This is a genomic window from Aquipseudomonas alcaligenes (assembly GCF_003205495.1).
Taxonomy (GTDB): Bacteria; Pseudomonadota; Gammaproteobacteria; order Pseudomonadales; family Pseudomonadaceae; genus Aquipseudomonas; species Aquipseudomonas alcaligenes_B.
This window is the reverse complement of the sequence record NZ_QJRX01000004.1, coordinates 299,149-353,842: the sequence shown is the minus strand read 5'-3', so window position 1 is coordinate 353,842 and position 54,694 is coordinate 299,149. Positions and strand designations below refer to the sequence as shown.

Sequence of the window (54,694 nt, the reverse complement as noted above, 5' to 3'; positions counted from 1 at the left end):
TTCCTCGGCGACGCCATTCTCAACTTCGTGGCCGGCGAGGCGCTGTTCGAGCGTTTCCCGCAGGCGCGCGAGGGCCAGCTATCGCGTCTGCGTGCGCGGCTGGTCAAGGGCGAGACCCTGGCCGTGCTGGCTCGCGGTTTCGAGCTGGGCGAATACCTGCGCCTGGGCTCGGGTGAGCTGAAAAGTGGCGGTTTCCGTCGCGAGTCGATCCTCGCCGACGCCCTCGAGGCGCTGATCGGCGCCATCTACCTGGATGCCGGCATGGATGTGGCGCGCGAGCGGGTGCTGGCCTGGCTGGCCAACGAACTGGACAGCCTGACCCTGGTCGATACCAACAAGGATCCCAAGACCCGCCTGCAGGAGTTCCTCCAGTCGCGCGCCGTCGAGCTGCCGCGCTACGAGGTGGTGGATATCCAGGGCGAACCGCATTGCCGTACCTTCTTCGTCCAGTGCGAAGTGGCCCTATTGAATGACAAGACCCAGGGGCAGGGCGCCAGCCGGCGCATCGCCGAGCAGGTCGCCGCCGCCGCCGCGCTGGTGGCGCTGGGTGTGGAGAACAGTCATGACTGATGCACCCGTGAGCCGTTGTGGCTATGTCGCCATCGTCGGTCGCCCCAATGTGGGCAAGTCGACCCTGCTCAACCATATCCTCGGGCAGAAGCTGGCGATCACCTCGCGCAAGCCGCAGACCACCCGCCACAACATGCTCGGCATCAAGACCGAGGGCGAGGTGCAGGCCGTCTATGTCGATACGCCCGGTTTGCACAAGCACAACGACAAGGCACTCAATCGCTACATGAACCGCAGCGCCTCGACCGCCCTCAAGGACGTCGACGTGGTGGTGTTCGTGGTCGACCGTACCCGCTGGACCGACGAGGATCAGTTGGTGCTGGAGAAGGTCCAGCACGTGAAGTGCCCGATCCTGCTGGCGGTGAACAAGGCCGACCGCCTGGAAGACAAGAGCGAGTTGCTGCCGCATCTCGAGTGGCTGGCCTCGCAGCTGCCGCAGGCCGAGGTGGTGCCCATCTCCGCCCTGCATGGGCAGAACCTGGATACCCTGGAGCGCCTGGTCGCCGAGAATCTGCCGGAATCCGAGCACTTCTACCCGGAAGACCAGATTACCGATCGCTCCAGCCGCTTCCTCGCCGCCGAGCTGATCCGCGAGAAAATCATGCGCCAGCTCGGCGCCGAGTTGCCGTACCAGATCACCGTGGAAATCGAGGAGTTCAAGCAGGAGGGCCGCATCCTGCACATCCACGGTCTGATTCTGGTAGAGCGCGACGGGCAGAAAAAGATCATCATCGGTGACAAGGGCGAGCGCATCAAACGCATCGGTCAGGAGGCGCGCAAGGACATGGAAACCATGTTCGACTCCAAGGTGATGCTCAACCTCTGGGTCAAGGTGAAGGGCGGCTGGTCCGACGACGAGCGCGCCCTGCGGTCGCTGGGCTACACCGACTTCTGACCCCATGCTCTCCGGCGCGCTTCCGGCCTTCGTCCTGCACAGCCGGCCCTACAAGGAAACCAGCGCGCTGGTCGACTTCCTCACGCCCGAGGGGCGCCTGCGCGCCGTGCTGCGCGCTGCGCGGGGCAAGGCCGGCAGCCTGGCGCGACCTTTCGCTCCGCTGGAGCTGGAGCTGCGCGGGCGCGGCGAACTGAAGAACGTCGCCCGCCTGGAGGCTTCCGGCATCGCGCACTGGCTGCAGGGGCAGACCCTGTACAGCGGCATGTACCTGAACGAGCTGCTGCTGCGCCTGTTGCCGGCCGAGGATGCCCATCCCGCCCTGTTCGATCACTATGCCCTGACCCTCCAGGCGCTGGCCGCCGATCCGCCGCTGGAGCCGCTGCTGCGCGCCTTCGAATGGCGTCTGCTGGACGAGCTGGGCTATGGTTTCGCCCTGGATGTCGATATCGCCGGCCAGCCGATTGCCCCTGATGGCCTCTATCGCCTGCTGCCGGACGCTGGCCTGGAGCCGGTGGGCCAGCTGCAGCCTGGCCTGTTCCAGGGGGCAGATCTGCTGGCCATGGCCGAGGCCGACTGGAGCGCCGCCGGCGCCCTGGCTGCGGCCAAGCGCCTGATGCGCCAGGCCCTGGCCCCCCATCTGGGCGGTCGACCCCTGGTCAGCCGCGAACTCTTCATGACTCTCAAGGAACCTGCCCGTGACTGAAGCCAACCGTATCCTCCTCGGCGTCAACATCGACCACGTCGCCACCCTGCGCCAGGCCCGCGGCACCCGCTACCCGGACCCGGTCAAGGCCGCCCTGGATGCCGAGGAGGCCGGCGCCGACGGCATTACCGTGCACCTGCGCGAAGATCGCCGACACATCCAGGAGCGCGACGTGCTGCTGCTCAAGGAAGTGCTGCAGACGCGCATGAACTTCGAGATGGGGGTCACCGACTTCATGCTCGACTTTGCCGAGCGCATCCGTCCCGAACACGTCTGCCTGGTGCCCGAGACCCGCCAGGAGCTGACCACCGAGGGTGGTCTGGATGTGGCCGGCCAGGAGGCGCGTATCCAGGCGGCGGTGCAGCGCCTGGCCAGGCTCGGCTGCGAGGTGTCGCTGTTCATCGATGCCGAGGAGCGGCAGATCGAGGCGGCCCGGCGCATCGGTGCGCCGGCCATCGAACTGCACACCGGTCGCTATGCCGATGCGCACACGCCCGAGGAGGCTGCTCGTGAGCTGGCACGCATCCGCGATGGCGTGGCCTGCGGCCTGGCCCATGGCCTGATCGTCAATGCCGGCCACGGCCTGCACTACCACAACGTCGAGCCGGTGGCGGCGATTGCCGGGGTGCACGAGCTGAACATCGGTCATGCCATCGTCGCTCATGCCCTGTTCGTCGGTTTCAAGGGGGCGGTGGCCGAGATGAAGCAACTGATCGTCGCGGCTGCCGCGCGTGGTTGAGGTCTAGTGCGCGTTGAGCGCGTGTTCGCGGTGGCTGCGCAGGATGCGCGCATAGGTGCCGTTGTCGCGCAGCCGGCGTAGCGCCGCGTCGAACTGCGCGATCAGCTCCCTGGCCCCCGGGCGATTGCGCGGCACGATCAGGTGCAGGCTGTTGCGCGCCAGGGTCGCCCGGGATTCGCGCAGTGCATCGACGCCCAGGCCGGCCTGGCGGATGGCGCGCTGGCCGAGCAGGTCGTCGGCCACGAAGAAGTCGTCGCGGCCCAGGGCGATCAGCCTGGCGCAGGTGCTGAGGTCCTGAGGCTCATGGCGCTGCAGGCGACCTGACTGCAGCAGTGGCAGCAGGGGCTTTGGCGGTTGCCAGCCGAGCGGCAGGCACAGGCGCTTGTCACTCAGCTGGTCAGGCTCCAGGGGCTGGTCGCTGCGGCTGAAGACTTTCTGGGTGGTTTCGTAGAGCGCTGCGGAGTAGAAGAATTCGGCCTCGCGCTCCGCCGAAGGCAGATAGGGGAAGGTGGCGTCGAACTGACCCTTGAGCGTGGCCTGGTAGCCGCGTTTCCAGGGCAGCCAGGCCAGCTGGGGCTGCTGGTCCGCCTCGTGCAACGCCAGCAGGACCAGCTCGGTGAGCATGCCGCCATTGGGCAGTGCCTGCCCGGTGAAGGGTGGGTACTGATCACCGGTCACCAGTTTCAGCGGTGCGGCGCTTGAAGTTCCGGCGCATAGCAGCAGAAGTGCCGCCAGCGCTTGCGGGAAAATTCTCATGAGCTCTGACGGGCCTTGGGGTCTGTACGGCCCAAGGCCGCCAGAGTCAGTCTAGCCTTGGTTCACATCATTTTGCGCAGCTGGTGCAGGCGATGCTGCAGGCTGACGGCCCAGCCGGGGCTGGCCTGGCCGGTGCCGGCCAGCTCCAGGCGCGGGTGCCGGGCGATCGTCTGGTTGAGGATGGGCTCCTGGGCCGTGCTGACATCGACGAAGAACAGGTGCTTGCCTTCGTGCAGCCTGTCGGCAAAGCGGCGGAAGACTTCGTTGGGGCGTTGCAGGCCGAACAGGCTGCCTTCCCAGAGACTGAAGCCGAACAGGGCGGCGGCGAGGAAGAGGAAGGGAATCCAGCCTGCCGGGCTGTTGGTCCAGTCGTTCAGCCAGGCCAGCAACAGCGCCAGTGCGGCCAGCGCCAGCCCGACCAGGCTGCCGATGCGCCCGGAGTGGACGATGTCCTGCTTGAGTATCGAGGGCACGTCGTGCAGATGGTGCTGCTCCACTTCCGCGTCCCGCTCGCTCAACACATGAATCTGCTCGGTGGCGATGCCACCGGCTTCGAGCTCGCTTTCCAGCTTCTCCAGGTCGTCCAGGTTGTCGCTGATGTAGTAATGCCGGTTCATGGCACACCTCCCATCGTTGCGGACCGGTTCCCCCGAGCGGTCGTGGTTGACCTCTACAGTGTAGTCAGGTCCAGGCCAGCCGGGCTGGTCCGGCCGTCGTCGATGATGATGCGGTCGCGCCCCTCGCTCTTGGCCCGGTACAGGCACTGGTCGGCGCGCTGCAGCCACAGGCTCCAGGGCTCGTCCTGGCGCAGCAGGGCGCCGCCGATGGATACCGTCACCGCCCCGCCGGGGCCGCGCAGGTTGTTGCGCACGCTCTGCAGCAGGTGCCGCGCCGCGGCTTCCAGACCCTTGGCATCGCTGTCCGGCAGGAGCAGGAGGAACTCCTCGCCGCCGAAGCGGAACAGTCGGTCTTCCTGGCGCGAGCCGGCCTTGATCAGCTGGACGAAGTCCACCAGTACCTGGTCGCCGGCGTGGTGGCCATAGAGGTCGTTGATCTGCTTGAAGTGGTCCAGGTCCATCGCCAGCACGCCATAGGGGCGTCCGTGACGGCGCTTGCTGGCGACGGCGATCTTCAGTTCCTCGTTCATCGCCCGGCGGTTGCGCGCCCCGGTGAGCGGGTCCTGGATGGCCAGCAGTTGTAGCTGGTCGCGCTGGGTGCGGGTGCGGTAGGCGAAGATGAAGGTCAGCACGCCGGCCATGGCGTTGGTCACCAGGAAGGAGACCATCTGGTAGTGGCTGTCGAACACGCTGCCGGGCACCCAGAGCGCGTGGCCGACCAGGCCGGCCAGCACCAGCAGGGTGGCGACTATCGCCTTGCCCGGCGAGACCATGAAGAAGTTGAAGAGGATCAGTGGGTAGATCCAGAACAGGCCGTTGACCCCCAGGTTGATGGCGATCAGCGTGGCGCCCACGGAGAAGACTCCGGCCAGGTACAGGCCGGGTTTTTCCGTGTCGCCGGTGCGCCAGGCGTAGAGCACGGCGGCCAGGGTCGACAGCACTATGATGGTATCGGCGATGCCTACCAGGTAATTGCCCTGCAGCAGGCGATAGATGGCATAGGGCGTGATGCCGAGCACGCCGATGATGCCCATCAGGGTGATGATGGACAGCTGGAAGTTGTTGCGCAGTCGCTTGAACATCAGCGCTTTCTCGGGCCTTGGGCTCCGCTTGTTGTTATGCGGTCAAGGATGCAGCGCTTTGAATCAATCGGCAAGGAACTGCTAGGCAAAGTGCCAGTATTATTTCTTGCCCAGGGTGATCTGGCGGCTGGGGGTGCCCCAGGTCTGGCCGCTGACGCCCTTGGCGATCTGCTGGATCTCGCCACCGGAGTTGAGGAAGGCGGCGACTTGCGCTTCGAGGGATTCGCGGGTTTCCACGGCCGGTTGTGGCTTGGGCTGCTGGGTGGACTTCTTGACGCGCATGGTTCCCCCTGAGGAATCGTTGGATGACTGAGCGAAATGGCGGGGATAAAAAAACCGGCCCGTAGGCCGGTTCCTTTACGGGCGAGAAGATCAGATGACCTGAACTTCGTCAGCCTGCATGCCTTTCTGGCCTTGAACGGCGATGAAGGAAACCTGCTGGCCTTCCTTCAGGCTCTTGAAGCCGCTGCTCTGGATGGAGCGGTAGTGCACGAACAGGTCGGCGCCGCTTTCCGGAGTGATGAAGCCGAAGCCTTTCTCATCGTTGAACCACTTGACGGTGCCGGTTTGACGTACGGACATGGGATGTCTCCTTGAACAAAGTGAACATGGCGCTGGAACTGCCCAGACCATGACTGAGTGCAAAGAGCGAAGAAACCGAGGGTCGGAGCCATGACACATGCAGCACAGTCCGATCACACTACAGGGAAAGGGCCCAATCGCCTAATGATTTCTGCTTTTTTCCGGTAAACGGCGGGCTTTCAGGGGCAGCGGCGCAGGTCGACGGCGCCGACGAAAGGGTTGCCCCAGCCCATGATGCAGGCAATGCGCTGGTTGCGTTGGCGCTCCCAGGGCTGCACCGGGTAGTGCCGGCTCCAAGCCGTGAACAGCTGGCGTTCCTGCCTCGACAGGCGCAGGCCATAACGCTGACTCATGTAGAAGTAGGTGCGCGCGATCATGCCGCGTACCCGCGGGCGCGGCATCGCCTTGCCGGCCTCGAAGTCTACCACCATCGGGCAGGCGCCATACTGGCTCGGCTGCTGTGGCAGCCAGGCGAAGGGCAGGTTGCTGCGGTCGCCGTTGATCTCGCCGATGCTCGGCACCAGGTTGAACAGGTCCGCCTCGGCCTGGCGGAAGGTCGCGTCGTGGCGGGCACAGTGCGCGCGCCCGCCCTGCTGCCAGCAGCGGCGCTGGTGGCCGATGACCCAGGCCGGTACCAGGTGTTCCCATTCGATGCGGGCGGCGCGCTGCGGGTTCTTGCGCGGCCGGTAGCCGCAGCTGTGCAGGTCGACCCGCTTGCCGCTATAGCGGCAGCCGCAATAGAACTCCAGCGACTGCGGGGCATAGAGCCGCCAGGCGATCTTCTTGGCTTCGCTGAAGGTGCGCGGTGGGGCGGCGAGGGCGGACAGGGCGAAACAGCAGAACAACAGCAGGGCACAGCGCATGGGCATGGATACGGCATCCCGAAAAGCGCCGCATCATACCGATCGCTACGTGCCTGCCAATCGTGGCACGGCGCTGGCCAGGCTCGACTGCTTAACAGTTCCACCGCCTCGGGCTGACAGGCGGGGCGCGGCGCAGCATCATGCACGCCAGTGCAACAAGCGAGGTAATCAGCAGTGCTCACCGAGCAGTTCCTGGTGTATGCGGCGCAGAGCGTCGCGGGGCGGGTGCGTGCGCACAACGAGGACGCCGTGCTGTGCCAGCCGCGACTCGGCCTGTGGGCGGTGGCCGATGGCATGGGCGGACACCAGTGCGGCGAAGTCGCCAGCGCCCTGGCCCTGGAACAATTGCAGCAGGCGATCGAGACCGGCAGTGACCTGGAACAGGCCATCCACGCCGCCAACCGGGCCATTCTCGCTGCGGTGCAGGAGGAGGGCGGGCGGCGCATGGGCAGCACCCTGGTGGCCGTGCGCATCGCCGAGGCGGACTTCGAGGTGGCCTGGGTCGGCGACAGCCGCGCCTACCGCATCAGCCTGGACGGCATCGAGCGCCTGACCCGTGACCACAGCTGGGTGCAGGCGATGATCGACGCCGGCGAGATGAGCGCCGAGCAGGCCCGCCAGCATCCGCGGCGCAACATCGTCACCCAGTGCCTGGGGCAGGACGTGCAGGCCCTGGAGGTCGGCCGCGTACAGGGCAGCCTGGCGCCCGGCGAGTTGCTGCTGCTGTGCAGCGACGGCCTCAGTGGCGAGCTGGAGGATGAGCAGATCCTGGCACTCTGCGCCGCGGCCGCGACCCTCGACGAACTGGTCGAGCGGCTGGTGGGGCTGGCCAACCAGCAGGGCGGCAGAGACAATATCTCCTGCATCGTGCTGGGCCGCAGCCTGGCCGACACGGCGGCAACCGACGCCCGGCCGCGCAACTTCATCAGCCGCTGGCTGCAATCGCGCAAGCACTAACCATCGACGCAGATCCCATGAGCGACACTTTGCTTGAAATTCCCGGTTATCGCGTGCACGGCCAGCTGGGCAAGGGCGGCATGGCCGAAGTCTTCCTCGCCACCCAGGAGTCGCTGCATCGAAAGGTGGCGATCAAGGTGCTGCGCAGTGCCGAGGACCAGACCTTCAGCCAGCGCTTCGTCAAGGAAGCGCACATAGTCGCCTCGCTCAATCATCCGTCGATCATCACCATCCACGATATCGACCAGCTGGCCGATGGCCGCCACTACCTGGCCATGGAGTTCCTCCCCGGCGGCGACCTGGCCCGGCACAAGGGCGAGCTGTTCGCTCCCGAGCGTGCCCTGCAGATCGTCCGCCAGGTCGCCAGCGGCCTGGCCGTGGTCCATGACAAGGGCCTGGTGCACCGCGATGTGAAGCCGGCCAACATCCTCTTCCGCGGCGACGGTACCGCCGTGCTCACCGACTTCGGCGTGGCCAAGGATGTGGACATCGACAGCGAGCTGACCCAGTTCGGCGTGGCCGTCGGCAGCCCGGCCTACAGCAGCCCGGAGCAGGCCCAATGCCAGCCCCTGGACGCGCGCAGCGACATCTACAGCCTGGGTGTGATCCTTCTGGAGATGCTCACCGGCAACAACCCCTATCGCGGCGGCAACTACACCCAGACCGTGGTCAACCACGTGCAGATGGAGCCGCCACCTCTGCCCGATAGCCTGGGTGCCTTCCGTGGCGTGCTCGCACGCATGCTGGCGAAGCAGCCCGAGGAGCGCTTCGCCGACTGCCGCGCGCTGCTCGCCGCACTGGACGAGGTGGAGCTGAGCGACCTGGAACAGACCCAGCTGCGCCCGGCACTGCCGCTGCCCGAGGCGGCAGCCGTGGCGCAGAAGCCGCGCAAGCGCCGTTCGGCCATGCCGCTGCTGGTGGTGCTGAGCGTGCTGGTGCTGCTCGGTACCCTGGTTTCGGCCGGCCTGTATATCCAGCAGCAGCGGCAGATCGCCGCGCTGCTCGAGCAGGCCGAGCAGCGCTTCGCCGTCGGCCAGCTGAGCGAGCCGGCGCAGGACAGTGCCGAGCACTACTTCAACCAGGTGCTGGCCATCGACGCCGGCAGCGACGAGGCCCTGGCCGGTCTGCAGCGCATCCGCGAGGTGCGCATCGGCGCGCTCCTGCAGAAGGCCGAGCAGCGCCTGGCCGACGGCCTGCTGACCGAGCCGGCCGGGGACAACGCCGACCACTATTTCCGCCAGGCACTGCTGATCGACCCGCAGCACGCGGCCGCCCTCGATGGCCTGCAACGCGTGCTGGCCGCGCGCATCGCCCGTTATCTGCAGCTGGCCGAACGCAGCATCGCCGACAAGCGCCTGCTGCTGCCTGCCGAAGACAGCGCCGTGCACTATTACCGGCAGATCCTCGGCTGGGCGCCGGACAACGCCGATGCCCTGGCCGGCCTCAATCGCGTGGCCCTGCTGTACCGCGACCTGGCCAAAGGCGCCTACCGGCGTGGCGACTTCCCCGGCGCCCTGGCCATGATCGAGCGCGGCCTCGAGGCCGAGCCGCAGAATGCCGAGCTGCTGAGGATGCACGGCGAGCACCAGCAACTGCTCGCCGAGGCCCGTGCCGCCAGTGCGCGTGCGGCCGCCGACCGGGCCGCGCGCGAGGAGCAGGAGCGTCAGAGCAACCCGCTCAAGCGCGCCTGGAACAATATCTTCGGCCAGTGACCGACAGGACCCACCCATGCTCAAGCTGCACTTCAAGGACAGCCGTCAGGCGCCCATCTGGCTGGTCGAGGAACGCTTCACCCTCGGGCGCGACAAGCGCAATACCCTGGCCCTGGATGATGCCGGGATCAGCGCCTTCCATGCCGAGATCCGCCAGGAAAATGGCCTCTACTACGTCAGTGACTGCGACAGCGAGCTGGGCACCTTCGTCAACGACGAGCGCATTGCCAGCCGCTACCAGTTGCGCTCCGGCGACAGCCTGCGCCTCGGCGAAGTGGAGCTGCAGCTGAGCGATCCGGCCAAGGCCAAGCCGCGTAACGAGGCCAGCCAGCGCTGGTTCCTGCAGGTGATCCAGGGTGAGCACGAGGGCAAGAAGTTCCACGTCAGCGGCTCCATGACCTTCGGCCGCTCGGTGAAGTGCGAGCTGTGCTTCAGCGATGCCCAGCTGTCGCGCCGGCACTGCGAGTTCTTCCTCAAGGACGATGTGCTGGAGGTTAAGGACCTGGCCTCGGCCAACGGTCTGCTGGTCAATGGCGAGAAGACCGGCGCCGCCGTGCTCAAGCCCGGTGACCAAGTGCGCATGGGCTCGGTGACCCTGCTGGTGATCGGTCCGCGGGTCGAGGTGCAAGCGGTGGAGGAGGAGAACGAGGACGCCACCCTGTTCGTACGTGCCGTCGACCTGCCCAAGCCGGCGGCCGGCAAAGCGTCCAGGCCCGGTGCCGCGCCCACCATCAATCCGCTGCGCGCGGCCGCCCAGGCTCAGGCCGCGCCGGCGCCGGCCGGCAAGCGCGGAGCGGCGCTGCTGCCGCTCGGCCTCGGCCTGGTGCTGTTGGCAGCGGCCCTGGGCGGGGCGCTGCTGCTGTTGTGATGCCCGATTGGTGAGTGTGCCTGGCGCAGCCTGACAGTGTTCCCCGGCCCCTGGCTGGGTAGGCTAGGCCGCTGACCCTGGAGATCGGAGTGCCCGTGAAGCTGCTACCCCTGCTGGCCTGTGCCGGATTGCTGAGTTGCCTGTCGTCCCCGGTCCTGGCCTGGTCCAACCACAGCCTGGGCAGCCTGCTGGCCCTGCGTGACCAGCCCGAGCTGGACCAGGACGTGCGCGTGGAGCCGCTGGAGGCCTTCCTGGCCGACCAGGCTGTCGCCCTCGAGCGCCTGCTGGACGAGCAGGAAGCCTTCGCCCGCGAGCATTTCGCCTACTACCCGGCGCGCCCGGATGCGCTGCGCTGGAGCGCCACCGGCACGGGCGACCGCCGCGCCGCTTTCCTCCGGGCCCTGCGCATCAATCCCGAAGTCCGGCTGGCCAGCTTTATCCAGCAGCTGCCGGGGCAGGATGCCGGCGGCCGGCCGCTGCTCGGCAGCGACCAGGTGCTGGTGTTCCACAAGGTCGGCCCCTGGACCCACTGGCGCTACCTGGGCCTGCGCGCCGGCGAGTCGGTTCCGGCGCTGCAGGTGCTGGCCAGCGCGGCGGACGAGCCGGACTACGGCCACGACATCAACCTGTTCAGCGACAACCCCGGCGAGGCGGGGCAGCGCTACAACTTCGGCCCGCAGCCGTTCGGCGACGCGCGCTTCGAATACTCCTCGCAGGCGCCGTTCCATATCGGCTACTACCACGAGGCGGCGCTGATCTTCGCCGCCGCGCCCTACCTGGGGCAGACCCTGCCGCACTGGCGCATCTACCAGTACAGCGGCCTCGCCCGTCTGGCCTTCGCCAGCGGTCACCCCTACTGGGGCTACCGTTTCCTCGGCTGGGCCATGCACTACCTGCAGGACCTCACCCAGCCCTACCACGCCAGGGTGCTGCCGGGGGTGAGCAGCGCCGGCATGGTGCTGATCGCGGCCAAGGCCGAGGCCGGCTACCCGCAGGCGCGCGAGGCCGCGATCCAGCGCGTGGCCGACCGTCACACCGCCATCGAGCAGTATCAGTTCGATCGTATGCAGGCGCTGCTCCGGGACGGCCAGGAGCAACATCCGCTGCTGAGCGCCTATGCCCGGGTCGAGGCCGATGCCGGCTACCCGGCCTTCGGCGTGGACTACGCGGCCCAGGTGGTGGCGGCCGAGTCCCATGCCCGCGCCGACGAGTTCGATGCCCTGATCGGTGAATGGATGGCACGCGGCAGTGCGGCCCGTGGCTTCAGCGAAGGCAACCGGCTGCAGTCGGTGCCGCCCGATCCGACTTTGGAGCTTCTGCTGGTCGAGCTGTTCCGTCACTTCGGTGCCCACAGCCGCAACGCCCTGGCGGCGGTGCAGGCCGATGCGACCGAGGTCGCCGCTCAGCGCTGATACCACAGTTCCCGGCGCTGCAGCGGGGTCTGCGGCGGCAGCAGTGGGTTGTCCAGCTCGATGACCCGGCGCTGTTGCAGATTCGCCTGGCGCAGGTCGTCGCCGTGGTGCTGCAGGAACAGGTGCTCGAAGGAGCCGTCGGCCAGGGCCTTTTCCAAACCCAGCTCCACGGTTTCGGCCAGCTCCGGGCGCTGCCTGGAGAAGAAGAAATACAGCGCGGTGGGGTAGTGCAGGACCAGGTGGCGGTCCGGCACCAGATCCGCAGAGTTCTGGTGGCGCAGCTCGGCGCGGGCCTCCAGCACCGAGCGCGGGAAGTAGTCGAAGCGCCCGGCCTGCAGCATGAGGAACAGGCTGTCGTAGCTGGAGCTGGTCTCCACGCGCAGCTCATGACCGCGCAGAATCAGGGTGTCCGGCCAGTCGTGCCCCTGTCCTGCGCTGAGCTTGCGCAGGTCCTCCAGGCTGCGCACTTCGCGCAGCAACTGCGCCCGGTCGGCGCGCAAGAGTGCGATGCGCCAGCCGTACAGCCCCCGGTCCAGCGGGATGCGCACCGGCAGCAGGCGTCGCTCGCGCTCGACGCTGGTCATGGTCCAGACCACGTCCACCGCTTCGTTCTGCTCCAGGCCGAGCAGCGCGCGGCCCTGTTCCATGTGGTGCTGCGAGGGTTCGATGCGCAGCGGGCTGCCCGCCCGGTCCAGGGCCAGCTGCAGCAGCGCCAGCGGGTAGACCGGGCGGAACTCGTCGCCGGCCGGCGCCCGCGGATAGCGCAAGACCCCCTCCGCGGACAGGCAGGGCAGGGCGATCAGCAGCAGGGTCAGGAACCAGGGCAGGCGCCGCAGGGGCATCGATTGCAGTCCTTCGCACAGCATCGTGGTGCGCGCATTATGCCAGCCCCCGAGGCTTCAGGCCCTGCGCCGTTCGGCGATGATTTCCGGCAGGCCGCTGCGGCGCAGGTAGACGCGCAGCGGCTCGGAAATGTTCAGGCGCTCATCGATCCGCTGCTCCAGCAGCAGGCCCAGGCGTGCCCGGCTGAGGGTCATCAGCGCGCCCTCGAGCGGCTGCCAGACGAACTCGGCGCAGGGCTGGATGCTGTCCTCGGCCACATCCAGGCCGAAGGAGTCCTCGCTGAAACGCACGATGTGCTGTTGATTCCTGGTGTTGTAGCCGACCAGGCCCTGCAGGGCGTCGGCGGCGGCGCAGATGCTGGACGATGTGATACTCATGCAAACCTCCTGTTGGTGGTGGGTCTGCACGCAAGGGGTGTGGTTTTTTGCCGGCCATCCTAGGCCATGGTGGCGCCGGCGCCTTGCTCTGGGTCAAGCGAGAGCGGCGGCCGCAAAGAACACACCCGGCGGCTGCCGGGTGTGCGAGGGGTCAGGGGTTGGGGGCATGGCTGCCCAGCAGGGTGGTGCCGGACTTCTTGTTGCGCTTGGCCATGCGTTTTTCCTGGGCACTCTTCAGAGGCTTCTTCTTCGCCTCCTTGTGCCTGTCCATACCTTTGCTCATGGCGTTACCTCCGAAATGGGCCGGGTCGAGTGTCAAGCTCCAGTGCCACTACCACCTCCCAGGCTGTGCCAGCCTGCTGCATGCCTTGCCTTGAGCATAGCTCCACTGTCGGCGGGTGGCTCAGCCAGGCGTCAGATGGCGCAAGCTTGGCAGGACGTGCAGGCGCAGCAGTGGGGCCAGGTCGGCGGTGTCCGGGCCCTGCGGGTCGTGCCAGCGCAGCTCCGCCAGCTCGGCACCGGCCTGCACCGGGTGTGTCAGGCGGGCGAGAAAAACCTGGCTGTCGATCTCGGTGGCCGGCTCGTTGGCGGCCGGCGCGCGAAAGCGCCCCAGTGCAAGCAGTGCGGATTCGTCGAGGCTCAGTTGCAGTTCTTCCTGCAGTTCGCGGCGCAGAGCGCCCAGCGACGTTTCCCCGGGCTCGATCTTGCCGCCGGGCAGCATGAAGGCGCGGGTGTCGCGCTTGCGCACCAGCAGCAGGTGGTTGCTGGCGTCCAGCAGGCAGACGGCGGCGATGCGCAGCAGCTTCATGCGCCGCTCAGGCGCTGCAGCTCGCGGCGTACCATGGCCGCGTAGGCGGGCGGGGTGAGGCGGTACAGCTCGGCGGCCACCCAGTCCAGCCAGCGCGCGCCGAGGCTGGCGCGCTCGGCCAACAGGCGCCGGGCCTCGGCCTCGGCGCGTGCGGCGTGCTGCTGGTGGAACTCGGCCCGGCTCATCAGCCGGCGAGGCCGACGTAGACGTTCTGCACGTCGTCGTGAGCGTCGATGGCCTCGAGGAAGGCTTCGACCTCTTCCAGCTGCTCCGGCGTCAGGCTGGTCACCGGGTTCTTCGGGCGGTAGCCGAGCTTGGCCGAGTTGACGGTGAAGCCATGCTCCGGCAGGGCCTTGCACACGGCGTCGAGGTCGGTCGGGTCGGTGATGAACAGGGTCGCGCCCTCGTCGTCCGGGACGAAGTCCTGGGCACCGGCCTCGATGGCGGCCAGCTCCGGATCGGCGCCGCTGTCGCTGCTGGCCTCAATCAGACCGACATGGTCGAAGTCCCAGCTCACCGAGCCGGAGGCCCCCAGCTGGCCCTTGCGGAACAGCACGCGGATCTCGGCCACGGTACGGTTCACGTTGTCGGTCAGGCATTCGACGATCACCGGCACCTGGTGCGGGGCGAAGCCCTCGTACTGGGTGCGCTCGTAGTTGACCACCTCACCGGACAGGCCGGCGCCTTTCTTGATCGCACGCTCCAGGGTGTCCTTGGGCATGGACGCCTTCTTGGCCTGGTGCACGGCCAGGCGCAGCTTGGGGTTCATGTCCGGATCGGCGCCGTTACGCGCGGCGATCATGATTTCCTTCACCAATTTGCCGAAGATCTTTCCTCGGGCATTGGCGGCGGCTTCTTTGGGTTTGGCTTTCCACTGGGCGCCCATGGCGGTGTTCTCGCGGGTTGCGTCTGACGGAGCCCCGGCAGGCGGGGCGGGCTGAGGGTGCAGATTCTAGCGTCTTGCCATGGCGGGTCGCCATCGCCGGGCGCATCGCGAGCCGGTCGGGTATGGGTGGGTCGCGGCGGCCCGCTGAGGCGCGCCGCGGCAGCGAGCGGTGTCGCGTGTCTCAGTCGAGCAGGTCGGCCGGCACGTTGCCGCCGTTGGCAGCGAGCTTCTGCAGCACGGTCTTGTGCAGCCAGATGTTCATCTGTGCCGAGTCACCCATCTTCTCCGCCGGGCAGCCCAGTTCCCCGGCCAGTTCCTTGCGCGCCGCCAGGCTGCTGTCGAGGCCGAGCAGCTTGAGCAGGTCGACGATGGAGACCTTCCAGTTGAGCTTTTCCGGATGGCTGGCAGCCAGGGTCTCGAGTCTGGCCACCACGTCCACCAAAGGCACGGCCCCGGCGTCGACTGGTGCCGGCGCCGGCGCCTTGGGCTCGGCGGTGGCGGCCTCGGCAACGCCGAATCCGAGCACTTGCAGGATCTTGTTGAACAGGCCCATGGGATACCCTCCGTTGTTGTCGAGGTGGAGGCGGGAGCTTAGACCATGGCTCGTGTGTCGACCGATCCGACGCCCTTGATGCAGGTCAGCAAAGAGTGTTTCGTCGTGCAACAGGCTCGCCTTTTTCCGAACGGAAGGCGTAGGCTGGGGGTGTCGCGCAACAGCGACCTCTGGCTGAAAGTTGAATAAGGAAGGCTTTATGCAAATCCAGGTTCACAGCGATAACCATATCGACGGTAGCGCCCGCCTCGCCGGCTGGGTCAGCTCCACCATCACCAGCCAACTGGAACGTTTCGACGAGGAGCTGACCCGCGTCGTCGTCCACCTCAACGATGAGAATGGCGGCAAGGCCGGCGCCAACGACAAGCGCTGCCAGATCGAGGCGCGGCCCAAGGGGCTGCAGCCGCTGTCGGTCACGCACAAGGCCGAATCCATCGAGTTCGCCCTCGATGGCGCCGTGGAGAAACTGGGCCATGCCCTCGATCACCAGCTCGGCAAGCTGCGCAGCAAGCGCGGGCCGAGCCACCGCGATGGCGTGGCGGCTGGCGATGCCGGCGCCCAGGACCAGCTGCTGGAAGAGGACTTCCTCGCCGAGCAGCAGCTGCGCAGCGTCTGACCTTTCCTGCAACTGAAAAAAACGCCGGCGATTGCCGGCGTTTTTCATGGTCTGGGAAAAACTCAGTCCTGGCGGCTGGTGACTTCCACCAGGTGGTAGCCGAACTGGGTCTTCACCGGGCCCTGGACCACGCCGACCGGGGCGCTGAATACCACCTGGTCGAATTCACGGACCATCTGCCCCGGGCCGAAGGAGCCGAGGTTGCCGCCGTCGCGGCTGGACGGGCAGCTGGAATTGTCCTTGGCCACCTGGGCGAAGTCGGCGCCGGCTTCGATGGCGGCTTTCAGTTCATTGCACTTGGCTTCGCTGGAAACCAGGATGTGACGGGCGGTGGCGCGGGCCATGGGAAATACCTCCAGTTGAACGAGGTGCAGAGCCTAGCGCGGTCGGCGCGAGCTTGCACCTGTTGTCGCCGTACGGTGTTGTCGATATGACTCGATGCTGTCCTGGCGACTCTTATCTGGTTGTTGTCGGTATGACTACAACGCCCGCAAGGCCCCGATTCTGCTGGGCTGCGCGAGTGGCACGCTTCCTGAAATGGACAGGGCAGGGGATTTCCACCCGACTCTCAAGGGAGATGCCGCCATGATCGAGTACCTGAGCTGCCCCAGGAATGTCCTGCGGCTATCCACCCACCTGCTGGTCGCCGGCCTGCTGCTGTTGCTGCTCGGGGTCGTGGTCGCCTACGGCCTGGACAGCCGGCTGACCATCGGCACCCAGGTGGCGGCACACTCGGCGGTGATTCTCGGCCCCAGCCTGCTGAAGATCGGCTACGTGATGCGTCTGCTGGCCCAGCACTACCTGGGCAAGGCCGGTCGGGAGGACTGCTGTGCAGCCGCTTGATCGCAGTGCCGCCCTGGCCATCGCGCCGCTCTGGCGCCTGGGCTTTCGCCCGTTCTTTCTGTTCGGTGCGCTGTTCGCCCTGCTGGCCGTGGCGTTGTGGGGGGCGGCCCTGGCCGGTCTGGCCGTGCCGCAACCCCTGGGTGGCCTGCTGGCCTGGCACCGCCACGAGATGCTGTTCGGCTTCGGCCTGGCGATCATCGCCGGTTTCCTGCTCACCGCCGTGCAGACCTGGACCGGCCTGCCCAGCCTCTCCGGGCGGCCGCTGATGGCACTGTTCGGCCTGTGGCTGGGTGGCCGCCTGGCCTGGTTCCTGACGTTGTCGCCTGTCCTGCTGGCCTTGCTCGAACTGGCCTTCGCCGTGGCGCTGCTATTGGTCTTCGGCCGCCTGATCCTCAGGGCGCGGCAGCGGCACAACGCGCCCATCGTCCTGGTCATCGGCCTGCTCGGTGCCTGCCAGGCCCTGACCCTGTATGGCCTGGTCGAGGGCGACGACGCCCTGCAGCGGTGCGGCACCCTGGCCGCGCTGTGGCTGGTGGCGGCGCTGATGGGCATCATCGGCGGGCGGGTAATTCCCTTCTTCACCGCGCGCGGCCTGGGCCTGGCCAATCAGGCGGCGGCGCGCCCCTGGCTGATGTGGGGCCTGCTCGGTCTTTCGCTGGCGGTCGCGCTGCTGTTCGCCGTCGGCCTCAGCCAGCGGCCGACGCCGCTGCTGGCGGCGCCGTTCCTGCTGCTGGCGGTGCTGCACGGCATGCGCCTGTGGCACTGGCATGACGCCGGCATCTGGCGTGTGCCGCTGCTCTGGTCGCTGCACCTGGCCTATGCCTGGCTGGTCGTCGCCGCGCTCGGCATGGCCGTCTGGCACCTGGGCTGGCTGGCGCAACCGAGCCTGGCCAGCCATGCGCTGGCCGTGGGCGCCATGGGCGGGCTGATCCTGGCCATGCTGGCGCGGGTCAGTCTCGGCCATACCGGCAGGGCACTGCTGCCGCCACGCGCCATGGCCTGGGCCTTCGCCCTGCTGCAGGGCGCGGCGCTGGCCCGCGTGCTGCTGGCCGCCTTCTCCGTCCAGGGCCTGTGGCTGGCGGCGGCGCTCTGGTGCCTGGCCTTCGCCCTGTTCCTGCGCCATTACGCGCCGATGCTGTGGTCGGCGCGGGTGGACGGGCATCCGGGCTAGGGCGGCAAGGCCTTGCCCGAGGTGGCAAGGCTTTTCCTGTTGATGCGTGCAGAAAGCCTGCGAAAGCCGGCAGCCGCGGGCCTTTCCGTGGATTGGCCCGTATCCTGCTGTGGGCTGGGCAATGGAACTTCGCGGGACATTGCCATGACCACCATCAACAGCAACTCGCCGCTGGCCACTTATCTCGCCAGCGCCGCCAAGACCACCCCCGCCACTGCCGGCGCCGGCCAGGAAAAGCCGGCCGAGAGCAGCAAGGACCCCATCGCCGAACTGCGCAGCCTGGCCCGGCAGATGGTGGCGCGCAGCGAGGGTGGGCTGCTGCGTGCGCTCAACAGCGGCAACGGCTTGCAGATTGGCGCCAGCCAGCGCCTGGCCGAGGTTGCCAGCCCCGGCTCCGGGACGAAGATCGAGCTGCCCGACGTGGCCGCCATGGATCGCGATGACGCGGCCAAGCTGCTGGCGCAGGTGGAAAAGCTGATCGATGCCGGTCTCGGCGACAGCAGCAGCTTCGTCGGCTTCAACGACGGCCAGCAGACCGAGTCGCTGACCACCTACCGCGACTGGCTGCAGGCCAAGGGCGGGGTCAGCATCTACGTCTGATTGACCGGCGGGGGGTGAAATCGCGCATCATGGCACCTGCCAAATCCGGGAGGTGTGCATGCGCGTCAGGTCTTTCGTCCTTCGTTTCGCCGCGTTGTCGTTCGGGCTGTATGCCATGGCCGCCCAGGCGGCGGAGGAGGCGCGGCTGGTCGAGGCGATCAACGCCTACCGTGGCCAGGTGCAGCGCTGCGCCGACCAGGCTTCGCCGGAGCTGCCGCCCTTGGCCAGCGACCCGCGCCTGGTGCTGCCGGTGGTGGGCGGCGACCTGCAGGACAGCCTGGCACGCAACGGTTATCCGATGGTCAACGTGCAGGCGATCACCCTGTCCGGCCCGCGCGATGCGCAGAGCGCCATGCAGGCGCTGCGCGAGAGCTTCTGTCGCGTGGTACTCGACCCGCAGTTCGTCGATGTCGGCGTCAGTCGGGTGGACCGCGACTGGCGCATCGTCCTGGCGCGGCCGCTGCTCGGCGGGCGCCTGGGTGATTCGCAGGCGGAAGGGCAGAAGCTGCTGGAGCGGATCAACGCCGCCCGCGCGCAGGCCCGCCAGTGCGGCGGCCAGCCCTTCGCCGCCAGCGCGCCGCTGGCCTGGAACGCCACCCTGGCCAGTACCGCCGAGAGCCACAGCCGCGCCATGGCCAACGGCAACTACTTCGACCACCGCGACCGCGACGGCCGCACCCCCGGCGACCGCGCCGAGCTGGCCGGCTACAGCGGCATGCAGATCGGCGAGAATATCGCCGCCGGCCTGGATGCGGCGGACAAGGTGGTGGCCGGCTGGCTGGCCAGCCCCGGCCACTGCGCCAACCTGATGAACCCGGCGTTCAGCGAGCTGGGCGCGGCTTACGCGGTGGACCCGAAGAGCGACGCCGGCATCTACTGGACGGCGCTGTTCGGCGCACCCTGATCAAGCGAGGTTGAACACCTCGGCCAGGTGCCGCTGGTAGCGCGCCACGTCGCGTTCGATGTCCGGCACCTTCATCACATCGGTGCAGAGGAAGGTCGGCAGGGCGCGCATGCCGAGGAACTGGTTGGCCTTGTGGAAGGGGAAATACACCGCATCCACGCCCTTGGCCTCGAAGAAATCGCTGGGGTCGTCGAAGGCCTGCTGCGGGGCGTTCCAGGTCAGCGACAGCATGTACTGCTTGCCCTGGATCAGGCCGCCGCTGCCGTACTTCTGCGAGGCGTCCGCGCGGGTACGGCCGTCGTTGGCGTAGAGGCTGCCGTGGCCGGCGGTGAACACCTCGTCCAGGTACTTCTTCACCGTCCAGGGCGCGCCCATCCACCAGCCGGGCATCTGGTAGATCACCACGTCGGCCCAGAGGATCTTCTGCACTTCCCCCTCGATGTCGTAGCCGCCGTCGATGAAGGTGGTCTTGATGTCACAGCCGGCGCGGTCGAGGAAGGCGACGGCGGCCTCGTGCAGGGTGGCGTTGTAGCGGCCGTCGGAATGGGCGAACTGCTTGCCGCCGTTGAGGAGCAGGATCTTTTTCATGGGAGCCTCCGGGCATCTCGAATGGCCGGCAGGTTACGCAGGCGGGCGCCCCTGAAACAGCCGCCCGCAGGCAAATGATTATTGCCGATATGTCATGAATGCTTGCGCTGCTGTTGCGCTAGGGTGTGAGCATCATCCCTGCGGAGTCCACCATGTACGGCTTCATCCTTCACGCCCACACCAAACCCGAGCAGGCCGAGGCCTTCGAGCGGCTGTTCCGCGCCTATGTCGAGCCCAGCCGCGCCGAGCCGGGCTGCGTGCAGTACCACATGCTGCGCGATGCGGCCGATCCGAGCCTGTTCATCTTCTTCGAGGTGTGGGCGTCGCGCGAGGCCTTTGCCGAGCACACGGCGCTGCCGCACATGCGCGAGTTCAGCGAACGGCGCATGGACTACCTGCGCCGCGACTTCGAGATCCGCGAGATCGAGATGCTCAGCGCCTGAACTCTCAGGGCGGCGTTCCCGGATGGCATCCGGGCTACGGCCGTCAGTGGCTGTAGCCGGTCGGCTTGTTGCGGATGGTCTTGAGCAGGTCTTCCGGGCTGATGCTGGCGACCATCTTGCTCGCCGCGGCGCTGCCCGGCTGCGGCAGGTCGAGGATATGGCCCTTCATCTTGCCCACCACGTGCATCTCGCAGGGCTTGCAGTCGAACTTCAGGGTCAGCACCTCGTCGCCGTGGATCAGCTGCATCGGCGCCACCTTGGTCTTCACGCCGGTGACGCCCTTGGCCTGCTTGGGGCAGAGGTTGAAGGAGAAGCGCAGGCAGTGCTTGGTGATCATCACCGGCACCTCGCCTTCCTCCTCGTGGGCCTCGTAGGCCGCGTCGATCAGCTGCACCCCGTGGCGGTGGTAGAAGTCGCGGGCCTTCTGGTTGTAGACGTTGTAGAGGAACGACAGGTGCGACTCCGGGTACACCGGCGGCGGGCTGGTCTCGGCCTTGCGGCTGCCGCGCGGGTGGGCGGCGATGCGCGCCTCGGTGAGCTGCTCGATGGCCTCGCGGCGCAGCGCCTTGAGCTGCGAGTTGGGCACGAAGAACGCCTGCGGGGCGTCCAGCGCCACGTCCAGGGCGTGGTAGTCGGTGGTGCCGAGCTGGGTCAGCAGGTCGCGCAGGCCGTCGAGCGCCTGCTCAGGCTTGTTGGCCACGCCGAACGGGCCGTCCAGAGTCGCCTCGACGCTGATGCCTTCCTCGCTGGTGGCGGTGAGCCTGAGCTGCTCCTCGCGCAGCGCAACCTTCCAGCTCACGCCGATGCGGCGCTCGGCCGAGGTCTTCTGCAGCGCCTGCTGCCAGTTGTGGTCGAGGTTGCGCGACAGCGGGTGGTTGGGGCGCAGACGGAACAGGCCCTCGGGCATCTCGTTGGGCTCGACGCGGTAGCGGTAGCGCGGCTCGCCGTCTTCCACGAATTCATTCTTCAGCTCGGCGATGTTGGCGCGAAAGCCCACCACCTCGCGCTTGACCAGCACGTTGAGGCCGTCGCCGTTGGACAGCGGGGTGTCGGTGACGGCGATCAGGTCGCGCTTGCCCACCTTCTCGACATGGCCCACCGGCAGGCCGGTGAAGGTCGGCGAGTCGAAGGCGCCGATGTCGACCTTGCGCTCGGTGACGAAGTAGTCGGTGCTGCCGCGGTGGAAGGTCTTGTCCGGGTCGGGCTGGAAGAAGTGCGCGGTGCGGCCGCTGGAGGCGCGGGCGAGGTCCGGGCGGTCTTCGAGGATGGCGTCGAGCAGCTGGCGGTAGTGGGCGGTGATGTTCTTCACGTAGCCCATGTCCTTGTAGCGTCCCTCGATCTTGAACGAACGCACGCCGGCTTCGACCAGCGCGCGCAGGTTGGCGCTCTGGTTATTGTCCTTCATCGACAGCAGGTGCTTCTCGAAGGCAACCACGCGGCCCTGGTCGTCCTTCAGGGTGTAGGGCAGGCGGCAGGCCTGCGAGCAGTCGCCGCGGTTGGCGCTACGGCCGGTCTGCGCATGGGAGATGTTGCACTGGCCGGAGAAGGCCACGCACAGCGCACCGTGGATGAAGAACTCGATGGAGGCTTCGGTGGCGTCGGCGATGGCGCGGATTTCCTGCAGGTTCAGCTCGCGCGCCAGCACCAGCTGGGAGAAACCGGCCTGGTCGAGGAACTTGGCCCGGTCCAGGGTGCGGATGTCGGTCTGGGTACTGGCATGCAGCTCGATCGGCGGGATATCCAGCTCCATCACCCCCATGTCCTGCACGATCAGCGCATCGACGCCGGCGTCGTACAGCTGATGGATCAGCGTGCGCACCTGCTCCAGCTCGTCGTCGTGGAAGATGGTGTTGAGGGTGGTGAACACCCGCGCGTGGTAGCGGCGGGCGAACTTCACCAGCTCGGCGATCTCGCTGACTTCGTTGCAGGCGTTGTGCCGCGCACCGAAGCTCGGCCCGCCGATGTACACGGCGTCGGCCCCATGCAGGATGGCCTCCCGCGCGATGCTGACGTCGCGGGCGGGGCTGAGCAGTTCCAGATGGTTCTTCGGCAGGGACATGGCGCTTTCTTCTTCGGGCGTGGCACGGCAAGGCGCGCATTGTAGCGGGGCGCGCCGGGCAGGGCACCCCGCGCCGATCGCTGGCGCCCTCAGCCGCGCAAGCGCGCCTTGAGGAAGGTGATCAGGGCGCTCACCCGGCGCGGCAGGTACTGGCGGTTGGGGTAGAGCACGTGCAGGGTGCGCGCCAGCGGTTGCCAGTCGCGCAGCACCGGCACCAGCGCGCCGCTGGCCAGTTCCGCCTCGATCAGCGCGCGCGGCATCAGGCCGAGGCCCTGGTGGGCGAGCAGGGCCTGGATCAGCATCAGGCTGTTGTCCGCCGCCAGGTTGCCGCGTACCTGCACGGTCTCCAGGCCATCGCCCTGGCGGAAGGCCCAGGCCGAGGCATCGCTGCCGCGGCTGTACACCAGGCAGTTGTGGTGGCCCAGGTCGGCCAGCTGCTGCGGCTCGCCGTGGCGCTGCAGGTAGGTCGGGCTGGCGACGACCAGGCGCGGCAGCGGCAGCAGCGGTGCGGCGATCAGGCTCGAATCGCCCAGCTCGGCGCTGGCGCGCAGCGCCAGGTCGATGCCGTCGCGTACCAGGTCCACGGCCTGGTCGCTCATGCGCAGCTCCAGCTGCAGGTTCGGGTGCTGGTGCTGGAAGTCGAGCAGGGCCGGGCCGAGCAGGCGCAGGGTCAGGGACACCGGGGCGGACACCACCAGGCGTCCGCCGACCTGCTCGCGGTCGAGCTGCAGCTGGTCCTCCAGGGCCAGGGTCTCCTGTTCCACGCGCAGGCAGTAGTCATAGAAGCTCTGCCCAGCCTCGGTGAGCTGCAGGCTGCGCGTGCTGCGCTGCAGCAGCAGGTTCTGCGTCCAGGCTTCCAGCTGGCGGATGTACTTGCTCACGCTGGCATTGGAGTAGCCCAGTTCGCGGGCGGCGGCGGAGAAGCTGCCGAGCTTCACCACCCGCACGAAACAGTGCATGGCCTGCAGCCTGTCCATCGGTGTCCCCTCGGTTTGCGGCTGAATTTTTCGCGAAACGCGAAAAGTACTTTCGCTTTATAGCCGTTTTTCCATATCAGTCCCAGCCGTAACTTGGACTGCGAATCCACTGCCTGGAGTTGCAACCATGAAACACCTGATGATTGGCGCCGCCCTTTCCCTCGGCCTGGCCGGCCTGGCGCAGGCCGCCCCGACCGATACCGTGGGCCAGAGCCCCTGGGGCCCCGCCGACGAGATCGGCGCGCTGAACCGCATCACACCCGAGTCGATCCTCAAGGTGGTGCAGCGCATCAACAGCGGCAAGGTCTACGACCTCAGCGTCGAGTACTACGTCGGCATGCCCAGCTACTACTTCCTCGGCCAGCCGCGTTACCAGATCTGGAACGTGCACACGCCGCAGGGCACGATCGTCGACGACCCCAACGGCCTGGGCAAGGAGAAGAACAGCCTGATCAGCTACTCCGGCTCGGCCATCTCCATGTACGCCCACACCGGCACGCACATCGACGCGCTGTCGCACTTCGGCCTCAAGGGCAAGATCTACAACGGCTTCAGCACCGAGGACAACCTGGGCGACCGCGGCTGGCACAAGGCCGGGGTGGAGAAGTACCCGCCGATCATCGCGCGTGGCGTGCTGCTCGACGTGGCCGCCTACAAGGGCGTGGACGTGCTGCCCGAGTCCTACGGCATCAGCGTCGACGACCTGAAGAACACTGCGCGCCAGCAGGGCGTGAAGCTGGAGAGCGGCGACGTGGTGATGGTGCGCACCGGGCGCATGCAGTGGTTCCGCGACGCCGAGCGCTACATGCACAACACCCCGGGCCTGACCCGCGAGGCCGCCGACTTCCTCGCCGATGGCGGCGCCGTGGTGATAGGCGTCGACAACATCAGCACCGATGTCTGGCCGTCCAAGGAGCAGGACAACTGGATTCCGGTGCACAGCTCCATGCTCTCGATCAAGGGCGTGCCGATCATGCAGAACGTCAACCTGGAGGGCCTGGCGGCAGACAAGGTGCACCAGTTCGCTTGGTTCGGCGCGCCGCTGCGCCTGAAGGGTGCCGACGGTGCCCCCATGCGCCCGGTCGCCCTGCCGATCGACTGAGCCACGGGCCGGCGGCGCTTGGCGTCGCCGGCCTCGGCGCTTACTGCGCCTTCGCCGGGCTGCTGTCCGGCGCCGCCGACCAGATGCGGTAGCGCACCTGCACATCGGCCGGGGTGTAGACCACCAGCGGCAGCCTGCTGTTGTAGCGCACCAGCAGGGGCTCGCCGCCGACCGCGACGAAGGCCTGCTGGCGGCTGCCGTCCGGGCAGGCCATCAGGGTGCTGCGCGGCGGGCCGACCCGCTCCAGTTCGTAGTAGTCGTAGCCCCAGCCTGGCACGCTCTTGCGCTGCCACTGGCCACCCAGGCTGTGGCGGTTGCAGTCCACTTCCAGGGTCTTGCCGGCGATCAGCTCCACCCGGTAGTCATCCTCGTCGGCCTGGGCCGGCAGCTCGATCACATGGCGCTGCTGGCCCGCGGCCGCCGCCGGGTAGGGCTTCAGCGCCTCGGGCGTGGCGGCGCAGGCGGCCAGGGGCAGGGCGCAGGCGAGGGCGAAGAGCGGGAGCTGGCGAATGTTCATGGGGTGTCCTTGCACAAGGGGCCTGGTGGGCCGCGCCCGGTGGGCGGGCTAGCAGAGACCCCTGTGGATAGATCAAGTTCCGGCCGTTGGCCAGTCCTGCGTTATTGCGGCACGCTGCTCAGGCGCTGGTCGGTGAACACGCAGACCACCCCGGCGCGGTTGTGCATGATCTGCTGGCTGAAGTCGCAGTAGGCGGCCGCCACGCTCAGGGCCATCTGTTCGCTGATCTGCTGGCCGCCCTCCGGGCGGAACCAGGCCATCTGCCCGGCCTTGCAGCGTTGCGCCTGGGGATCGGTGTTGTAGATGCAGATCTGGCTCTGCAGCGGGTCCGGCTCCTGGTCGAAGCAGGCGGTCAGGGGCAGGGTGGCGGCGCTGAGCAGGCAGAGGCGGGCGAGAAGGTGCATGGTCGGGCTCCCGATGGCGGAATGCAGAGAAGCCTTAGGGCCGCCGCGGGCGCGAAGGTTCAATGCCGGGGTGGCGAGTTTGCGCAACTGTGATGGTGTCTGCAGGCGTGCCTCACTGCAGGCGCCTGGCCCGCTGCTCGGCCAGCAGCGTCTCGGCCTGGCGTGCCAGCTGGTCGAGCAGGCGGTCGCGCTGCTTCTCCGCATCGCGCATGGCTCGCTCGCCGTGCTGCTTGACCAGGTAGGCATGGATCTGCCGCACCTCCTTGGACTGGAAGATCGGCGCCAGGTCCTGCACCGCCACCCAGCCGTCCGAGGCCTGCGCGCGGCTGTTCATCAGCACCTGCGGGCCGCGCGCGCCGAGTACGCGAAAGCCGAGCGCCTCGAAGGTCGGCACCCGGCTGGCCACGCAGGCCAGCGCGGCATGCGGGTGCAGCAGCTGCATCTGCCGCAGCATGGCGCGGGCGATGCCGTGGCGGCGCTGGCTGGCCTGCACGGCGGTGTAGAGCAGGGTGCAGGCGTCGGGGTCGTCCGCGCTGGGCAGGTAGAGGGCGAAGCCCAGCACGCGCGACGGGTCTTCGTCGTCCAGCGCCAGGATCAGCCGGGCGCTGCTGGCCGGGTCGCCGCCCATGGCCTGCAGGTACAGGTGCACCTCGTAGCCGATCACGTACTGGTACAGCTGGTACAGCGGGTTGCTCGGCGTCAGCGGTGCCGGGCTGAGGTCGCTGAAGTAGTCAACCACCATCTGCAGTACCTGGCTTTTCAGGGACTCGGGCGGCGGGGTGGTCTGGTGGCTGAGGGTGAACATCGGATAGCGGGTTCCGGGGCAGGGCGGCTGTGAGGCGTCATTGTATCGCGATGCGTGCGGTGCTTTGCGTGGGAGCGGCTCTAGCCGTGATGGGCTCTGGTGCTGGGCCCGCTCCCACAAGTTTCGCAGCACCGGCTCGACGTGGGGGGCAGAAAAGCCTGCGCGTCGGCCAAACAAGACTTCCCGCGCAAAAGCCGGATAATGGCGGCCATTTTGTCTTGCCTGCGTCCGGTACCCCCATGGAAATCAAAGTCAACTTTCTCGACAACCTGCGGCTCGAAGCCAAGTTCGATGACTTCACGGTGATTGCCGACCAGCCCATCCGCTACAAGGGCGACGGCTCGGCGCCGGGGCCGTTCGACTACTTCCTGGCGTCCTCGGCACTGTGTGCGGCCTACTTCGTCAAGCTGTACTGCCAGACGCGCAACATCCCCACCGACAACATCCGCCTGGCGCAGAACAACATCGTCGACCCGGAAGACCGCTACAAGCAGATCTTCAAGATCCAGGTCGAGCTGCCGGCGGACATCTCCGACAAGGACCGCCAGGGCATCCTGCGCTCCATCGACCGCTGCACGGTGAAGAAGGTGGTGCAGACCGGCCCCGACTTCGTCATCGAGGAAGTCGCCAACCTCGACGCCGACGCCCAGGCCCTGCTGATGCCGGCGCTGACCGCGGGCGAGGGCACGCGCATCCTCGGCAAGGACCTGCCGCTGGAACAGACCATCGCCAATATGTCGGCCATCCTCGCCGGCCTGGGGATGAAGATCGAGATCGCCTCCTGGCGCAATATCGTGCCCAACGTCTGGTCGCTGCATATCCGCGACGCGCAGTCGCCGCTGTGCTTCACCAACGGCAAGGGCGCCACCAAGGAGAGCGCGCTGGCCTCGGCGCTGGGCGAGTTCATCGAGCGGCTGAACTGCAACTTCTTCTACAACGACCAGTTCTGGGGCGAGGAGATCGCCAACGCCGATTTCGTCCATTACCCCAACGAGCGCTGGTTCAAGCCGGGGCCGAAGGACGCGCTGCCGGAAGAGATCCTCGACGACTACTGCCTGGCCATCTACAACCCGGACGGCGAGCTGCGCGGCTCGCACCTGTACGACACCAACTCGGGCAACAAGGCGCGCGGCATCTGCTCGCTGCCCTTCGTGCGCCAGTCGGACGGCGAGGTGGTGTACTTCCCGTCCAACCTGATCGAGAACCTGTATCTGTCCAACGGCATGAGCGCCGGCAACACACTGGCCGAGGCGCAGGTGCAGTGCCTGTCGGAAATCTTCGAGCGTGCGGTCAAGCGCGAAATCCTGGAGAACGAACTGGCCCTGCCGGACGTGCCGCAGGAGGTGCTGGCCAAGTACCCCGGCATCGTCGCCGGCATCCAGGGCCTGGAGGAGCAAGGCTTCCCGGTGCTGGTCAAGGACGCCTCGCTCGGCGGCGAATTCCCGGTGATGTGCGTGACCCTGATGAACCCGCGCACCGGCGGTGTGTTCGCTTCCTTCGGAGCGCACCCGAGCTTCGAGGTGGCGCTGGAGCGCAGCCTTACCGAGCTGCTCCAGGGCCGCAGCTTCGAGGGCCTCAACGACCTGCCGGCGCCGACCTTCGAGAGCCAGGCACTGACCGAGCCGAACAACTTCGTCGAGCACTTCATCGACTCCAGCGGCGTAGTGTCCTGGCGCTTCTTCAGCGCCAAGGCCGACTACGAGTTCGTCGAGTGGGACTTCTCCGGCCATGGCGAAGACTCCAACGTCCAGGAGGCCGCGACCCTGTTCGGCATCCTCGAGGACATGGGCAAGGAGGTGTACATGGCGGTGTACGACGACCTCGGCGCCAATGCCTGCCGCATCCTGGTGCCCGGCTACTCGGAAATCTATCCGGTCGAGGACCTGATCTGGGACAACACCAACAAGGCGCTGATCTTCCGCTCCGACATCCTCAACCTGCACAGCTTGAGCGACCTGCGCCTGAAGAGCCTGCTCAAGAGCCTGGAGCAGTGCGAGGTCGACGACTACACCGACATCACCACGCTGATCGGCATCGAGTTCGACGACAACACCGTGTGGGGCCAGCTGACCATCCTCGAACTGAAGCTGCTGATCTACCTCGCCCTGAAGAAGTACGACGAGGCCAAGGCGCTGACCGAGGCCTTCCTGCAGTACAACGACAACACCGTCGAGCGCGGCCTGTTCTACCAGGCGCTCAACGTTGTGCTGGAGGTGCAGCTGGACGACGACCTGGAACTGGCCGACTACGAGGCCAACTTCCGTCGCATGTTCGGCAACGAGCGGATGGACGCGGCCATCGGTTCGGTCAACGGTAGCGTACGCTTTTATGGCCTGACCCCGACCAGCCTGCAGCTGGAGGGCCTCGACAGGCACCTGCGCCTGATCGACAGCTACAAGAAGCTGCATGCGGCGCGGGCCAGGGCGGCGGGGCTGGCCAGCTGAGCCCCGGCTTGCGCGAGCGCTGGCCGCATAGAGCCTGGCGCTCGCCTCAGGCCCGGCTGGAGCGCGGACTGTGGACTATTGAGCGCTGTCGAACTCGGCCAGCCACTGTCGAAGTTCCTCGATCGGTGCGGGGCGGCACAGCCAGAAGCCCTGTAGCGAGTCGCATTGCCCGGTTTTCAGGCGGTTGGCTGTTTCGCGGTTCTCGATCCCTTCGCCGACCACGTGATAGCCGAGGCTGTGCGCCATCTGGATGGTGGTCGAGACGATGACATCGGCGTTCTCGCTGGTGCAGATGTCATGAATCAGTGAGCGATCCAGCTTGAGTTCCGAGGCGGGCAGTTGCTTGAGGTAGGAGAGCGAGGAGTAGCCGCTGCCAAAGTCGTCGATGGAGATCTTGTAGCCCAGCGCGGCCAGACCATTCAGCGCCTGCAGGCTGCTTTCGGGGTCGCGCATGGCCGCTGTCTCGGTGATTTCCAGGGTGATGGCGTCGGCCGGCAGCCGATGGTGCTGGCGCGCCATTTCCAGCACGGTCCTGAGGTTGGCAGACTCCAGGTCGCGCGCCGACAGATTGATCGCGACCGTCAACGCCGGGTATGTCTGGCGCAGGTCTGCCAGGTCCCGGGTGGCCTGCTGGATCACCCAGTGGGTGAGCTGGCTGATCATGCCCGTTTCTTCGGCCAGCGGGATGAAGTCGGCCGGGTTTACCCAGCCACGCTCAGCATGGTGCCAGCGCACCAGGGCTTCTATGCCCTCGATCTGTGCGGATGCGATGTTCTGTTTGGGTTGGTAATGCAGCATCAGCTGACCCTGCTGCAGGGCATTGCGCAGGTCGGTCATCAGCGTGAGGCGGCTCTCGCTGTAAATGTCGTATTTGCTCGAGTAGATGCCGGTTTCATTGCCGCTGCGGGGCGCGATTTCCATGCCGACATGGGCGTTGCGGATCAGCTCGGCAGCCGATTGGCCGTGCTGGGGGTAGGCGGCAGCGCCGAAGCGCGGACGTAGCTCGATGGCCAGGTGATCCAGTTGCAAGGGTTCGGCCAGGCGCCTGAGCGCGCGGTTGAGGGCGGCAAAGTCGTTGTCGGCGCTATCCATGTCCACCAGCAGGCAGAAACAGTCGCCGGAGAGGTGGTACACGCGTTCTTCGCGGCCCTGGTCGTCGAGGCTGACGTGGATGAAGGGCAAGCCGGCGGCCAGCTCGGCCATCTGCCGTGCCACGCATTTCATGACCCATTCGCTTCTGGCCAGGCCCAGGGTGCGGTTGATTTCATCCAGGCGGGTAATGCGCGCCAGGCCCACCATGTAATGGCGCTGGGGGTGTTGTTGCAGCTGTTGATCCACCATCAGCTCGAAACGGTTGCGGTTGGGCAGGCCGGTCACCGGGTCATGGGTCAGCGCCTCGGTGAGCTGCTTCTGGGCGACATTTCGCGATTGTGCCTCCTGCAGGCTGGCCGCCTGGGCGATGATCTTGTCTTCACGTTCCCGATACAGGCGGTCTGCCAGGGCCAGGGTCAGGATGAAGGCTTCGATGCCCGAGCCCAGCTGCATCGCGTTTTCCGTGAAGAAGTTTTCCGGGAAGACTCCGAGCGCTCTGCCTGCCGTGGCCATGACGCCAATCGTCAGGGGCGTCCAGGCCAGGGTGAAAAATACCCCGGCGCGCACCCCGGCTGCCCAGGCGATCGGGCCGGCAGCCAGCAGCAGCGAGAAGAAGACCAGGGCCGAGAATGAAGCCAGCTGAATGCCCCGGTAATAGTCCAGGAAGGGCGCGCAGAAGAGGTACAGCAATTCGAAGACCATCATCCCGATCAGCAGCTTATCCAGCCTCGGCGTGCTGACACGGGTGTTCAGGAACTCCCGGCAGAACAGCAGCGAGAACAGGGCCAGGGCCGGTATCGAGATCAGCAGCATCCTGGCGTGCAGCTGCGGCAGGCCGGGGTAGAGGTGTTGAAAACTGAAGCCCTTGATCGAGGCAAAGAACAGCAGGTAGCCGACCAGGGCGAGTGCGTAGTAGAGGTAGAGCCTTTCGCGCAGGCTCAGGAATACGGCGAGGTTGATCAGGATGATGACGAAGATGCAGCCGTAGTAGAAAAAGTGCAGCTTGAGTTCGTTGGCCGCGGATTCGAAAAACGCCTGCTCGCGCCAGATCATCAGGGGGACGACCATGCTCCCGCTCGTCGCTATGCGGACAAACACGGCCTTCATCTCCCCGGGGGCCAGCGGCACGCGCAACAGCATGCTCGGGTAATCCACATCGCGTGGGTAGAACGCCTGGCTGTCACCCGTCCTCAGCGTTTTGACTGCAACGCCGTCATCCAGCACGTGGAAGACCACATCGTCCAGCTGTGAGTAGGCCAGTTCGGCAATCAGGTTCTGGTGAATCGGGGTTGGATTCCTGACCGAAAAGCGCAGCCAGTAGGCCGACTGGGTCAGGCCGAATGTGGCGCGGCCCTCGGGCACCAGTGACCAGCGCTCGTCCGGCAGGCTTGCCACCTGCTCAAGCGAGGCTTCGCCCGTGACGTCTTCCCAGAACTCGAAGTGGGCCTGGATCGTCGACGCCGGGGTAATCTCGATCGGCCCCGGTTTTGACCAGGCATTGAGGCTCAGACAGGCCAGCAGAACTCCCACCAGAATGCGGACTACCTGGTGCACGTAATGGTGCCTCCGTTGGTGGCCGTTGACGGCCTTTTATTCTTATCACTGCCAGTGTAGCCACAGAGTGGCTGCGGCATGCAGGGGTAGCCCGCTCAGCCGCATCGGCGCCCCAGGGCCGGCCTCTCGGCACAGGCCGGTGCGGCCTGGCAGGCCTTTAGGATATGCCGAATGCCCCGCAACCGCATCAGGGGGCTCCCGTTGGCGGGAGGGGGGCAGGTGCCAAACCGTTTGGGTAGCCCGGATGTAATCCGGGAGTCGGGGGTTGGGCCTTTCCCGGATTGCATCCGGACTACGCGCTGGTTTGATTATGTGCCGCTGCTCGTTTGCGTGTTGGCTGGGGCATTGGTTCCGCCCTGCTGGGCGGGTCACTTTTTCCAGTCGCGGAAAAAGTAACCAAAAACGCTTGCCCCCGACATCCGGCCCCGCCTGCGGCGGGGTTCCCTCACTCCATCGTCGCTCCAGGGGCCGGCTTACAAGGGCCGTCCCTGGCCCTTTAAGCCTCTCGCCGCATCCATGCGGCTCGCTCCCTTCCGCAACGATTCCGTTCGGCCTCCTGAAGGGGGCGTTTGGTGTTGCCTGAAGGCTCGTTGTCTGAATCCCTCTCCCGCTGGCGGGAGAGGGGCTGGCGCCAAACCATTTGTGTAGCCCGGATGTAATCCGGGATTTGGGTGTTGGGCCTTTCCCGGATTGCATCCGGGCTACACGCTTTTGCTCTCCCAATGCCTCGCGCAGCGTGGCAACGACCCATGCGCGCAGCGCCAAGAAAAACCACCCGGCAACTCGGAGCCCGAGTCCCCGTCAGGAGGCCGAGTGGAGGTGTTGCGCAGGGGGACGCGAGGCAGGACGCCGAGCGAGGAACGATGGGACAGGGACGTCCCTTCGTGACGGCCCCCGGAGCGGCACCGGAGGGAGGGAAGTCTGGCCGCAGGCCAGACCCGGATGTCGGGGTGCCCTTCTCTTTGGTTACTTTCTCTTGGGCACGCAAGAGAAAGTGACTCGCCGTAAGGGCGAAAACGATGGTTCAGATGAGTAGAAAGCGCCCGAGCAATTTCTTAAATGTCTGCCCACTAGTGATCAGTCTATAAGGGCATCAAATTTTCTTTTGAGTAGTGGGAAGCTATATGGGTTTGCGGACTCTCTTTCTTTGATGAGCTCAATTATTTCATCATCTGATAGAGTTACTATATAGCCTCGCTGGTCATTTGCTGTGTCCTTACAGCGTAAATCTAATAGGTGGGCGTTTTTGCATTTTCTGTAAACAATGATTCCAAATTTTCCGCGAGATGGGCTGAATCTTCCTGATAGTTGATCTACCTCTGGGTTACTTAGGTCGTCATCATAGTTTTTGCATTCTATGAATATCTTGGCGGCGGGGTAGTGCTGCGCTAGCCATGAAAAGAATCCATTTTTAGCACTGTTGGTGTACTCGATGTCAATTCTCTTTCTCCCATTGTGTATGGATTTTTCTCTCTTGGGATGGTTAAGGCATGGGTAAAAAAGAGCAGTAAGGGTTCTTTCTATCAGGTTTTCATAGTCATGGGCAGTGCTGCGTCCGGTAGATATAAGTGAAAATTCTTGTTGTACTTTGCTCCATTCTAGCTTTGGGGTTTTTGTTATTTCTGAAATGTCTTCATGATCTAGAGCGTGAGTAAGGGTATTTCCCTTATCTCTTTTGTAATTCTCAAGAGCGCTTCTATGATTTATGGTTTGGGCTTCAATTGCTTTTTTGTCTTTTCCGTACTTATTAAGAAGGTCAGTCTTTGTAACTCTCGGTGATCCATCTTTTAGGTAATGGACGAGCGTAGTGGCGCGACTGATTTCATCTCTTTGCATGTCTTCTAGGAGATAGTGTCTGTAGTATTCAGAGGAGCTATATGAGATGTTGTGTCTGATTATTATCTTGGGGACGAGTATGGCCTTGCCATCACTTGTCATAGGTAGGCTGGTGAAGTATTGCGTCCATTTGTCACCATCCCATATGGGGCCTGATTTTATGTTGGGTGTGAGAGGGATGTTGTGAAGGTTACACATCTCTTGTGTGTATTCTATTAACGGGCCTCGAATGATGTTACAGATTGCGTCGGAGATCATGTCACTTCCGATGCCTTCAATTACAAGGCAGGTATCTTCCAAGTCTTGTAGGAGACCGCTTTGAGAGGCTTTGCTTTGTGAAATGGCCAATCCGAGCTTGTGAGCATTGTGCGCTCCAATGCCATGTCCTCTTGCTTTTCCTTTTGAAAGTCCGAGATGGAATTCGTTACTTTCTGATAGGTGTGAAAGTAAGCTAATGGCATTGCTCAAGTTGTTGTTTGCTATCTCTTGAAGAACCTTGTCGAAAAAGGTTTGCATTAAGGATTGAGCTATATGGCCAAATTCAGAGTCGAGCTGTTTGAGGCCGGTTGGGTCTATAAAGGCTGCTACATCGGTATCAAGAGGGATATCAAGGAAATCTAAATATGGCTGTTCGAGGTTGAGCTGGAAGAACTGCGAGAATCTCATTGTGCTCTCCATAAAAAAGCCCCGCACAAGCGGGGCTTTTAAAACTTCAACCCCAACATCCATGGCAGGTGTAGGGTCAATCTACGCTGATGTCAGCTGGCCATCAATCCCAGCTCAACGCACCACCAGTCTGATACTCGATCACACGAGTCTCGAAGAAGTTCTTCTCCTTCTTCAGGTCCATGATCTCGCTCATCCACGGGAACGGGTTGGTCGCGCCCGGATACTCTTCCTTCAGGCCGATCTGCGTCAGACGACGGTTGGCGATGAACTTCAGGTAGTCCTCCATCATCGCCGCGTTCATGCCCAGCACGCCGCGCGGCATGGTGTCGCGCGCGTATTCGATCTCCAGCTGGGTACCCTGCAGAATCATCTGGGTCGCTTCGTCCTTCATCGCGGCATCCCACAGGTGCGGGTTCTCGATCTTGATCTGGTTGATCACGTCGATGCCGAAGTTCAGGTGCATGGACTCGTCACGCAGGATGTACTGGAACTGCTCGGCGGTGCCGGTCATCTTGTTGCGGCGGCCCATGGAGAGGATCTGGGTGAAGCCGCAGTAGAAGAAGATGCCTTCCAGTACGCAGTAGTAGGCGATCAGGTTGCGCAGGAACTGGCGGTCGGTCTCTGGGGTGCCGGTCTTGAATTCCGGGTCGGAGATCGAACGGGTGTACTTCAGGCCCCAGGAGGCTTTCTTCGCGACCGAAGGAATCTCGTGGTACATGTTGAAGATCTCGCCTTCATCCATGCCCAGCGACTCGATGCAGTACTGGTAGGCGTGGGTGTGGATCGCTTCCTCGAAGGCCTGGCGCAGGATGTACTGGCGGCACTCGGGGTTGGTGATCAGGCGGTACACGGCCAGCACCAGGTTGTTGGCGACCAGGCTGTCGGCGGTGGAGAAGAAGCCCAGCGAACGCTTGACGATGCGGCGCTCGTCTTCGGAGAGGCCGTCCTTGCTCTTCCACAGGGCAATGTCGGCGTTCATGTTCACTTCCTGCGGCATCCAGTGGTTGGCGCAACCATCCAGATACTTCTGCCAGGCCCAGTCGTACTTGAAGGGTACGAGCTGGTTGAGGTCGGCGCGGGCGTTGATCATCTGCTTGTCGCCGACGTGCACGCGGGCGCTGGCGCCTTCCAGGTCGTCCAGGCCTTCCTGGATGTCCAGGTCGTTCAGGGCCTTCTTGGCGCGGGCGACGGCGTCGGAGTCGTCGGCCGATACGGCGCGGGCTTCCTCGACGGAGCCGGCGGCGTCGCTGTCCAGTTGATCGAGCGCGGCGCCGACTACGGCAGCGGCCGGCTTGGCGGCCGCTTCGGTGGCATCTTCCTTATCGAATTCGTCCCAGCTGAGCATGGTGGTCTCCTGCTTGGTGCTGAAGGCCGCAAATCGGCGACCTGTATGTTTGTCCAGTAATTCTAATTATGTTCCGTTGCGGTACGCGCGCAAGGGTCAAACCGTGCCACCCGACTGGTGGCGCCCAGGCCCGCGTTGGCGGGCGAGGGGAGTGTTCGTGGGGGAGGGCTGGCGCGTGGCCTGGCCCCCTCTCCCTGGCCCTCTCCCCGAGGGGAGAGGGAAACAGCGGTCCGAGTGGCGTGTAGCTTTGGCTTTTAGCCTCTGCCACTCGGTGCAAGCGGTTTGCAGAGCGAGGCAGCGCTAGGCGCCCGGTAGGGTGGAGCCCCTGAGCGTGCTGTAGCACGTGATGGGGGCCGCCCTGCCGGGCAACAACGCGAAGTCCGCTCTGCGGGCCGCGACTTACTGGCAGGCTTCGCAGTCGGGGTTGTCGATGGAGCAGGCTTTCGGCACCGGAGCCGGGCCGGCCGGGGCGGCGAAGCTGCCCTCGTCGATCGCACCACTGGACACGGCGTTGAGCTTGCCGGTGTTGATGGTGGACTTCTCGGTGCTGGTGGCGGCCAGGGCACGGAGGTAGTAGGTGGTTTTCAGGCCACGGTACCAGGCCATGCGGTAGGTCACGTCCAGCTTCTTGCCCGAGGCGCCGGCGATGTACAGGTTCAGCGACTGGGCCTGGTCGATCCACTTCTGGCGGCGGCTGGCGGCGTCGACGATCCACTTGGTTTCCACTTCGAACGCGGTGGCGTACAGGTCCTTGAGGTCCTGCGGGATGCGCTCGATCTGCTGTACGGAACCGTCGTAGTACTTCAGGTCGTTGACCATGACGCTGTCCCACAGGCCGCGGTTCTTCAGGTCGCGTACCAGGTAGGGGTTGATCACGGTGAACTCGCCGGAGAGGTTCGATTTCACGTACAGGTTCTGGTAGGTCGGCTCGATCGACTGCGAAACGCCAATGATGTTGGAGATGGTCGCGGTCGGCGCGATCGCCATGATGTTGGAGTTGCGGATGCCTTTCTTCACACGCTCGCGCAGCGGGGCCCAGTCCAGCGACTCGGACAGGTCGACGTCGATGTACTTCTGGCCGCGGGCCTCGATCAGGATCTGCTGGGAGTCCAGCGGCAGGATGCCCTTGGACCACAGCGAGCCTTCGAAGGTGCTGTAGCTGCCGCGCTCGTCGGCCAGGTCACAGGAAGCCTGGATGGCGTAGTAGCTGATCGCTTCCATGGACTTGTCGGCGAACTCGATGGCCGCGTCGGAGCCGTAGGCGATGTGCTGCAGGTACAGGGCGTCCTGGAAGCCCATCAGGCCGAGGCCGACCGGACGGTGCTTGAGGTTGGAGTTGCGCGCCTGCGGCACCGAGTAGTAGTTGATGTCGATGACGTTATCGAGCATGCGCACGGCGGTCTTCACGGTGCGGCCGAGCTTCTCGGTGTCCAGCTTGCCGTCGACGATGTGGTTGACCAGGTTGATCGAGCCCAGGTTGCAGACGGCGATCTCGTCCTTGTTGGTGTTCAGGGTGATCTCGGTGCACAGGTTGGAGCTGTGTACCACGCCCACGTGCTGCTGCGGGCTGCGCAGGTTGCACGGGTCCTTGAAGGTCAGCCACGGGTGGCCGGTTTCGAACAGCATGGACAGCATCTTGCGCCACAGGTCCTTGGCGGCGATGGTCTTGAACACCTTGATCTTGCCGTAGCCAGCCAGGGCTTCGTAGTACTCGTAGCGCTCCTCGAAGGCCTTGCCGGTGAGGTCGTGCAGGTCCGGCACTTCGGACGGGCTGAACAGGGTCCACTGGCCGTCGTCGAACACGCGCTTCATGAACAGGTCCGGAATCCAATTGGCGGTGTTCATGTCGTGGGTACGGCGACGGTCGTCACCGGTGTTCTTGCGCAGCTCGAGGAATTCCTCGATGTCCAGGTGCCAGGTTTCCAGGTAGGCGCACACGGCGCCCTTGCGCTTGCCGCCCTGGTTGACGGCCACGGCGGTGTCGTTGACCACTTTCAGGAACGGAACCACGCCCTGGCTCTTGCCGTTGGTGCCCTTGATGTAGGAGCCCAGCGCGCGCACCGGGGTCCAGTCGTTGCCCAGGCCGCCGGCGAATTTCGACAGCATGGCGTTGTCGTGGATGGCCTGGTAGATGCCCGACAGGTCGTCCGGCACGGTGGTCAGGTAGCACGAGGACAGCTGCGGGCGCAGGGTGCCGGCGTTGAACAGGGTCGGGGTCGACGCCATGTAGTCGAACGAGGACAGCAGGTTGTAGAACTCGATGGCACGCTCTTCCTTCTGCGGCTCTTCGATGGCCAGGCCCATGGCCACGCGCATGAAGAACACCTGCGGCAGTTCGAAGCGGATGCCGTCCTTGTGGATGAAGTAGCGGTCGTACAGGGTCTGCAGGCCCAGGTAGGTGAACTGCTGGTCGCGCTCGTGGTTCAGCGCGGCGCCCAGCTTGGCCAGGTCGTAGTCCTTCAGCTTGGGATCGAGCAGCTCGAATTCCACGCCCTTGTCCACGTAGGCCGGCAGGGCCTTGGCGTAGAGGTCGGCCATCTCATGGTGGGTAGCGCTGTCGGCGATGCCGAGGAAGCCCAGGGCTTCGGCACGCACGTTGTCCATCAGCAGGCGGGCGGTGACGTAGGAGTAGTTCGGCTCGCGCTCGACCAGGGTACGGGCGGTCATCACCAGGGCGGTGTTGACGTCCTTCTCGGCCACGCCGTCGTACAGGTTCTTCAGGGTCTCGGACTCGATCAGCGCGCCGTCGACCTCGGCCAGACCTTCGCAGGCTTCGCGGATGATGGTCTGCAGGCGGCCCATGTCGAGCGGCTGCACACTGCCGTCGGCGCGGGTCACGCGGATGCTCGGGTGCGGCTGGGCCACGTCGGCGGCGCCGCTGCTCTTGCGCGCCTGGGCGCGGGATTCGCGGTAGATCACGTAGTCGCGGGCGACCTTCTGCTCGCCGGCGCGCATCAGGGCCAGTTCGACTTGGTCCTGGATTTCCTCGATGTGGATGGTGCCGCCGGAGGGCATGCGGCGCTTGAAGGTGGCGGTGACCTGCTCGGTCAGGCGCGCGACGGTCTCATGGATACGCGACGAGGCGGCGGCGGTGCCGCCCTCAACTGCGAGGAACGCCTTGGTGATGGCCACGGTGATCTTGTCGTCGGTGTAGGGGACGACGGTGCCGTTGCGCTTGATCACGCGCAGCTGGCCGGGCGCGGTGGCGGCCAGATCCTGGCTGGATTCGGCGGCCTGCGGCGCCACGGCCTGCGGGTTCTCGCGAGTTGTGTCGGTGTGCATGGGGATCTCCCGTTCTCTCATTTATTAGTAGGCCGTCGGCCTGGCAGGTGGAGCCTGCGCGACCAGCGGCCACAGCTTTATGGCCAAATCGTCCGCCGCACCGGAACCACCAGGAGAGCCGGGCATGCGGAAACTACGTACTGCTACTGCAAGGCAGGGCGCGCGGACTCAAGCGCCTCCCTGGCCCAAGTCAAACATCACGGTCATGCAAAACCGTGACCACAATACCTAGTGGTATGCGCCCGAGGGCTGCATACCGCTATACGACAGGGGGCGACGACCTTCGCGACCCTCTGCCGTGGCCTGGCGGACAAGGCCGGGCCGGCGGAAAACGCGTTGCAACTCACCGGGTGCGGCCAACGAAAGGGCCTTCTCGACATTCATTCTTCTAGTGTCCGGTGGTCTGGCCAAAACCCAACATGTAGTGGGCTGGCGCTGTGGGGATACAAGATAATGCGCTGTCCGGGGCAATGCAAGGTGACTTGCCTGGGATATCCTGTGGATAAAGTGTGGGTGGTTTGTGTGTGAAATCGGTCGATCCGGCGCAGGCCGCGTGATTGCTGACTCATACCGTTCGTCGCCGTTTGTGTGCGCTTTCACGGTGGCGAAAAGGCCGCGCAGGCTGTGGGGGTAACCACAACATATAGTGGTTGGCCTGTCCAGCGGCACGGGCTGTGCTGCGCCGTCGCGGTTGCTAGAATGCCCGGCCCGCGCAGCAGTGGCGTGCGGGCCTTAGTGAGGAGCGGACGGTGGAACAAGAAGCGCACATCCTGATCGTCGAGGACGACCAGCGCCTGGCCGAGCTTACCCGGGAATACCTGCAGGGCAACGGCCTGAGCGTGGCCATCGAGGCCGACGGCGCTGCGGCGGCGGCGCGTATCCTCAAGGAGCAGCCGGACCTGGTGGTACTCGACCTGATGCTGCCCGGCGAGGACGGCCTGTCCATCTGCCGCAAGGTGCGCGGCCAGTACGCCGGGCCGATCCTGATGCTCACCGCGCGCACCGACGACATGGACGAGGTGCTCGGCCTGGAGATGGGCGCCGACGACTACGTGTGCAAGCCTGTGCGCCCGCGTGTGCTACTGGCGCGCATCCGTGCCCTGTTACGGCGCAGCGAGGCCGGGGCGGAGGCGCCGGCGGCGGAGAGCCAGCGGCGCCTGGAATTCGGCCCGCTGGTGATCGACAGCGCCATGCGCGAGGCCTGGCTGCGTGGCGCGAGCATCGAGCTGACCAGCGCCGAGTTCGACCTGCTCTGGCTGCTGGTGGCCAACGCCGGGCGCATCCTCTCCCGCGAGGAGATCTTCACCGCCCTGCGCGGCATCGAGTACGACGGCCAGGACCGCTCCATCGACGTGCGCATCTCGCGCATCCGCCCGAAGATCGGCGACGACCCGATGCATCCGCGCCTGATCAAGACTGTGCGCAGCAAGGGCTACCTGTTCGTCGCCGAGGCCGCCAGCGCCCTGCAATGAACACCATCTTCCTGCGCATCTACGGCGGCATCATCGCCGCCCTGTTCCTGGTCGCGCTGCTCGGCGTCGGTGCCCTGCAGCTGACCAACGAGGTGCGCAGCGACCAGTACCGCGAGCAGCTGGCGCGCGGCACCTTCCGCCTGATGGCGGACAACCTGCAACCGATGGGCGATGTCGACCGGCGCCGCGCGCTGGTGACCTGGAGCCGCCTGCTCGGCGTGACGCTGCAGCTGCAGCCGTTGTCCACCGAGCCGCTGGACGGCCGCGCCCGTGGCCGCCTGCTGCGCGGCCAGGTGCTGGTGGAGCAGACCGGGCCGCACGCGGCACGGGTCTACGTACTGGTCAGCGCCGAGCAGCAACTGGTGCTGACCACCGAGGTGGAACAGATCAGCGAGCAGCTGGCGCGCGCCACCGTGTATCTGCTGATGGACGAGCTGGTGCGCTACCCGATCGCCGAACAGCCCCGGCGCCTGGCCGAGCTGAAGGAGGCCAAGCAGTTCGGTTTCGACCTGCGCCTGGTGGTGCTGGAGAGGCTCGACCTGGACGAGGACCAGCAGCGCCGGGTGGACGAGGGCGACACGGTGCTGGCGCTGGGCAAGGGCGGTGACTCGATCCGCGTGATCGCCGGCATGGTCGGCACGCCCTGGGTGCTGGAGGTCGGCCCGATCCAGCAGATGAATCCCTATCCCACCGAGCTGCTGGTGCTGATCGGCGCGCTCGGCCTGAGCCTCACCGGGCTTATCCTCTACCTGCTGGTGCGCCGTCTGGAGCGCCGCCTGCAGGCGCTGGAGGATGCCGCGGCGCTGATCGCCAACGGCCGCCTGGAGGCGCGTGCGCCGACCCAGGGCGCCGACTCGGTGGGGCGCCTGGCGAGTACCTTCAATGCCATGGCCGAGCAGCTGCAGCGTCTGCTCAACGTGCAGCGCGAGATGGTCCGTGCGGTGTCCCACGAGCTGCGCACGCCGGTGGCGCGCCTGCGCTTCGGCCTGGAGATGATCGCCGACGCGCACAGCGACGAGGCGCGGCGCAAGTACATGGAAGGCATGGACGGCGACATCCAGGAGCTGGACAAGCTGGTCGACGAGATGCTGGTCTACGCCCGCCTGGAGCAGGGCTCGCCGGAGCTCGACTACCAGGTCGTGGACCTGCGCTGCCTGCTCGACCAGGTGATCGAGGAGCTGGCGCCGCTGCGCGCCCATATCCGCGTCGAGCGCGGCCAGTGCCACGATGCCCCGGACGGCGGCGCGCTGGTCGAGGCCGAGCCGCGCTACCTGCACCGGGCCCTGCAGAACCTGCTGAGCAACGCCATGCGCCACGCCGAGTCGCGCGTGCGCCTGACCTACCGCATTGGCCACAAGCGCTGCCGCATCGACGTCGAGGACGATGGCCCCGGCGTGCCGGAGGAGGCCTGGGAGCGCGTGTTCACCCCCTTCCTGCGCCTGGACGACAGCCGTACCCGCGCCTCCGGCGGCCACGGCCTTGGCCTGTCCATCGTGCGCCGGATCATCTACTGGCACGCCGGCCGCGCCCATGTCGGGCGCAGCGCCAGCCTCGGCGGCGCGCAGTTCAGCCTGGTCTGGCCGCGCCGCCAGGCGCAGGCGAACGAGGCGGGCTGAGCGCGTCACTACCGTTCGGCAGCCTTCATCAAATTGTCATCGTTCTGTGGCAGCGCGCCCGCATGAACATCCGCAGACTCGCGCTCCACTGGGGTTCTGCGTTCCGGATGTTGCCGATGCGAGTTCTGTTGCTTCTCGCCGCGCTGTGGTGCGGCCTGCCGTCCCTGGCGGCGAACCGTTGCGAGGTACAGGTGCCGACTGCCATGGCGCAGGTGGGCGAGGTGCGCCTGGCTTACCAGAGCATCGGTCGCACCAGCGACCCGGCGCTGCTGCTGGTGATGGGCCTGGGCGGCCAGCTGATCCACTGGCCGGACGAGGTGGTGGCGCGCCTGTGCCAGCAGGGCTTCCGGGTGATCCGCTTCGACAACCGCGATGTCGGCCTGTCGTCCTGGGTGGGGCCGGTGCCCGAGGCCAACCTGGCCTACCAGCTGTTCAGCTACCGCCTGGGCCTGGGGGCGCAGGCACCGTACAGCCTGCGCGACATGGCCGGCGATGCCCTGGGCCTGATGGATGGCCTGAGCATCCAGCGTTTCCATGTGCTGGGCGCTAGCATGGGCGGCATGATCGCCCAGCACATGGCCGACCTGGCGCCGCAGCGGGTCGAAAGCCTGACCCTGCTGATGACCAGCTCCAGCGCGCCGGGCCTGCCGGCGCCGGATGCACGCCTGCTGCAGCAGCTGGCGCGGCGCGAGGCGCTGGGCCGTGAGGCGGCCATCGCGCAGCAGGCCGATCTGCTGGCGGCCCTCGGCAGCCCGGGCCTGGCGGCCGAGCGCACGCAGCTGCTGCGCGAGGCCGAGCGCAGCTACGACCGTGCCTTCAACCCGCAGGGCGTGGAGCGACAGATCCTGGCGATCCTCGCCGAGCCGAGCCGGGTCGAGCTGCTCAACCGCCTGCGCCTGCCGACCCTGGTGGTGCATGGCACTGCCGACCCGCTGCTGCCGACCATGCACGGCGTGCACGTGGCCGCCCATATCGAGGGCAGCCAGCTCAAGCTGATTCCGGGGCTGGCCCATCGTTTCCAGGCGGCGTTCAAGGAGCCGCTGCTGGCGGCGGTGTTGCCGCACCTGCGCCAGCAGCGCATGCGTGACGCGCAGCTGGCGCAGAGCGCCGGGGAAGAGGGCGGGCGTTCGCGACTCTAGGCCGGCGTCGCCTAGAGCGCCTGGGCCTGGGGTGCGACCTGGCGGCCCTGCAGGTAGTCGCGCAGCCGCGCCTGCTGGCCGGGTGTCATGAACAGGCCGAGCTTGGTGCGGCGCCAGAGGATGTCCTCGGCCTCCATCGCCCATTCCTCGCGGCACAGGTAGTCCACCTCGCGGCCGTACAGGCCGGCGCCCAGGTGCTCGCCCAGCTCGCTCTGCCGCTGCACGCCGTCGAGCAGGCGCCAGGTGCGGCTGCCGTAGGTGCTGACCCAGCGCCGCGCCAGCTCGCGGTCGAGCCAGCCGAAGCGGGCGATCAGCTTGTCCACCAGCGCCTCGCGGCTGTCCAGGTTCTCGCCGCCGGGCAGCGGCGCCTTGGCCGTCCAGGCCGGACACAGGTGCGGGAAGTTCGGCGCCAGCAGGGCCAGGGCCGATTCGGCGAGCTTGCGGTAGGTGGTCAGCTTGCCGCCGAACACCGACAGCAGCGGCGCCTCGCCCGGCGCGCCGGACAGCGACAGGGTGTAGTCGCGGGTGATGGCCGAGGGCTGGTCGGACTCGTCGTCGCACAGCGGGCGCACGCCGGAATAGCTGTGCAGGATGTCGCTGCGCTGCAGCTGCTGCTTGAAGTGGGCGTTGACCACCTGGAGCAGGTAGTCGGTTTCCTCGTCGCTGATGCGCACCTTGGCCGGGTCGCCATGGTACTCGCGGTCGGTGGTGCCGATCAGGCTGAAGCGCTCCAGCCAGGGGATGACGAAGACGATGCGCTGGTCCTCGTTCTGCAGGATATAGGCCTGCTCCTGGTCGTGAATGCGCGGCACCACGATGTGGCTGCCCTGGATCAGGCGGATGCCGTAGGGCGACTTCTGCTTGAGGTCGTCCTGGAGGAACTGCGCCACCCAGGGGCCGGCGGCGTTGACCAGGGCGCGGGCGCGGATGGAGAACAGGCTGCCGTCGGCACGCTCCAGGTGCAGGTGCCACAGGCCCTTGCTGCGCCGCGCGCTGACGCAGCGGGTGCGCGGGTGGATGTGGGCATGGCGCTCGCGCGCGGCCATCGCGTTGAGCACCACCAGGCGGGCGTCGTCCACCCAGCAGTCGGAGTATTCGAAGCCGCGGCCGATCTCGGCCTTGAGCGGGCTGCCGGCGCCGAAGCGCAGGCCAGTCGAGCCGGGCAGCTTCTCGCGCTTGCCCAGGTGGTCGTAGAGGAACAGGCCGGCGCGGATCATCCAGGCCGGGCGCAGGTGCGGGCGGTGCGGCAGGATGAAGCGCATGGGGCTGACGATGTGCGGCGCCTTGGCCAGCAGCACCTCGCGCTCGGCCAGGGCCTCGCGCACCAGGCGGAATTCGTAGTGTTCGAGGTAGCGCAGGCCGCCGTGGATCAGCTTGCTGCTGGCCGAGGAGGTGTGCTGGGCCAGGTCGTCGCGCTCGCAGAGGAATACCGAGAGGCCGCGCCCGGCCGCGTCGGCGGCGATGCCGACGCCGTTGATGCCGCCGCCGACCACGGCCAGGTCGTAGATTTCGGCGAGGCGGGGAGGCTGGCTGAGCGGCATGGCAAGGCACCCTGAGTTGTAATGTGAACGCAAAAATGTTCGATTTCGAAAATATGCTAGCCGAGGATGTGCGCTTTCGCCAGCCCGAAAAGCGCCTGGGTGCTGGAAAAGGGATGCTGAGCGGGGGCTCCCCTCTCCCGCTTGCGGGAGAGGGGCTGGGGGAGAGGGAGAGCGCCGATACAGCCCTCCAAATGGGAGAGAGGAGGTTGGCCTATAGCCCCGGTGCAATCCGCGATCGGAGCCGCCAGCTTCCCGGATGGCATCCGGGCTACCGGGCGGAGATGCCGGATCAGACGATATGCAGCTGGATCTTCTGCTCGTGCAGCAGGCGGGCGATGCCCGGCGCGGGCGGGGCGTCGGTGTACAGGTGATCGATCAGGGCGATCGAGCCCAGGCGCACCACGGCGTTGCGCCCGAACTTGCTGGAGTCGGCGGCCAGCAGCACCTGGCGGGCGTTGTCGATGATGGCCTGCGACACCCGCACCTCCTGGTAGTCGAAGTCCAGCAGGCTGCCGTCCTCGTCGATGCCGCTGATGCCGACGATGGCGAAGTCGACCTTGAACTGCTGGATGAAGTCGGCCGCCGCCTGGCCCACCACGCCGCCGTCGCTGCGCACGCTGCCGCCGGCCACCAGCACCTCGAAGTCGGCCTTGTCGGCCAGGGTGGCGGCCACGTGCAGGTTGTTGGTGATCACCTTGAGGTGCTTGTGGCCGAGCAGGGCGCGGGCGATGGCCTCGGTGGTGGTGCCGATGCTGATGAACAGCGAGGCGTGGTCGGGGATGCTGGCGGCGATGGCCTCGGCGATGCGCTGCTTCTCCTCGCGCATCTGCCCGGCGCGCATGGCGTAGGCGGTGTTCTGGATGCTCGAGGCCTCGCTCGCCGCGCCGCCGTGGGTGCGCCGCAGCAGGCCCTGCTCGGCCAGCTGGTTGATGTCGCGGCGGATGGTCTGCGGGGTGACGGCGAAGGCCTGGGCCAGCTCGTCGATGCTCACGTAGCCGCGCTCGCGGGCGCGTTCGAGGATGCTCTGCTGGCGGGGCGGGAGGCTCATGGGCGGTCCTTTTTCATCGGCCGGCGGATTATAGCGAGCTGCCGGTATTGCGCGACGGGCGAGGCGGACGCTGCCGTCGGCGGTTTTTTCCGTTAAGGTACGCGAAATCTGTCAGAGAATTTTCATATTCGAACATGACTCCCGCCATCGATCTGCTGAAAAAGGCCAAGGCCGAGCACAAGGTGCACAGTTACCAGCACGACCCGAAGACCGCCTCCTATGGCCTGGAGGCCGCCGAAAAGCTCGGCCTGGACCCGGCCCGGGTGTTCAAGACCCTGCTCGCCAGCACCGACAAGGGCGAACTGCTGGTGGCGGTGGTGCCGGTGGCCGGCAGCCTCGATCTCAAGGCCCTGGCCCACGCCGCCGGGGCCAAGAAGGCCGACATGGCCGACCCGCAGCTGGCCCAGCGCAGCACCGGCTACCTGGTCGGCGGCATCAGCCCGCTGGGGCAGAAGAAGCGCCTGCGCACCTTCATCGACGAGAGTGCCAGGCAGCATCCGACCATCCACGTCAGCGCCGGGCGGCGTGGCCTGGAGGTGGAGCTGAGCGCCGAGGTGCTGGCCGAGCACACCCGCGGCAGCTTCGCCGCCATCGGCCGGGAATGATCCAGCCCCCGAGCGGGGCCCACCCATAACAACAAGGAAACGCGCATGTCCCAGTATCTGCTCGCCATCGACCAGGGCACCACCAGCTCCCGCGCCATCGTCTTCAGTGCCCAGGGCCTGCCGCTGGCCAGCGCCCAGCGCGAGTTCAAGCAGTACTTCCCCAAGGACGGCTGGGTCGAGCACGACGCCGAGGAGATCTGGCTGAGCACCCTCGAGGTGTGTCGCCAGGCCCTGGCCAGCAAGGGCCTGAAGGCCGAGGAGGTGCGCGCCATCGGCATCACCAACCAGCGCGAGACCACCATCGTCTGGGATGCCGCCACGGGCACGCCGATCCACCCGGCCATCGTCTGGCAGGACCGCCGCACCGCCGACTACTGCGCCGGGCTCAAGGCCGCCGGCCACGAGGCCGCCGTGGCGCAGAAGACCGGCCTGCTGATCGACCCCTATTTCTCCGCCACCAAGCTGCGCTGGATCCTCGACAGCGTGCCCGGCGCCCGCGAGCGCGCCGAGCGTGGCGAGCTGCGCTTCGGTACCGTCGACTGTTTCCTGCTGTGGCGCCTCAGCGCTGGCCGGGCGCACCGCACCGACGCCAGCAATGCCTCGCGCACCCTGCTGTTCAACATCCACAGCCAGCAGTGGGACGAGGAGCTGCTCGAACTGTTCGACATCCCGCGCAGCCTGCTGCCGGAGGTGCTGGACTGCGCCGCCGACTTCGGCGTCACCACCCCCGAGCTGCTCGGCGCCGCCATCCCGGTGCTGGGCATGGCCGGCGACCAGCAGGCGGCGCTGATCGGCCAGGCCTGCTTCCAGCCCGGCATGGTCAAGAGCACCTACGGCACCGGCTGCTTCATGATCCAGAACACCGGCGCCACCCCGGTGGCCTCGCAGAACCGTCTGCTCACCACGGTCGGCTACCGCCTGAACGGCCAGGTCAGCTACGCGGTGGAGGGCAGCATCTTCGTCGCCGGCGCCGCCGTGCAATGGCTGCGCGACGGCATCAAGCTGATCGGCCATGCGCGCGATACCGAGGCCCTGGCCGAGCAGACCGGCGACGCCTGCGGGGTGTACCTGGTGCCGGCCTTCACCGGCCTCGGCGCCCCCTACTGGGACCCCAAGGCGCGCGGCGCCATCTTCGGCCTGAGCCGCGACACCGGGATCAAGGAGATCGTCACCGCCGGCCTGCAGTCGGTGTGCTACCAGACCCGCGACCTGCTCGAGGCCATGCACCGCGACGGCGCCGCCGCACCCAGCGCGCTGCGGGTGGACGGCGGTATGGTGGTGAACAACTGGGTCATGCAGTTCCTCGCCGACATCCTCGGCGTGCCGGTGGAGCGCCCGGAGGTGACCGAGACCACCGCCCTCGGCGTGGCCTACCTGGCCGGCCTGCAGGCCGGGCTGTACCGCGACCTGGACGAGATCGCCAGCCACTGGCACCGCCAGCAGCGCTTCACCCCGCGCATGGCCGCGGAACACCGCGACAAGCTCTACGCCGGCTGGCTGGATGCGGTGAAGCGGGTGCGCAGCGAGGGCTGAGCCCTCAGCCCTCGCTGCGCATCACCTGTTCGTAGGCGCTGGTCAGCTCGTTCATCTGCCACAGCAGGGTCTCGGTGGTGGTGGCGATCACCGTCGGCACGTAGTGCGAGTCGGCCGACAGCTGGAAGCCGGCGCGGGCGAAGCGCCACTGCGCCTCCACCTTGCGCAGCGCCGCGCTGATCTGCGGGGTGTTCTGCTCGGCGGCCAGCAGTTCCTGCTGGGCGGCCTCGAATTCCGCGCTGGCCTTGTGCAGCTCCTCGGCCAGGCCCGGCAGCGGCAGGTTCCAGCTCAGCGCCAGGTACAGCTTGGCGATGCGCTGGCTGAGCATGCGCTGGCGGCCGCTGCGGTTGACCAGGCGGGCGCCGGCGTTGCCGGTGTGCGCCTCAATCAGCTTCACCAGCGCCTCGCTCTGCGCCAGCAACTGGTCGCTCAGCTGCAGCAGCGCCACGGCCTGCTCGCGGCTGGGGCGCGACAGGGCCAGTTCGCGGTACTGCTGCCAGGTCTGCCCGACCCCTTGCAGGGCATCGGCGATGTCCGCGTTGGGTGCGTATTGCTCGAGGGCCAGGAAGTTGCTCTCGAAGCGCGCCACGCTCTGGTCCAGTTGGGCGATGGCCAGCTCGCTGCGCACCTCGGCGCCGATCATCAGGTAGCTCTTGGCGATGCGCTGGCTGAGCATGCGCTGCATGCCGGACAGGTTCATCGCCTCGGCATCGCCGATGGCGGCGCTGGCGGCCGGGCAGAGCAGGGCGAGGGCGAGCGCGAAAACCAGGGTAAGACGACTCATGGGCTTGCCTCCACGGGCGCGCGGCGAGGCCGCGCGCCGCTTGCCGGTTTCAGTAGGTGTACTGCAGCTGCAGCCAGACCTTGTCGGTATCGACGCTGCGCGCCTCGTCGTCCGAGTCGTAGGCGGCGTACTTGACCAGGCCGACCAGGCCCTTCACCCCGGGAATCGGATGGGCGTAGGACAGGTCGATCTCGCTGCCGTAGTCGTCGCTGCCCTGCTCGGTGGAGAAGTCGTGGTACCAGGCCTGCAGGGTGCCGCCGAACAGCGGTGCGGTGGCGCCGAAGTAGAGGTCCTCGACACCGTCGGCCGGGGTGGTGAGGAACACGTCGGCCCAGCCCTGGAAGGCGTGCTTGGTCGCCAGCGGGGTCTGGAAGGCGCGGTTGCCCGGGCCGCTGTCGCCGCCCAGCACTTCGTAGCCGGCCTTCAGCTGCACGCCTTTGAGGGTGTAGCCGAGTTCCGCAAGGTAGTACTCGCTGTCGAGGTCCTGCGGGTTGCTGTCGTAGTCGCTCTGGCGCGCGTACTCGAGCACATAGCTGACCCCGGCGATGGCGCCGTTCAGGCGCAGGCCGCTGGTCTGGCTGGACAGCGTGCCCTCGGCACTGGTAGGCGTCAGGGCCAGGTTGTCGAGGTCCAGCAGGTAGCTGTAGGCGGTGGCGGTCAGCTCCGGCATGAACACGTACTGGGCGTTGATCAGGTGGCTGTGGCCGTCGATGTTGGCCGGGTTGGCGGCGCTGTCGTAGCGGCCGTTGTCCGGGCCGAAGATGGTGTTGACCTGGTCGATGTAGGCGTAGCTCAGGGTCAGGCCGTCGAGCGGCTTGAGCTGGGCCAGGGCGCCGTCGTAGGTCTGCTCGTTCTGCCGCCAGGCCACGCCGCCGATGAAGCGCTGGTTGTCCAGGTTGATGCGCTGGCGGCCGAGCACGGCGCTGCCGTACTGGTGGTCGTAGCGCAGCAGGGCCTGGTTGACCTCGGTGCCGTCCGGGTCGGCGACCACCGCGTACTCGCCCTGGCCGTTGCGGGTGTCGTTGTAGGCGGCATCGCCCAGGCGGCTGACGTTGTCCACCTCGACCAGGCCGGACAGGCCGTACCACTTGCCGCTCTGGAAGCCGGCGCGGGTGCGCAGGGTCTGGGCGTTGGCGTCGCGCAGGGCGTTGTCCTGGTCGACGTTCTCGAAGCGGTAGCGGGCGTCGAGGATCGGCTTGCCCTGGGTGAACAGGTTGCTGAAGTCCTCGGCGGCGAAGGCGGCGTGGCTGCAGCTGGCAGCGGCGATGGCGAGTGACAGCAGGGTGGGTTTGATCATGCTCATAGCGGTCTTCCTGTTGGCCAAATAACGCAAAAAAAAACGCCACAGCGCCGGGCTCCCGAGGGGGCAGGGCTTCTGTGACGTCGTTGTCGGTTGAGTGGCAGACACGCCGTTGTGCTGACCGGAGTCGGCCATAGCAGGCGGCGTGCCAGGATCGGCAAGTGGCTGATTTACCGAGATTTAGCGGTTCTTTCAGAACTTTTCGCGATTTCGGGCTGCACCGCGCTCGACCGCCGCGCATTGAGACAGTGCAGCTGTATGGGCGCAAAAGCAGGCGACTGTATCGCGCCGGCGGCTAGCGGGCGCGGCATGCTGGCGGCCCTTGCGATTCTCCGGGAGCACCGCTGCATGCCGTTCGAATTCCACCAGATAGATGCCTTCGCCGACCGTCCCTTCACCGGCAACCCGGCCATGGTCTATCGCCTGGACGCCTGGCCGAGCGAGGAGCTGATGCAGCGCATCGCCGCCGAGCACAACCTGGCGGAGACCGCCTTCGTGGTGAAGGAGGGTGCGGTCTGGCGCATCCGCTGGTTCACCCCCAGTTGCGAGGTGCCGCTGTGTGGCCACGGCACCCTGGCCGCGGCCCATGTGCTGTTCGAGGTGTATGGCGAGGCGGGCGAGCGCCTGGAGTTCGTCTGCCTGTCCGGCGCGCTGGCGGTCAGCCGCGAGCCTGGCCGGCTGGTGCTGGATTTTCCGGCGATCGGCCTGGCGCCGGTGGACATGCAGGCCGAGGTCGAGCGGGTGCTGGGGCAGAAGGTGCTGGCGGTGCAGCTGGGCAAGGAGCTGCTGGCGGAGCTGGAGTCCGAGCAGGCGGTGCGCGCCTGCACGCCGCACCTGGCCGCGCTGGCCGGATTGCCCGGGCTCGGCGTGATAGTCACGGCGCCGGGGCGCAACCACGATTTCGTCTCGCGCTACTTCGCCCCGGGCATCGGCATCGACGAGGACCCGGTCACCGGCTCGGCCCATTGCATACTGGCGCCCTACTGGGCCGGGCGCCTGGGCAGGCACGAGCTGAGCGCCTACCAGTGTTCGGCGCGTGGCGGCGAGCTGCACTGCAGGGTGTTGGGCGAGCGGGTGCAGATCGCCGGCCAGGCGGTGCTGGTGGCCAGCGGCAGGTTGTTCGTGTAAGGCGCGGCGCGCCGTTCAGCTGCTGCTGTAGCGGCGCACGCCGGACTCGCCCAGGCTGACATGGGCGGCCACGCTGCCGGGCGCGGCGAACACCACCAGGTGGTCGGCGGCGACGCGGATGCCGACCTGCTGGCCCGGCAGGTGGTCGGCGTGGCTGGGGAAGATCGCTTCCAGCTGGCTGCCGGTCGGCAGCTGCAGGCGGTACAGGGTGGCGGCGCCGAGGAAGGTCTTGCCGACGATCTGGGCACGCAGCGGGCTCTGGTCGTCCGGCACTATGTCGTCGGGGCGCAACAGCACGTCCACCGCGCTGCCCGGGGCCAGGGTGTAGGCGCGGTTACCGCGGATCACGCCCAGCTCGGTCTGCACCGTGTCGGGACTCAGCAGCTGGCCGCGGATGAAGTAGCCCTGGCCGACGAAGCTGGCGACGAAGGGCGTCAGCGGCTCGTGGTACAGGTTGAAGGGGGTATCCCACTGCTCCAGCCGGCCATCCTTGAACACGCCGACGTGATCGCTGACGGCGAAGGCTTCCTCCTGGTCGTGGGTGACCAGGATGGCGCTGGTGCCGCGCGCCTTGAGGATGTCGCGCACCTCGAAGCTGAGGCGCCGGCGCAGCTCGCCGTCGAGGTTGGAGAAGGGCTCGTCGAGCAGCAGCAGCTGCGGCTCCGGTGCCAGCGCGCGGGCCAGGGCCACGCGCTGCTGCTGGCCGCCGGACAGCTCGTGGGGGAAGCGCTTGCCCAGGTGGCCGAGCTTGACCAGCTCCAGCAGCTCGGCGGTGATGCGCTCGCGCTCGGGGTGCTTGCGGATGCCGAAGGCCACGTTGTCCGCCACGTTGAGGTGGGGGAACAGCGCGTAGTCCTGGAACACCATGCCGATGCGGCGCTTCTCCGGCGCCAGGGTGAAGCCGGCGCGCGAGATCACCTCGCCGGCCAGCTCGATCTCACCTTCCTGCACCGGCTCGAAGCCGGCGATGGCGCGCAGGGTGGTGGTCTTGCCGCAGCCGGAGGGGCCGAGCAGGCAGCCGATGTCGCCGGCGTTGAGGTGCAGGTCGAGCGCCTGCACGATGCGATGGCCCTGGTAGCCGCAGGCCAGCTGGCGCAGGGACAGCAGCAGCTGGCTCATGCGTTGCGGTAACCCGGGGCGACCAGCATTTCCAGCAGCGCTTTCTGCGCGTGCAGGCGGTTCTCGGCCTGCTGCCAGGCCAGCGAGCGCGGGTCGTCGAGCAGGTCCGCGCTGATTTCCTCGCCGCGGTGGGCCGGCAGGCAGTGCAGGAAGATCACGCTCGGGTCGGCGGCGTCGAGCAGGGCGCGGTTGACCTGGTAGGGCGCGAACAGCTTGAGGCGCCTGGCGCTTTCCTCTTCCTGGCCCATGGAGGTCCACACGTCGGTGCTCACCAGATGGGCGCCGGCCACCGCCTCGCGCGGGTCGCGGACGATCCGCACGCGGTCGCCGGCGGCCTGGATGAACTCGGCCTTGGGCTCGTAGCCCTCGGGGCAGGCGATACGCAGCTGGAAGTCGAACTGCACGGCCGCTTCCAGGTAGCTGTTGCACATGTTGTTGCCGTCGCCGATCCAGGCCACGGTCTTGCCGGCGATGCTGCCGCGCGCCTCGGCGAAGGTCTGCATGTCGGCCAGCAGCTGGCAGGGGTGCAGATCGTCGGACAGGCCGTTGATCACCGGCACCGTGCTGTGCGCGGCGAACTCGGTGAGGTTGCCGTGGGCGAAGGTGCGGATCATCACCGCGTCGAGCATGCTGGACATGACGATGGCGGTGTCGCCGATCGGCTCGCCACGGCCCAGCTGGGTGTCGCGCGGGGAGAGGAAGATGGCCTGGCCGCCGAGCTGGATCATGCCGGCCTCGAAGGACAGGCGGGTACGGGTCGAGGCCTTCTCGAAGATCATGCCCAGCACGCGCCCCTTCAGCGGCTCGAACAGCACGCCGCGCTGGCGCAGGTCCTTCAGCTCGATGGCTCGACGGATCAGCCCGGCCAGTTCCTGGGGGCTGTAATCCATCAACGAGAGAAAGTGCCTGGCGCTCATCTTCTTACTACCTTATTTCGACAACGGTCGCGGCCCGGTTTTTCCGGGGAAAAGCAGTCCGCTCAACGGCTGGAGCCGCGCGGGGCGACGGATGGGGGAGGCGCGATCTTATAAGGAAAAGACGCACCGGAGCAAATGAGCCCCGGGCGGACGATTTCTCCTCGGCCTGCGGCTGCCGTCACAAAAGTGACACATCGGCTTGCCCGTGCCAAATCCCCGCTCCTACCATGCGCCCCGCCTGGAATGGCACCCGCCCCGCAACGGGGCTTCATGGATAGCAATGCAAAGGAGTCTTGCATGAAACACGTAGCCTATGCCGCCGCCCTTTCCGCTCTGGCCCTGCTGACTGGCTGTGCCAGCCAGAACTACAGCCAGCCGAGCGCCCCGCTCAACGGTGAAGTGGAAACCAACCTGAAAGCGGACGTGAAAGTCGGCGAGTCCATCAGTGGCGAGTCTTCGGTGAACATCCTGTTCGGCATGTTCAAGCTGGGTGGCGACTCCCAGTACGCCGATGGCGTGACCTATGGTGGTGGCGAAGGTGGTTTCGCCCTGGGCCTGGACCCGGTGGCCACCGCCAAATCCGCCGCAGCCTTCAAAGCAGTGAAAAGCTCCGGTGCCGACCTGATCGTCGCGCCGCGCTATGAAGTCAGCGTGCAGGATTACATGGTGTACAAGTCGGTTAACGTCAAGGTGACCGGCAACAAGGGCACCATCACCGCAATCCGCTGATCGATGCGGGGCCCTGCCCCCTGTCGAACATGATTGCAGCCCGAATCGGCGGGCATGATGCCCGCCGATTCACGAAATGAAGGCCTCTGGCCAACCCCCTCTCCAGCCTCCATAGTCTTGTTTCCACGACCCGACCGGTCGTCTCGAACAGAACAATGAGGCTAGGCCATGACCAAGACCCTCCATCACCGTGCCTGTCACCTGTGCGAGGCCATCTGCGGCCTGACCATCGAAACCGCAGACCAGGCAGACGGCAGCCGCCAGATCCTCTCGATCAAGGGCGATGCCCAGGACAGCTTCAGCCGTGGCCATATCTGCCCGAAAGCGGTGGCCCTGCAGGACATCCAGAACGACCCGGACCGCGTGCGCCAGCCGCTGCGCAAGGTCGATGGGCAGTGGCAACCGATCGCCTGGGACGCGGCCTTCGCGCTGGTCGCCGAGCGTCTGTCGGCGATCCAGGCCGAGCACGGCAAGAACGCCGTGGCCGTGTACCAGGGCAACCCCAGCGTGCACAACTATGGGCTGATGACCCACAGCAACTACTTCCTCGGCCAGCTGAAGACGCGCAACCGCTTCTCCGCCACCTCGGTGGACCAGCTGCCGCACCATCTGACCAGCTACCTGATGTACGGCCACGGCCTGCTGCTGCCGATCCCGGACATCGACCACACCCAGTTCATGCTGATCCTCGGTGGCAACCCGCTGGCCTCCAACGGCAGCATCATGACCGTGCCGGACGTGGAGAAGCGCCTCAAGGCGCTCAAGGCGCGCGGCGGCAGGCTGGTGGTGGTCGACCCGCGGCGCAGCGAGACGGCGGCCATGGCCGACCAGCATCTGTTCGTGCGCCCGGGCAACGACGCCGCGCTGCTGCTCGGCCTGCTCAATACCCTGTTCGACGAGGGCCTGACCCGCGCCAGCCACCTGCCGGTCAACGGCCTGGAGCAGGTCCGCGAGGCCATCGCGCCGTTCACCGCCGAGGCCATGAGCGCGCGCTGCGGCGTGCCGGCGCAGGACATCCGCCAGCTGGCCCGCGATTTCGCCGCCGCCGAGTCGGCGGTGTGCTATGGGCGCATGGGCGTTTCCACTCAGGCCTATGGCAGTCTGTGTCACTGGCTGATCCAGCTGATCAACCTGGTCACCGGCAACCTCGACAGCGTCGGCGGCGCCCTGTGCACCAGCCCGGCCGTCGACCTGGTGGCGAGCACCTCGGGCGGCCACTTCAACGTCTGGCAGAGCCGCGTCTCCGGCCTGCCGGAATACGGTGGCGAGCTGCCGGTGGCGGCCCTGGC

The 54,694-nt window shown here is 66.5% G+C and carries 54 protein-coding genes (2 of these 54 running past the window's edge); 24 read left to right on the top strand and 30 right to left on the bottom strand.

Annotated elements, in window-relative coordinates; translation table 11 throughout:
• The 4 genes in view from rnc to pdxJ are tightly spaced (at most 4 nt apart) and all read left to right on the top strand, a layout consistent with a single transcriptional unit that may run on beyond the window.
• Window positions 1–570: the 3' portion of a ribonuclease III gene (rnc, locus tag DMO17_RS09625; RefSeq protein WP_110682265.1), read on the top strand. Its footprint begins 120 nt before the window's first position; only the last 570 of its 690 coding nucleotides appear in the window; the start codon falls outside the window, past its left edge; its stop codon occupies window positions 568–570.
• Window positions 563–1,465 (top strand): GTPase Era, encoded by a 903-nt coding sequence (era, locus tag DMO17_RS09620; RefSeq protein ID WP_110682264.1) that lies wholly within the window; start codon window positions 563–565, stop codon window positions 1,463–1,465. Before rnc ends, era begins: the two co-directional genes overlap by 8 nt.
• A gap of 4 nt (window positions 1,466–1,469) precedes the next feature.
• Window positions 1,470–2,168 (top strand): DNA repair protein RecO, encoded by a 699-nt coding sequence (recO, locus tag DMO17_RS09615; RefSeq protein WP_110682263.1) that lies wholly within the window; start codon window positions 1,470–1,472, stop codon window positions 2,166–2,168.
• Window positions 2,161–2,907: a pyridoxine 5'-phosphate synthase gene (gene pdxJ, locus DMO17_RS09610; protein WP_110682262.1), complete on the top strand. Its 747-nt coding sequence runs from the start codon at window positions 2,161–2,163 to the stop codon at window positions 2,905–2,907. Before recO ends, pdxJ begins: the two co-directional genes overlap by 8 nt.
• A gap of 3 nt (window positions 2,908–2,910) precedes the next feature.
• Here the strand turns inward: pdxJ and DMO17_RS09605 are convergent, their stop codons facing one another.
• From DMO17_RS09605 to DMO17_RS09580, 6 genes are all read right to left on the bottom strand, one after another.
• A complete protein-coding gene (locus DMO17_RS09605; protein WP_181418759.1) occupies window positions 2,911–3,585 on the bottom strand; it encodes a substrate-binding periplasmic protein in 675 nt (224 codons plus the stop codon).
• A gap of 140 nt (window positions 3,586–3,725) precedes the next feature.
• A complete protein-coding gene (locus DMO17_RS09600; RefSeq protein WP_110682260.1) occupies window positions 3,726–4,280 on the bottom strand; it encodes a magnesium transporter in 555 nt (184 codons plus the stop codon).
• A 53-nt stretch (window positions 4,281–4,333) separates the two neighbouring features.
• The gene (locus tag DMO17_RS09595; RefSeq protein ID WP_110682259.1) at window positions 4,334–5,362 is read right to left on the bottom strand and encodes a GGDEF domain-containing protein; all 1,029 of its coding nucleotides are present in this window, start codon (window positions 5,360–5,362) and stop codon (window positions 4,334–4,336) included.
• A 99-nt stretch (window positions 5,363–5,461) separates the two neighbouring features.
• Window positions 5,462–5,644, bottom strand: a complete 183-nt coding sequence (locus DMO17_RS09590; protein ID WP_110682258.1) for a hypothetical protein — start codon at window positions 5,642–5,644, stop codon at window positions 5,462–5,464.
• A 90-nt stretch (window positions 5,645–5,734) separates the two neighbouring features.
• Window positions 5,735–5,944, bottom strand: a complete 210-nt coding sequence (locus DMO17_RS09585; RefSeq protein ID WP_110682257.1) for a cold-shock protein — start codon at window positions 5,942–5,944, stop codon at window positions 5,735–5,737.
• 179 nt (window positions 5,945–6,123) lie between these two features.
• The gene (locus DMO17_RS09580; RefSeq protein ID WP_110682256.1) at window positions 6,124–6,813 is read right to left on the bottom strand and encodes an endonuclease; all 690 of its coding nucleotides are present in this window, start codon (window positions 6,811–6,813) and stop codon (window positions 6,124–6,126) included.
• 168 nt (window positions 6,814–6,981) lie between these two features.
• Between DMO17_RS09580 and DMO17_RS09575 the strand changes: the two genes are divergently transcribed.
• The 4 genes from DMO17_RS09575 (at window position 6,982) to DMO17_RS09560 (ending at window position 11,756) form a co-directional block, all read left to right on the top strand.
• Window positions 6,982–7,764 (top strand): PP2C family protein-serine/threonine phosphatase, encoded by a 783-nt coding sequence (locus DMO17_RS09575; RefSeq protein ID WP_258371510.1) that lies wholly within the window; start codon window positions 6,982–6,984, stop codon window positions 7,762–7,764.
• A gap of 17 nt (window positions 7,765–7,781) precedes the next feature.
• Window positions 7,782–9,476, top strand: a complete 1,695-nt coding sequence (locus tag DMO17_RS09570; protein WP_110682255.1) for a serine/threonine-protein kinase — start codon at window positions 7,782–7,784, stop codon at window positions 9,474–9,476.
• A gap of 16 nt (window positions 9,477–9,492) precedes the next feature.
• On the top strand, window positions 9,493–10,344 hold the full coding sequence (locus DMO17_RS09565; RefSeq protein ID WP_110682254.1) for an FHA domain-containing protein: 852 nt from the start codon (window positions 9,493–9,495) through the stop codon (window positions 10,342–10,344).
• A 95-nt stretch (window positions 10,345–10,439) separates the two neighbouring features.
• Window positions 10,440–11,756 (top strand): phospholipase C/P1 nuclease family protein, encoded by a 1,317-nt coding sequence (locus DMO17_RS09560; RefSeq protein ID WP_110682365.1) that lies wholly within the window; start codon window positions 10,440–10,442, stop codon window positions 11,754–11,756.
• Here the strand turns inward: DMO17_RS09560 and DMO17_RS09555 are convergent.
• The 7 genes from DMO17_RS09555 to DMO17_RS09530 form a co-directional block, all read right to left on the bottom strand.
• Window positions 11,747–12,598 (bottom strand): substrate-binding periplasmic protein, encoded by an 852-nt coding sequence (locus DMO17_RS09555; RefSeq protein WP_110682253.1) that lies wholly within the window; start codon window positions 12,596–12,598, stop codon window positions 11,747–11,749. The two genes, DMO17_RS09560 and DMO17_RS09555, sit on opposite strands and share 10 nt — an antisense overlap.
• Before the next feature lie 57 nt (window positions 12,599–12,655).
• Window positions 12,656–12,976 carry a DUF2025 family protein gene (locus DMO17_RS09550; protein ID WP_110682252.1) on the bottom strand — a complete coding sequence of 107 codons (321 nt, stop codon included), beginning with the start codon at window positions 12,974–12,976 and terminating at the stop codon, window positions 12,656–12,658.
• Between the two features lie 151 nt (window positions 12,977–13,127).
• Window positions 13,128–13,259: a hypothetical protein gene (locus DMO17_RS19840; RefSeq protein ID WP_258371509.1), complete on the bottom strand. Its 132-nt coding sequence runs from the start codon at window positions 13,257–13,259 to the stop codon at window positions 13,128–13,130.
• Between the two features lie 120 nt (window positions 13,260–13,379).
• Entirely contained in the window at window positions 13,380–13,784 is a 405-nt protein-coding gene (locus DMO17_RS09545; RefSeq protein WP_110682251.1) for an NUDIX hydrolase, read from the bottom strand.
• Window positions 13,781–13,969 carry a hypothetical protein gene (locus tag DMO17_RS09540; protein ID WP_110682250.1) on the bottom strand — a complete coding sequence of 63 codons (189 nt, stop codon included), beginning with the start codon at window positions 13,967–13,969 and terminating at the stop codon, window positions 13,781–13,783. The genes DMO17_RS09545 and DMO17_RS09540 overlap by 4 nt, the downstream gene beginning before the upstream one ends.
• Window positions 13,969–14,670 (bottom strand): YebC/PmpR family DNA-binding transcriptional regulator, encoded by a 702-nt coding sequence (locus DMO17_RS09535; RefSeq protein ID WP_110682249.1) that lies wholly within the window; start codon window positions 14,668–14,670, stop codon window positions 13,969–13,971. The genes DMO17_RS09540 and DMO17_RS09535 overlap by 1 nt, the downstream gene beginning before the upstream one ends.
• A 181-nt stretch (window positions 14,671–14,851) precedes the next feature.
• Window positions 14,852–15,223 carry a DUF3597 domain-containing protein gene (locus DMO17_RS09530; RefSeq protein WP_110682248.1) on the bottom strand — a complete coding sequence of 124 codons (372 nt, stop codon included), beginning with the start codon at window positions 15,221–15,223 and terminating at the stop codon, window positions 14,852–14,854.
• A 199-nt stretch (window positions 15,224–15,422) separates the two neighbouring features.
• Here DMO17_RS09530 and DMO17_RS09525 point away from each other — a divergent pair, with 199 nt between their 5' ends.
• Window positions 15,423–15,839 (top strand): HPF/RaiA family ribosome-associated protein, encoded by a 417-nt coding sequence (locus tag DMO17_RS09525; RefSeq protein ID WP_110682247.1) that lies wholly within the window; start codon window positions 15,423–15,425, stop codon window positions 15,837–15,839.
• A 62-nt stretch (window positions 15,840–15,901) separates the two neighbouring features.
• Here the strand turns inward: DMO17_RS09525 and DMO17_RS09520 are convergent, their stop codons facing one another.
• Window positions 15,902–16,183: a peptidylprolyl isomerase gene (locus tag DMO17_RS09520; RefSeq protein ID WP_110682246.1), complete on the bottom strand. Its 282-nt coding sequence runs from the start codon at window positions 16,181–16,183 to the stop codon at window positions 15,902–15,904.
• Window positions 16,184–16,424: 241 nt separating this feature from the next.
• Here DMO17_RS09520 and DMO17_RS09515 point away from each other — a divergent pair, with 241 nt between their 5' ends.
• From DMO17_RS09515 to DMO17_RS09500, 4 genes are all read left to right on the top strand, one after another.
• Window positions 16,425–16,682 carry a transmembrane sensor/regulator PpyR gene (locus tag DMO17_RS09515; RefSeq protein ID WP_110682245.1) on the top strand — a complete coding sequence of 86 codons (258 nt, stop codon included), beginning with the start codon at window positions 16,425–16,427 and terminating at the stop codon, window positions 16,680–16,682.
• Complete coding sequence (locus DMO17_RS09510) at window positions 16,669–17,853, top strand: NnrS family protein (RefSeq protein ID WP_110682244.1); 1,185 nt, start codon at window positions 16,669–16,671, stop codon at window positions 17,851–17,853. Before DMO17_RS09515 ends, DMO17_RS09510 begins: the two co-directional genes overlap by 14 nt.
• 144 nt (window positions 17,854–17,997) lie before the next feature.
• A complete protein-coding gene (locus tag DMO17_RS09505; RefSeq protein ID WP_110682243.1) occupies window positions 17,998–18,453 on the top strand; it encodes a hypothetical protein in 456 nt (151 codons plus the stop codon).
• 58 nt (window positions 18,454–18,511) lie between these two features.
• Entirely contained in the window at window positions 18,512–19,357 is an 846-nt protein-coding gene (locus DMO17_RS09500; RefSeq protein WP_110682242.1) for a CAP domain-containing protein, read from the top strand.
• Here DMO17_RS09500 and mdaB read toward each other — a convergent pair whose 3' ends face one another.
• Window positions 19,358–19,945 (bottom strand): NADPH:quinone oxidoreductase MdaB, encoded by a 588-nt coding sequence (mdaB, locus tag DMO17_RS09495; RefSeq protein ID WP_110682241.1) that lies wholly within the window; start codon window positions 19,943–19,945, stop codon window positions 19,358–19,360.
• A 152-nt stretch (window positions 19,946–20,097) separates the two neighbouring features.
• Here mdaB and DMO17_RS09490 point away from each other — a divergent pair, with 152 nt between their 5' ends.
• The gene (locus tag DMO17_RS09490; protein ID WP_110682240.1) at window positions 20,098–20,388 is read left to right on the top strand and encodes a putative quinol monooxygenase; all 291 of its coding nucleotides are present in this window, start codon (window positions 20,098–20,100) and stop codon (window positions 20,386–20,388) included.
• Between the two features lie 43 nt (window positions 20,389–20,431).
• Here the strand turns inward: DMO17_RS09490 and DMO17_RS09485 are convergent, their stop codons facing one another.
• A complete protein-coding gene (locus tag DMO17_RS09485; protein WP_110682239.1) occupies window positions 20,432–22,447 on the bottom strand; it encodes a peptidase U32 family protein in 2,016 nt (671 codons plus the stop codon).
• Window positions 22,448–22,536: 89 nt separating this feature from the next.
• Window positions 22,537–23,424 carry a LysR family transcriptional regulator gene (locus DMO17_RS09480; RefSeq protein ID WP_110682238.1) on the bottom strand — a complete coding sequence of 296 codons (888 nt, stop codon included), beginning with the start codon at window positions 23,422–23,424 and terminating at the stop codon, window positions 22,537–22,539.
• Window positions 23,425–23,551: 127 nt separating this feature from the next.
• Here DMO17_RS09480 and DMO17_RS09475 point away from each other — a divergent pair, with 127 nt between their 5' ends.
• Complete coding sequence (locus DMO17_RS09475) at window positions 23,552–24,526, top strand: cyclase family protein (protein ID WP_110682237.1); 975 nt, start codon at window positions 23,552–23,554, stop codon at window positions 24,524–24,526.
• Window positions 24,527–24,566: 40 nt separating this feature from the next.
• Here the strand turns inward: DMO17_RS09475 and eco are convergent, their stop codons facing one another.
• From eco to DMO17_RS09460, 3 genes are all read right to left on the bottom strand, one after another.
• Window positions 24,567–25,043, bottom strand: coding sequence for a serine protease inhibitor ecotin (gene eco / locus DMO17_RS09470; RefSeq protein ID WP_110682236.1), 477 nt, complete (start codon window positions 25,041–25,043; stop codon window positions 24,567–24,569).
• A 101-nt stretch (window positions 25,044–25,144) separates the two neighbouring features.
• The gene (locus DMO17_RS09465) at window positions 25,145–25,447 is read right to left on the bottom strand and encodes a hypothetical protein (RefSeq protein ID WP_110682235.1); all 303 of its coding nucleotides are present in this window, start codon (window positions 25,445–25,447) and stop codon (window positions 25,145–25,147) included.
• A 112-nt stretch (window positions 25,448–25,559) separates the two neighbouring features.
• Window positions 25,560–26,252 carry a GNAT family N-acetyltransferase gene (locus DMO17_RS09460; protein ID WP_110682234.1) on the bottom strand — a complete coding sequence of 231 codons (693 nt, stop codon included), beginning with the start codon at window positions 26,250–26,252 and terminating at the stop codon, window positions 25,560–25,562.
• Window positions 26,253–26,491: 239 nt separating this feature from the next.
• On the opposite strand from DMO17_RS09460, the gene DMO17_RS09455 reads away from it, so the two are divergent.
• Entirely contained in the window at window positions 26,492–28,696 is a 2,205-nt protein-coding gene (locus DMO17_RS09455; protein WP_110682233.1) for an OsmC domain/YcaO domain-containing protein, read from the top strand.
• 75 nt (window positions 28,697–28,771) lie between these two features.
• Here DMO17_RS09455 and DMO17_RS09450 read toward each other — a convergent pair whose 3' ends face one another.
• The 4 genes from DMO17_RS09450 to DMO17_RS09425 form a co-directional block, all read right to left on the bottom strand.
• Window positions 28,772–31,342: an EAL domain-containing protein gene (locus DMO17_RS09450; protein ID WP_110682232.1), complete on the bottom strand. Its 2,571-nt coding sequence runs from the start codon at window positions 31,340–31,342 to the stop codon at window positions 28,772–28,774.
• 1,077 nt (window positions 31,343–32,419) lie between these two features.
• A complete protein-coding gene (locus DMO17_RS09435; RefSeq protein ID WP_110682229.1) occupies window positions 32,420–33,844 on the bottom strand; it encodes a hypothetical protein in 1,425 nt (474 codons plus the stop codon).
• A gap of 103 nt (window positions 33,845–33,947) precedes the next feature.
• Window positions 33,948–35,192, bottom strand: a complete 1,245-nt coding sequence (locus DMO17_RS09430) for a ribonucleotide-diphosphate reductase subunit beta (protein WP_043216196.1) — start codon at window positions 35,190–35,192, stop codon at window positions 33,948–33,950.
• 399 nt (window positions 35,193–35,591) lie between these two features.
• Window positions 35,592–38,474 (bottom strand): ribonucleoside-diphosphate reductase subunit alpha, encoded by a 2,883-nt coding sequence (locus DMO17_RS09425; protein WP_110682228.1) that lies wholly within the window; start codon window positions 38,472–38,474, stop codon window positions 35,592–35,594.
• 749 nt (window positions 38,475–39,223) lie between these two features.
• Here DMO17_RS09425 and DMO17_RS09420 point away from each other — a divergent pair.
• The 3 genes from DMO17_RS09420 (at window position 39,224) to DMO17_RS09410 (ending at window position 42,701) form a co-directional block, all read left to right on the top strand.
• A complete protein-coding gene (locus tag DMO17_RS09420; protein ID WP_110682227.1) occupies window positions 39,224–39,946 on the top strand; it encodes a response regulator in 723 nt (240 codons plus the stop codon).
• Window positions 39,943–41,562, top strand: a complete 1,620-nt coding sequence (locus tag DMO17_RS09415) for an ATP-binding protein (RefSeq protein WP_110682226.1) — start codon at window positions 39,943–39,945, stop codon at window positions 41,560–41,562. Before DMO17_RS09420 ends, DMO17_RS09415 begins: the two co-directional genes overlap by 4 nt.
• Window positions 41,563–41,678: 116 nt before the next feature.
• Window positions 41,679–42,701 carry an alpha/beta fold hydrolase gene (locus DMO17_RS09410; RefSeq protein WP_110682225.1) on the top strand — a complete coding sequence of 341 codons (1,023 nt, stop codon included), beginning with the start codon at window positions 41,679–41,681 and terminating at the stop codon, window positions 42,699–42,701.
• Between the two features lie 11 nt (window positions 42,702–42,712).
• Here DMO17_RS09410 and glpD read toward each other — a convergent pair whose 3' ends face one another.
• Both glpD and DMO17_RS09400 read right to left on the bottom strand, forming a co-directional pair.
• A complete protein-coding gene (gene glpD / locus DMO17_RS09405; RefSeq protein ID WP_110682224.1) occupies window positions 42,713–44,242 on the bottom strand; it encodes a glycerol-3-phosphate dehydrogenase in 1,530 nt (509 codons plus the stop codon).
• A 289-nt stretch (window positions 44,243–44,531) separates the two neighbouring features.
• Entirely contained in the window at window positions 44,532–45,290 is a 759-nt protein-coding gene (locus tag DMO17_RS09400) for a DeoR/GlpR family DNA-binding transcription regulator (protein ID WP_110682223.1), read from the bottom strand.
• 134 nt (window positions 45,291–45,424) lie between these two features.
• Between DMO17_RS09400 and ybaK the strand changes: the two genes are divergently transcribed.
• Together ybaK and glpK are read left to right on the top strand one after the other, a co-directional pair.
• Window positions 45,425–45,895: a Cys-tRNA(Pro) deacylase gene (ybaK, locus tag DMO17_RS09395; RefSeq protein ID WP_110682222.1), complete on the top strand. Its 471-nt coding sequence runs from the start codon at window positions 45,425–45,427 to the stop codon at window positions 45,893–45,895.
• Window positions 45,896–45,940: 45 nt separating this feature from the next.
• A complete protein-coding gene (gene glpK, locus DMO17_RS09390) occupies window positions 45,941–47,428 on the top strand; it encodes a glycerol kinase GlpK (RefSeq protein ID WP_110682221.1) in 1,488 nt (495 codons plus the stop codon).
• A 4-nt stretch (window positions 47,429–47,432) separates the two neighbouring features.
• Here glpK and DMO17_RS09385 read toward each other — a convergent pair whose 3' ends face one another.
• Window positions 47,433–48,212: a type IV pili methyl-accepting chemotaxis transducer N-terminal domain-containing protein gene (locus DMO17_RS09385; RefSeq protein WP_110682220.1), complete on the bottom strand. Its 780-nt coding sequence runs from the start codon at window positions 48,210–48,212 to the stop codon at window positions 47,433–47,435.
• A gap of 49 nt (window positions 48,213–48,261) precedes the next feature.
• Complete coding sequence (locus DMO17_RS09380) at window positions 48,262–49,515, bottom strand: alginate export family protein (protein ID WP_110682219.1); 1,254 nt, start codon at window positions 49,513–49,515, stop codon at window positions 48,262–48,264.
• Between the two features lie 345 nt (window positions 49,516–49,860).
• Between DMO17_RS09380 and DMO17_RS09375 the strand changes: the two genes are divergently transcribed.
• Window positions 49,861–50,640 (top strand): PhzF family phenazine biosynthesis protein, encoded by a 780-nt coding sequence (locus DMO17_RS09375; RefSeq protein ID WP_110682218.1) that lies wholly within the window; start codon window positions 49,861–49,863, stop codon window positions 50,638–50,640.
• Window positions 50,641–50,655: 15 nt separating this feature from the next.
• On the opposite strand, the gene DMO17_RS09370 is transcribed toward DMO17_RS09375, so the two are convergent.
• Both DMO17_RS09370 and argF read right to left on the bottom strand, forming a co-directional pair.
• On the bottom strand, window positions 50,656–51,759 hold the full coding sequence (locus DMO17_RS09370) for an ABC transporter ATP-binding protein (RefSeq protein WP_110682217.1): 1,104 nt from the start codon (window positions 51,757–51,759) through the stop codon (window positions 50,656–50,658).
• A complete protein-coding gene (gene argF / locus DMO17_RS09365; RefSeq protein WP_110682216.1) occupies window positions 51,756–52,676 on the bottom strand; it encodes an ornithine carbamoyltransferase in 921 nt (306 codons plus the stop codon). Before argF ends, DMO17_RS09370 begins: the two co-directional genes overlap by 4 nt.
• Before the next feature lie 297 nt (window positions 52,677–52,973).
• On the opposite strand from argF, the gene DMO17_RS09360 reads away from it, so the two are divergent.
• Entirely contained in the window at window positions 52,974–53,405 is a 432-nt protein-coding gene (locus DMO17_RS09360) for a hypothetical protein (protein WP_110682215.1), read from the top strand.
• A gap of 168 nt (window positions 53,406–53,573) precedes the next feature.
• Window positions 53,574–54,694, top strand: the 5' portion of a protein-coding gene (locus DMO17_RS09355) for a molybdopterin oxidoreductase family protein (RefSeq protein WP_110682214.1). The gene runs 988 nt beyond the window's last position; 1,121 of the gene's 2,109 nt are visible here — the first part of the coding sequence; it begins with the start codon at window positions 53,574–53,576; the stop codon falls past the right edge of the window.

Bases quoted from the DNA above. Each gene is read 5' to 3' on its own strand.
- DMO17_RS09520 (WP_110682246.1), bottom strand. From the start codon at position 16,183: ATGGCCCGCGCCACCGCCCGTCACATCCTGGTTTCCAGCGAAGCCAAG.
- DMO17_RS09430 (WP_043216196.1), bottom strand. From the start codon at position 35,192: ATGCTCAGCTGGGACGAATTCGATAAGGAAGATGCCACCGAAGCGGCC.
- DMO17_RS09435 (WP_110682229.1), bottom strand. From the start codon at position 33,844: ATGAGATTCTCGCAGTTCTTCCAGCTCAACCTCGAACAGCCATATTTA.
- DMO17_RS09425 (WP_110682228.1), bottom strand. From the start codon at position 38,474: ATGCACACCGACACAACTCGCGAGAACCCGCAGGCCGTGGCGCCGCAG.
- DMO17_RS09580 (WP_110682256.1), bottom strand. From the start codon at position 6,813: ATGCCCATGCGCTGTGCCCTGCTGTTGTTCTGCTGTTTCGCCCTGTCC.
- DMO17_RS09530 (WP_110682248.1), bottom strand. From the start codon at position 15,223: ATGGGCCTGTTCAACAAGATCCTGCAAGTGCTCGGATTCGGCGTTGCC.
- DMO17_RS09410 (WP_110682225.1), top strand. From the start codon at position 41,679: ATGCGAGTTCTGTTGCTTCTCGCCGCGCTGTGGTGCGGCCTGCCGTCC.
- DMO17_RS09360 (WP_110682215.1), top strand. From the start codon at position 52,974: ATGAAACACGTAGCCTATGCCGCCGCCCTTTCCGCTCTGGCCCTGCTG.
- DMO17_RS09585 (WP_110682257.1), bottom strand. From the start codon at position 5,944: ATGTCCGTACGTCAAACCGGCACCGTCAAGTGGTTCAACGATGAGAAA.
- DMO17_RS09485 (WP_110682239.1), bottom strand. From the start codon at position 22,447: ATGTCCCTGCCGAAGAACCATCTGGAACTGCTCAGCCCCGCCCGCGAC.
- DMO17_RS09595 (WP_110682259.1), bottom strand. From the start codon at position 5,362: ATGTTCAAGCGACTGCGCAACAACTTCCAGCTGTCCATCATCACCCTG.
- DMO17_RS09460 (WP_110682234.1), bottom strand. From the start codon at position 26,252: ATGTTCACCCTCAGCCACCAGACCACCCCGCCGCCCGAGTCCCTGAAA.
- DMO17_RS19840 (WP_258371509.1), bottom strand. From the start codon at position 13,259: ATGAGCAAAGGTATGGACAGGCACAAGGAGGCGAAGAAGAAGCCTCTG.
- DMO17_RS09550 (WP_110682252.1), bottom strand. From the start codon at position 12,976: ATGAGTATCACATCGTCCAGCATCTGCGCCGCCGCCGACGCCCTGCAG.
- DMO17_RS09540 (WP_110682250.1), bottom strand. From the start codon at position 13,969: ATGAGCCGGGCCGAGTTCCACCAGCAGCACGCCGCACGCGCCGAGGCC.
- DMO17_RS09525 (WP_110682247.1), top strand. From the start codon at position 15,423: ATGCAAATCCAGGTTCACAGCGATAACCATATCGACGGTAGCGCCCGC.
- DMO17_RS09555 (WP_110682253.1), bottom strand. From the start codon at position 12,598: ATGCCCCTGCGGCGCCTGCCCTGGTTCCTGACCCTGCTGCTGATCGCC.
- DMO17_RS09385 (WP_110682220.1), bottom strand. From the start codon at position 48,212: ATGAGTCGTCTTACCCTGGTTTTCGCGCTCGCCCTCGCCCTGCTCTGC.
- DMO17_RS09570 (WP_110682255.1), top strand. From the start codon at position 7,782: ATGAGCGACACTTTGCTTGAAATTCCCGGTTATCGCGTGCACGGCCAG.
- DMO17_RS09455 (WP_110682233.1), top strand. From the start codon at position 26,492: ATGGAAATCAAAGTCAACTTTCTCGACAACCTGCGGCTCGAAGCCAAG.
- DMO17_RS09375 (WP_110682218.1), top strand. From the start codon at position 49,861: ATGCCGTTCGAATTCCACCAGATAGATGCCTTCGCCGACCGTCCCTTC.
- recO (WP_110682263.1), top strand. From the start codon at position 1,470: ATGCTCTCCGGCGCGCTTCCGGCCTTCGTCCTGCACAGCCGGCCCTAC.
- argF (WP_110682216.1), bottom strand. From the start codon at position 52,676: ATGAGCGCCAGGCACTTTCTCTCGTTGATGGATTACAGCCCCCAGGAA.
- DMO17_RS09600 (WP_110682260.1), bottom strand. From the start codon at position 4,280: ATGAACCGGCATTACTACATCAGCGACAACCTGGACGACCTGGAGAAG.
- DMO17_RS09590 (WP_110682258.1), bottom strand. From the start codon at position 5,644: ATGCGCGTCAAGAAGTCCACCCAGCAGCCCAAGCCACAACCGGCCGTG.
- DMO17_RS09500 (WP_110682242.1), top strand. From the start codon at position 18,512: ATGCGCGTCAGGTCTTTCGTCCTTCGTTTCGCCGCGTTGTCGTTCGGG.
- DMO17_RS09480 (WP_110682238.1), bottom strand. From the start codon at position 23,424: ATGGACAGGCTGCAGGCCATGCACTGTTTCGTGCGGGTGGTGAAGCTC.
- DMO17_RS09490 (WP_110682240.1), top strand. From the start codon at position 20,098: ATGTACGGCTTCATCCTTCACGCCCACACCAAACCCGAGCAGGCCGAG.
- mdaB (WP_110682241.1), bottom strand. From the start codon at position 19,945: ATGAAAAAGATCCTGCTCCTCAACGGCGGCAAGCAGTTCGCCCATTCC.
- DMO17_RS09465 (WP_110682235.1), bottom strand. From the start codon at position 25,447: ATGCACCTTCTCGCCCGCCTCTGCCTGCTCAGCGCCGCCACCCTGCCC.
- DMO17_RS09535 (WP_110682249.1), bottom strand. From the start codon at position 14,670: ATGGGCGCCCAGTGGAAAGCCAAACCCAAAGAAGCCGCCGCCAATGCC.
- DMO17_RS09565 (WP_110682254.1), top strand. From the start codon at position 9,493: ATGCTCAAGCTGCACTTCAAGGACAGCCGTCAGGCGCCCATCTGGCTG.
- DMO17_RS09380 (WP_110682219.1), bottom strand. From the start codon at position 49,515: ATGAGCATGATCAAACCCACCCTGCTGTCACTCGCCATCGCCGCTGCC.
- eco (WP_110682236.1), bottom strand. From the start codon at position 25,043: ATGAACATTCGCCAGCTCCCGCTCTTCGCCCTCGCCTGCGCCCTGCCC.
- glpK (WP_110682221.1), top strand. From the start codon at position 45,941: ATGTCCCAGTATCTGCTCGCCATCGACCAGGGCACCACCAGCTCCCGC.
- DMO17_RS09475 (WP_110682237.1), top strand. From the start codon at position 23,552: ATGAAACACCTGATGATTGGCGCCGCCCTTTCCCTCGGCCTGGCCGGC.
- glpD (WP_110682224.1), bottom strand. From the start codon at position 44,242: ATGCCGCTCAGCCAGCCTCCCCGCCTCGCCGAAATCTACGACCTGGCC.
- DMO17_RS09505 (WP_110682243.1), top strand. From the start codon at position 17,998: ATGACCACCATCAACAGCAACTCGCCGCTGGCCACTTATCTCGCCAGC.
- DMO17_RS09415 (WP_110682226.1), top strand. From the start codon at position 39,943: ATGAACACCATCTTCCTGCGCATCTACGGCGGCATCATCGCCGCCCTG.
- DMO17_RS09400 (WP_110682223.1), bottom strand. From the start codon at position 45,290: ATGAGCCTCCCGCCCCGCCAGCAGAGCATCCTCGAACGCGCCCGCGAG.
- DMO17_RS09545 (WP_110682251.1), bottom strand. From the start codon at position 13,784: ATGAAGCTGCTGCGCATCGCCGCCGTCTGCCTGCTGGACGCCAGCAAC.
- era (WP_110682264.1), top strand. From the start codon at position 563: ATGACTGATGCACCCGTGAGCCGTTGTGGCTATGTCGCCATCGTCGGT.
- ybaK (WP_110682222.1), top strand. From the start codon at position 45,425: ATGACTCCCGCCATCGATCTGCTGAAAAAGGCCAAGGCCGAGCACAAG.
- DMO17_RS09370 (WP_110682217.1), bottom strand. From the start codon at position 51,759: ATGAGCCAGCTGCTGCTGTCCCTGCGCCAGCTGGCCTGCGGCTACCAG.
- DMO17_RS09515 (WP_110682245.1), top strand. From the start codon at position 16,425: ATGATCGAGTACCTGAGCTGCCCCAGGAATGTCCTGCGGCTATCCACC.